This is a genomic window from Thermosynechococcus sp. (genome assembly GCF_046299655.1).
Classification (GTDB): Bacteria; Cyanobacteriota; Cyanobacteriia; order Thermosynechococcales; family Thermosynechococcaceae; genus Thermosynechococcus.
The window spans coordinates 1-42,991 of record NZ_JBKBHZ010000020.1; the positions used below are offsets into that span (position 1 = coordinate 1).

Here is a 42,991-nt window from a genome sequence, read left to right on the forward strand (position 1 = left end):
TTTTTTGGCTATCGCTTAGAACGGGCAGCCAAAGAGTTGATTCGGGAGCGAGGAGCTGTGATGGTCACCACAAGGGGTAAGTACTTCCCTGAGTGAATAGGGTATCCATGAAGCTTCTGAGGTTGGGGTGTGCCCAAGGAGCTTTCCTGAGAGAATCTGTGAAAACCAAGGAGGCATTGTTTAGTCGCTAGAATGTAGAGTACAGCCGCAATTCACCACTCTAAACGTAATGACCTCTGCCCTCGAAGAAAAGCTGCGGGCAGCGTTTCCTCCCGAACAAGCGCACCTATTGGCGGAAGTGATCCGCGAGGCCTATGACGATTTGGTCAAGGCCAAGGACTTCAACGAGCTAAAGTCAATTGTGGCGGATTTGGCTCAAGCTCAGAAGCGCACCGAAGAACGAGTCGAAGAACTTGCCCAAGCCCAAAAACGCACCGAAGAACGAGTTGACCAACTGGCTGCGGCACAGGAGCGCACCGAACGCGCCGTGAAACAACTGGCTCGCCAAGTGGGCGGCCTCAGTGAAGCCTTGGGTGGGTCGCTGGAAGACCTTGCGCTGGAAGTGGTGCCCGAAATTCTAGAGTATCGCTGGGGCATGGAAATTGAATTTTGTGACCGAGACACCCTACCCTTGCGCAATGGAGAGTATGAATTTGATTTAGTCATCCGTGGCCAAGTGCATGGAGAGCCGCTTCTGGTGCTGGGGGAAGTCAAAAGCAACATCACCGAATCCGAGGTGGAGCGTTTTTTGAATCTGGTGGCTCAGGTGGAAGCGTCTGAGGAGATTCGCCCCCTCTTTTTTGGCTATCGCTTAGAACGGGCAGCCAAAGAGTTGATTCGGGAGCGAGGAGCTGTGATGGTCACCACAAGGGGCAAGTATTTTCCTGATTAGACCGTCACCAGAGTGGCAGGGAATGGAGTGTCTATCACGCTTCTTGGGTTGGTGTGGCGTCTGCTGCATGATAGGAGCTGCGCACAAGGGGACCCGATCGCACGTGGGAAAAGCCTAGTTCCCGTGCAATATTGCCCAAGGTGTTAAATTCTGCGGGTGTCCAATACTTAACTACCGGTAAATGATTCAACGATGGGGGCAAATATTGTCCCAAGGTCAGGCGATCGCACCCCACGGCTCGCAAATCTTTTAAGGTTTGAATCACCTCTGCTTCAGTTTCTCCTAAGCCCAACATGAGTCCTGATTTGGTGGGAATATCGGGGTTAAGTTCTTTGACGGTTGCCAAAACCCGCAGTGAACTCTCATAGGTGGCACCGCGTCGCACAGGGCCTTGAAGGCGGCGCACAGTTTCAAGGTTGTGGTTGTAGCAGGCCGGTTGTGCCGCCACAATTTGGGCAATGCAGTCCCGTTGAGACACCCGACCCCGATCCATGCGAAAGTCGGGGGTGAGGACTTCAATTTCGGTGCCGGGGCAGCATTGGCGAATCGCCTGCATGGTGGCCACAAATTGACCTGCCCCCTGATCTGGCAAGTCATCGCGAGCCACAGAGGTTAACACCACATAGCGCAACCCCAAGGCAGCCACAGCAGCCGCAATTTTCACGGGTTCCTCTGGATCAACCGCAGCGGGAGCATGACCTTTCTCCACTTGGCAAAAGGCACAGGCACGGGTACAGGTGGCACCCAAAAGTAAAAAAGTGGCGGTTTTTTGGGCATAGCATTCGCCGCGATTGGGACAGCGCCCTTCTTCACAGATGGTGTGGATGCCATAGTGGCGCACGAGGCGTTGAACGGTGGAGAGTTCACTGGCTTTGCCGAGGGGTTTGCGCAGCCACGGCGGCAGGGGTTGAGAAATGGTCATAGAGTGAGGTTAATCCTGAAAATAGGAAAGAGGTGAGCTAGATACAAAACTTGATTAACTATCGAGTCTATTTATTAAGTCACTGTAAAAGATCGCGGGGGGTGCGGCTAGGGGGCGATCGCTTCTATGGCAGGATCAGTAGCGACGTTACCACAGATATGCCACAGAACCTATGAGTGATCAGCCACGCCCAACGGTCATTATTACAGGTGCCTCCTCTGGCGTCGGATTGTATGCCACCAAAGCCTTAGCCAATCGGGGCTGGCACGTTGTCATGGCCTGCCGCAATCTTGAAAAAGCAGAGCAAGCTGCCAAAGATTTGCAGATTTCGCCGGAGGCCTATACGATTTTGCATTTGGACTTGTCCTCCTTGGCCAGTGTGCGCGGCTTTGTTGAATCATTTCGGGCACTGCATCGCCCCCTGCGTGCCCTAGTCTGCAATGCCGCTGTCTATTATCCCCTGCTCAAGGAGCCTCTTTACAGCGTGGATGGCTACGAACTCACTGTGGCTACCAATCACTTGGGGCATTTTCTTTTAGCCAACTTGCTCCTTGAGGATTTGAAAAACTCTCCTGAAAGCGATAAACGCTTGGTGATTCTCGGCACGGTGACCGCCAACCGCAAAGAATTTGGCGGGAAAATTCCGATTCCTGCTCCCCCTGATTTGGGCAACCTCGAAGGTTTTGAAAAAGGCTTCAAGAAACCCATTGCCATGATTAATGGCAAGCCCTTCAAGTCGGGCAAAGCCTACAAGGATAGCAAGCTCTGCAATATGCTGACGGCGCGCGAACTGCATCGCTGCTTCCATGACTCCACAGGGATTGTCTTTAGCTCCTTGTACCCTGGCTGTGTGGCGGATACGCCCCTATTTCGCAACCACTTTCCCCTCTTTCAGAAGCTTTTTCCCCTCTTTCAGAAATACATTACTGGTGGCTATGTCACCCAAGAACTGGCCGGTGAGCGCGTCGCGATGGTGGTGGCAGACCCAGAGTTTCGCCAGTCGGGGGTGCACTGGAGTTGGGGCAACCGCCAAAAAGAAGGCCGTAAAGCCTTTGTCCAAGAACTCTCGGCAGAGGGGAGTGATGAGCAAAAAGCCCGCCGTCTTTGGGAGCTGAGCGAAAAATTGGTGGGTTTGGCCTAAAAGTTAATACCTTCTTCCATCCCTCTGGCTGAGCTTGCCGCTATGGTGGAAGTGAGCCTTGCCATTGCAGGATGGATGTATGTCACAGCAAGATTTTGGCGTCATTGGCCTCGCTGTCATGGGGGAAAACCTTGCCCTCAATGTGGAGCGCAATGGATTCTCAGTGGCGGTTTATAATCGCACCCCTGCCCGCACCGAGGCTTTCATGGCCGAACGAGCCGCCGGCCGTCGCTTCAAGGCCACCTATAGTCTTGAGGAATTTGTTGCCTCCCTATCGCGTCCCCGCCGCATTTTGGCGATGGTCAAAGCTGGCAAACCTGTGGACGACCTGATCCAGCAGCTCAAGCTACTCCTTGAACCGGGAGACATCCTCATTGATGGGGGCAACTCCCTCTACACGGATACCGAACGCCGCGTTGCAGAAATGGAGGCGGCAGGACTGTGCTTCTTTGGGATGGGCGTCAGCGGTGGTGAAGAAGGTGCCCTCAATGGCCCCAGTCTCATGCCCGGCGGTAGTCGTGAGGCCTATCAAGCCCTCGAACCGATTCTCACCAAAATTGCGGCGCAAGTGGATGATGGTCCCTGTGTTACCTACATTGGACCGGGGGGGTCAGGGCACTTTGTGAAGATGGTGCACAATGGCATTGAGTATGGCGATATGCAACTCATTGCCGAGGCCTATGACCTACTGAAAAACCTCCTTGGCCTCAATCACCAGCAACTCCATGAGGTCTTCAAAAGCTGGAATGAGACTCCTGAACTCAACTCATTTTTGATTGAAATTACTAGCCAGATTTTCACCTATATTGACCCGGAAACCCATCTACCCCTTGTGGATGTGATTGTGGACGCGGCAGGCCAAAAGGGAACCGGTCGCTGGACAGTAGAAAGTGCCCTTGAAATGGGAGTGGCGATTCCAACGATTACCGCTGCTGTGAATGCCCGCATCATGTCCTCCATCAAAGCCGAACGGATGGCGGCTGCCCAAGTCCTCCCCGGCCCTACGGCTCACTTTAGCGGCAACACTGAAGAATTCATTGGTAAAATTCGTGATGCCCTCTACTGCTCAAAAATCTGCTCCTATGCCCAAGGGATGGCTCTGATTGCCAAAGGCTCCCAAGAACTTTTTGATCATCAACTGAATCTTGGCGAGATTGCCCGTATCTGGAAAGGGGGCTGTATTATCCGCGCTGGCTTCCTAGATAAGATCAAGCAGGCCTACAGCGAAAATCCCCAACTGGCCAATCTGCTGCTGGCGCCGGAGTTTCGGCAAACCATCCTCGACAAACAGGCGGCGTGGCGGGAGGTCTTGGTGGAGGCGACCCGTGCCGGGATTGCCGTGCCTGCCTTTGGTGCGTCTTTGGAGTACTTCGATAGCTATCGGCGCGATCGCCTGCCGCAAAATCTCACCCAAGCGCAGCGGGACTTCTTTGGGGCGCACACCTACGAGCGAATTGATAAACCCGGAACCTTCCATACCGAGTGGGTACTGATTCAGGAGGCAGGGAAAGCCTCCGTTTGAGACGCAGGAATGACAGTTGTACAGTTGGGTGGGCGGCTGTCCAAGGGAGCAATTCTTTAGCTTATCCTAAGAATTAGGCCAGTCAACCGCCTGCCTGCAATCATCCTGCACTTTGGGGAGGCCAAGAAGCCTTGCATCCGTTTCTACGACTGCTGCACCACAGCCAACGCTACCAACGCCAAGTGGCGCTTGCCTCCCTCTACTCTGTCCTCAATAAAATTTTTGATCTCGCTCCCCCGGTTCTGATTGGCATTGCCGTGGATCTGGTGGTGAAGCGGCAGGATTCCCTCTTTGCCCGCTGGGGGCTAGCAACCTTTGAGCAGCAACTATTGGCCTTAGCGGGTTTATCCTTTGTGATCTGGAGCTTGGAGTCCCTCTTTGAGTATGCCTATGCCCGCAGTTGGCGCAACTTAGCGCAGCAGATTCAACACGACCTGCGCCTTGAGACCTACGCCCATGTCCAAGAGATGGATTTGGCCTTTTTTGAGGAGCGCAGCAGTGGGGTGTTGCTCTCGATTCTCAACGATGACATTAACCAACTGGAGCGATTTTTGGATGGTGGTGCTAACGAAGTGTTGCAAGTCACAACCACCGTTCTAGTCATTGGGGGGATTTTCTTTTATTTGGCGCCCAATGTGGCGATTTGGGGGATGCTGCCGATGCCTTTTATTCTCTGGGGATCCGTGCTCTTTCAGCGGCGGCTGGCTCCACGCTACGCCGATGTACGGGAAAAGGCAGGACTCCTCAATGAACGCTTGGCCAACAATATCACGGGCATTCAAACCATCAAGAGCTTCACCGCCGAACCCTACGAATTGGAGCGCCTGCGTTGGGATAGTGAAGCCTATCAGCAGAGCAATCGCCGTGCCATTCGTCTGAGTGCCGCCTATATTCCCCTGATTCGCTTTGTGATTCTCTTTGGGTTTACGGGAACGCTGGTATTGGGAGGCTTTGCCGCTTTTCAAGGGCGCTTGGATGTGGGTGCCTACAGCACAATGGTCTATCTAATTCAACGGCTGCTCTGGCCCTTGACCCGTTTGGGAGAAACCCTAGACCAGTACCAGCGCGCCATGGCCTCAACGCAGCGGGTGTTGAATCTTCTTGAAACCCCGATCGCCATTCCCACGGGCGATCGCCCCCTCGATCCCCGCCAAGTCAAAGGGGAAGTGCATTTTGAGGCCGTCAGCTTTGCCTATGCTGGCCGTGCCCCTGTGCTGAAAAATGTCAGTTTACACGTGCCGGCGGGTCAGACGATCGCCATTGTCGGCGCCACGGGGTCGGGCAAAAGCACCCTCGTGAAATTGTTACTGCGGTTCTATGAGGTGCAAGAGGGGCGCATTCTCATTGATGGGGTGGATATTCGCGAGTACCGGCTGCGGGATTTGCGCGCTGCCATTGGCTGGGTGAGTCAAGAGGTCTTTCTCTTCCACGGCACGGTGTTTGAAAACATTGCTTATGGCAGTCCGGGGGCAACCCTTGCTGACGTGATTCACGCCGCAAAACTGGCTGAAGCCCATGAATTCATTGGGCAGCTTCCCCAGGGCTATGATACGGTGGTGGGAGAACGAGGGCAAAAACTCTCTGGCGGTCAGCGGCAACGGCTGGCGATCGCCCGCGCTATTCTCAAAGATCCCCCAATTCTTGTCCTCGATGAAGCCACCTCAGCCGTGGATAACGAAACCGAAGCCGCCATCCAGCGATCGCTGGCCCACATTACAGCGCATCGCACCACGATTGCCATTGCCCACCGCCTCTCCACCATTCGCCATGCCGACTGCATCTATGTCCTTGAGGGCGGTGAAATTGTGGAACAGGGTACCCACGAGGCACTCCTTGCCCAGCAGGGAGTTTATTACGGCCTTTGGCAGGTTCAAGCAGGAATTCTCGAGACTTAGGACTTGAGGTTATAGCGTGCCCGCTCCGCCGCTGTCTTCTCGCGATCTAGTTTCAAGATCAGCACCGCCAAGGGGGGTAAACAGAGATCTAGGGAGTAACGGCGATTGTGGTAGGGCCATTCATCGGCCCATTTGCCGCCCAAGTTGCCCATATTGCTGCCGCCATATTCACGGGCATCGCTGTTAAACAGTTCGCGGTAAAACCCATGCTCAGGTACGCCAATCCGATAATGGCTATGGGGCTGGGGCGTAAAATTGCACACCACAACTACAAATTCTTGGGGATCCTTATCGCGACGGATAAAGGAGACCACACTGTGGCGGTTGTCGCTACAGTCAATCCACTCAAACCCTTCCTGTTTGAAATCTTGGGTATAAAGGGCAGGCTGCGAGCAATAGAGATGATTGAGATCTTTGAAGAAACGTTGAATTTGCTGATGAGGTTCGTACTGCAGCAGGTGCCACTCTAGATCACTCCAGACATTCCACTCGCTCCATTGGGCAAACTCCATCCCCATAAACATTGTTTTCTTGCCGGGGTGGGTGAACATATAGGCAAACAAACAGCGCAAGTTGGCAAATTTTTGCCAGCGATCGCCCGGCATTTTGCCAATGATGTTACTCTTGCCGTGCACCACCTCATCGTGGGAGAGCGCTAGCATGAAGTTCTCGCTGTGGTGATACCACATACTAAAGGTGACATTGTTTTGGTGGAACTGGCGGAACCACGGATCCATGCTGAAGTAGTCGAGTATATCGTGCATCCAGCCCATATTCCACTTCAGGTTGAAGCCCAAGCCCCCCATGTAGGTTGGCCAAGAGACCATCGGCCACGCCGTTGACTCCTCAGCAATGGAGAGAATCCCCGGAAAGTAGCTAAAGATCACGTGGTTGACTTGGCGCAGAAAGTTAGCCGCTTCTAAATTCTCCCGCCCGCCATATTCATTGGGGATCCACTCCCCTTCCTTGCGGTTGTAGTCAAGATAGAGCATCGAGGCCACAGCATCCACGCGAATACCGTCAATGTGATACTTGTCAAACCAAAAGAGGGCATTGGCCACTAGAAAATTGCGCACTTCGTGGCGACCATAGTTAAAGACCAGGGTGCCCCATTCCTTGTGTTCGCCCTTACGCGGATCTGCGTGTTCGTAGAGGTGGGTGCCATCAAAGAAGGCAAGGCCATGGCCATCCTTCGGAAAGTGCCCCGGTACCCAATCGACAATGACACCAATGCCATTTTGGTGGCACTGATCCACGAAATACATAAAATCTTGGGGACTGCCATAGCGAGAGGTGGGGGCGTAGTAGCCCGTGACTTGATAGCCCCAAGAGCCATCAAAGGGATGCTCGGCAACGGGCAAGAGTTCAATGTGGGTGTAGCCCAATTCCTTGACGTAGGGAATGAGTTTGGCTGCCAATTCGCGATAGGTGAGAAAGCGTGCCCAGGGCTTGAGTTCTGCCACCTGTACGGGTTCCTGGGTTTGGCCATCGGCACCAATGGGTGGATCCTCCATCGAGGCATGGAGCCACGATCCTAAGTGCACCTCAAAGACGGAAACGGGTTGGGTGAGGGGGTCGGTGTGGCGGCGCTTTTCTAACCAGTCGTTATCGCCCCATTCGTAGCTGTTGAGGTCGGTAACAATGGACGCGGTCTTAGGACGCGGTTCTTGATAAAAGCCATAGGGATCCGATTTTTCGTAAATATGCCCCTCCTGATTTTTAATTTCATACTTATAGTGCTCGCCCACCCCCAAGCCAGGAATAAACAGCTCCCAGATGCCATTGCCCCGCCGTGCCATTTGATGTTTGCGGCCATCCCATTGGTTAAAGTCCCCAATGACAGAGACATTGCGGGCATTGGGTGCCCAGACAGCAAAATACACCCCTGCAACGCCATCAACTGTCAGCAAGTGTGCCCCCAGTTTTTCATAGATGCGGTGGTGATTGCCCTCGGCAAAGAGATGAATATCAAAGTCCGTCAGCCTTGAGGAGCGGAATGCATAGGGGTCGTAGATCACCCGCTCATGGCCATTTTCGTAGATTTTTAGTTGGTAGTTGTTGAGTTCTGCTACGGGAATGCGACACTCAAAAAAGTGGGGGTGGTGAACCGGCGTCATTGGATATTCTTGCCGTTGCTCTGGGCAGAGGACACTCACCCGCTCAGCATTGGGTAAATAGGCACGGATCGCCCATACGGATTGGCCATTCTCTGTAATCTGGTGACAGCCCAAAATTTCGAAGGGGTCGTGATGCTGGTTGGAAACAATGCGGTCAATCTGTTCGGGCGAAACGGTCATAATTTTTTATACTGTTGTAAAGTATAGGGACAATACTATAGAAAAGTTAACAATCAAAATGCTCCTCTTGACAAGGGTATAGCGGTTATTTCTCTGATTTCTCTTGATCGGGTGAGTAGGTCAACAGTCCTTTGAGTAATTCTGGCAATAGGCTCGGCCCTTGGTAAATCCAGCCGGTGTAAAGCTGCACTAGGGTGGCACCCGCTGCCAGTTTTTCAATCACATCCTCTGGCGTGAAAATCCCGCCCACGCCAATAATCGGCAGCGTGCCTTGGGTCTGTTGATGGATAAAGCGAATCACGGCGGTCGCGCGATCGCGCAAGGGGGCACCACTGAGACCTCCTGCCTCCTCCACGGGCGATCGCCTCGTCTGGGGAATGCGCTTTGTTTTCAGCCCCTCCCGTGCCACAGTGGTGTTTGTTGCTACAATTCCCGCGAGGTCATAAGCTTGAATCAGATCAAGAATGTCGGCAATCTCCTCCCAACTCAAATCGGGGGCAATTTTCAAAAGTAGGGGCTTGCGGGGCGTATTTGCCGTTTGCAATGCCTCTAGAATCGGTGCCAGTCGTTCCTTGGCCTGCAGATGCCGTAATCCGGCTGTGTTGGGAGAACTTACATTAATCACGAAATAATCCCCAAAGGGATGGAGGCGGCGAAAGCTGGCTAAGTAATCCTCTTTTGCAGATTCCAAAGGGGTAACTTTTGACTTACCGAGATTGATACCGATGGGAATCGTCGAGTCGGGCGATCGCTCCAAAAGGGCAGCCATAGCTTCTGCGCCGGCATTATTAAACCCCATGCGATTGATCACAGCCAGATCCGCGGGTAAGCGAAAGAGGCGGGGACGCGGATTGCCCGCCTGGGGATGCCAAGTGACAGTGCCCAGCTCCGCAAAGCCAAAGCCAAAGGCCGCCCAGACACGAGGGGCAACCCCGTTCTTATCAAATCCGGCTGCCAAACCAATAGGATTGGGAAAGTGCAACCCCCACACCTGCCGCTCTAAGCGTGGGTCTGAGAGAGCATAGCGTTGCTGCAGTTGCTGCCGTAGCCAAGTGCTCAGGGCACGATCTTGATTGAGCCAGCCACAGAGGGCGATAAACTGCTGGTGCAGAAATTCTGGGTCTACCTGCAACCCTGAAAAAAGCAGTGGCCGCAGCAGGTAGCGATAGGGATCAATGGCCATTCAGACTGCCAATGCTCCCCTACAAAGTCGAATGCTTAACACTGTAACCCTAGTCCAGATAGCCCATGAGAACAGGTGAATCATCAATGATATTGGAAGCCACAGGACGTTCCCCAGCGGAATAATAGGTTTCAGCAATGCGCAGGCCACTGCTGGTAATCGGACGCAGCCCCATGCAATTCACGGTTTCGACAATTTCAAAGTCATTCGCAGCCACGGGGCGCACCCCCATGATGTTCAGGGTTTCCACCACTCGGAAATTCGTCGCCACAATGGGGCGGATCCCGGCAGAGTTGATGCTGTCATAGATTTGCAGGCCACTGCTGAGCACAGGACGCTCGCCAGCATCTTTGATCATGTGCACCACTTGCACGGGACTGGCTTCAATGGGACGCAAGCCGGCACTATTAAAGGTTTGCCACACCACAATGTCACTGGCTGTGGTTGTGCCTGCGGGGGCGAGGGCGGTTTTTTCGGCAAGGGAAACCATTTGACCGCTATTTTCCTTGGCGGGCGGGTTGCTGCGACGGGCGGGACGAGCAGCTTTGGCAGTGGGTTCTTCGGGGGGTGGGGTTTGAGGCGTTTCGGTCATGGCGATCGCTCCTAATGCAATAATTCAATCCTACAGGTGAATTCGTATGCAAGCATTCTATAATCTCTAGTGCTTGATCATAGCAGCCAAAGAGGGGTGCCAAGGGCTTAAGAGATTCCTTTCGGCGCCAGAATGGTTGGCTTTTCAGGCGTGCAGCAGAGGGATCATGTCAGCGGCTGCCCCTTGGCCAATCACTTTGCCGCGATCCAGCACAATGGCACCATCCGCTTGCGCCAGTTCATCGAGACGATGGGTGACCCACAGCGCTGTTATCCCTTGGGTGTTGACCAGTTGGCGTACGTAGCCCAAGAGTTCCCCTTGGCTATCGGGGTCAAGGAGTGCCGTGGGTTCATCGAGCAATAGCACCCGACAGTGGCGAGCGATCGCCCCGGCAATGGCCACCCGCTGTTTTTGGCCCCCACTGAGGGCATAGATGGGACGGCGCTCTAGCCCTTGTAAATTGACCGCCTGCAAAGCGGCACTGACCCGCTCGCGCACCTGCCAATAGTTGAGAGACTCACCATTGAGACTAAAGGCAATATCCGCACCGACACTGGGCATCACCAGTTGGTGATCGGGGTTCTGGAAGACAAAGCCAAGGGGCTGCTCCACATAGACTTCGCCACTTTGCGGCTGCAACAGACCCCCCAAAATCTTCACTAGGGTTGACTTACCACTGCCATTGCGGCCAAGGAGCATCCACAGTTGTCCCCGCGGAATTTCCAGGGACACCCGATCCAGCACTGGAACCTCTGGCGACCAGCCAAAGGAAACCTCTTTGAGATGAATTGCTGGGGGGATTGCCGCCATGGCTTTTTGGACAATGCTCATGTTTTTCGGTAGGGTGAGGATGACCGCCGATTGGCGTGCAGTGCACTAAGGCAGGGAGCAGCTATGCAGGAGGGATTATACATTGTCCTCATCAGTATTCACGGTTTGATTCGGGGCGATCGCCTTGAGCTGGGGCGCGATGCCGATACAGGAGGACAAACACGCTATGTCGTCGAATTGGCTAAAGCCCTTGCCGCCCATCCCCGTGTAGCTCAGGTGGATTTGGTCACTCGTCTGATTCCCGATGCCAAGGTCAGTCCCGACTATGCCCAGCCCATTGAGCGGATTGGCGATCGCGCCCGCATTGTCCGCCTAGCCTGTGGCCCTCGCCGCTACTTGCGCAAGGAAGTGCTTTGGCCCTATCTCGACGTATTTGCCGATGAACTGTTGCGCCATCTGCGCCAGTGTGGCCGCATGCCGGATGTGATCCACAGTCACTATGCCGATGCCGGTTATGTGGGCTGCCGTGTCGCCGGCTGGCTAGGGGTTCCTCTTGTTCACACAGGGCATTCCCTCGGCCGGGTGAAGCGACAGCGACTTCTTGCCCAGGGCAGTAAACCTGAGGCCATTGAGGAGCAGTTTCACTTTACGACGCGCATTGAGGCTGAGGAGCAAACCCTTGCCAGTGCCGCGCTGATCATTGCCAGTACCCATCAGGAAGTGGAAGAGCAGTATCGTCTCTACGATCAATACGACCCAGCACGGATGGCGGTGATTCCGCCGGGGGTGGACACCAGCCGTTTCTATCCAGCCCCTGTGCCAGCGGATTTGCCTTTTCGTCAGGAATTGCGTCGCTTTTTAGTGGAACCGGAAAAGCCCTTTATCTTTTGCCTCTCGCGACCGGTGCCACGCAAGAATGTGGCCGCACTGCTTCATGTCTATGGAACTGATCCCTTTTTGCAGGAGCGCGCGAACCTCCTCTTAGTGCTCGGCAATCGCACGGATATTAGCAAGATGGAGGCCAGCCCTCGCCAAGTCTTGACCGAACTCTTTTTGCTGGTCGATCGCTATGACCTCTATGGTAAAGTCGCCTATCCGAAAACCCATACCAGCGATGAAGTCCCCAATCTCTACCGTTTAGCGGCACAGCAGCGGGGGGTATTTATCAATCCGGCCCTTACTGAACCCTTTGGCCTGACGCTGATTGAAGCGGCTGCCTGTGGATTGCCGGTTTTAGCGACAGCGGATGGCGGCCCCCAGGATATTCTTCACCACTGTCAGAATGGTTTACTCTTTAATCCTCTTGATCTTGAGGCAATGCGTAGCGCCCTGCATCAAGCCTTTGAAAGCGACAGCCAATGGCAGACTTGGGCAGACAATGGCCTTAAGGGGGTACAAGCTCACTACTCTTGGCGCAGTCATGTCGAGATGTATCTGCACGCCCTTGATCAACTGGTGGAAAAATCTGTCTTGCCCGTGTTGAGTGTGCAACGCCAACCTGCTCAGTACCAGAGCAATAAACTGCCAACCACGCTGACACGGAACCGTCTGCTGACCCTTGATCGCCTGTTGATTAGTGATATTGACAATACCCTGATTGGCGATCGCCCTGCCCTTGAGCGACTCTTGGCTCTGCTGCAACGCCGTCCTGAGATGGGCTTTGGGGTGGCAACGGGGCGTCACCTCGAAATTACCCTAGAGGTACTCCATGAATGGGGCGTGCCGATTCCCGATGTTTTAATTACCTCCGTCGGCAGTGAAATTCACTATGGCCCTCACCTCGTTCCCGACACCAGTTGGCAGCAGCACATTAGCTATCGCTGGGAACCGCAACGGGTCAGGGACACCCTCGCCGATGTGGCGGGTCTAACGCTGCAACCCCCAGAAAATCAACGCTCCCACAAGATCAGCTACAACGTGGATACCACGGTTCTCCCCAGTATTACACCCGTGTTGCGTCTGCTCCGGCAGCAAAAACTGCACTGTCGGCCGATTTTCTCCCACAATCAGTTCCTAGATATTTTGCCCCTACGTGCTTCTAAGGGGGATGCCCTGCGCTATCTGGCGCTCAAGTGGGGCTATCCACTGCAAAAACTGTTAGTGGCTGGCGATTCTGGTAATGATGAGCAAATGCTGACGGGCAATACCCTTGCTGTGGTTGTGGGCAATCACAGTCCTGAATTGGAAAAGCTGCGCGATCGCCCCCACATTTACTTTGCTCAAGGTCACTATGCCCAAGGGATTCTTGAGGCGATTGAGCACTATGGCTTCTAATACCAGTTTTTTGTAAGGTTGAGACTAATAAGCAGCTCTCAAAGGGGACGGAAAGCAGAGTGCTCAATTTTCAGAGGATGTAGTTATTCATCACCTACTCTTTATTTGCGCCATCTTCAAATTGGATTGGCATTACCGAGCATTTTAGAAAAAACCTTAACAGCTAAAGCCGATCTAAAACCTGCGTCACAATTTCAGGGCTAACGGAGATACTGTCAATGCCTAAGTCAACTAACCACGGCAGCCAATGGGGATAACGGGTGGGGGCTTCGCCGCAAAGACTACAGCCTAGATGGTGAGCTTTGGCTTGTTGAATGAGGTGGGCGATCGCCCCCCGAACAGCAGGATGGTCTTCATTTAGCTCGGGTCGTGCTATTTCCCGATCAATCCCCAAGAGGAGTTGCGTCAGATCATTGGTGCCAATGGTAATTCCAGCAACACCAAGGCTGGCCAAATCAGACAGTAAAAATAAAATCGCTGGTACTTCCGCCATGACCCACAGTTGCACACCAGTATTTGCTGTCAATCCATGCTCCGCAAGTGCCTTTTGACAATAGGCCACTTCACTGACACTGCGCACAAAGGGCAGCACAATCCGCAGGGGGCACGATTCTTCTAAACGGTGGGCAATCGCCAACGCTGACAGTTCTAGGTGAAACAATTCTGGACAATGGGGATAACGACTCACACCCCGCAGCCCCCAGTCGGTTTCCGGTTCAAAGCGATGCCCCCCCAACAGTTGCCGATAATCCGCTGGTCTTAAGTCCAGCGTGCGATAAAAGAGGGGACGGGGGGCGATCGCCCGCATAAATTCACACAGGTGCTGCACCCAGCGATCGCGCAACTGCTCAGCTTCCCCCTGCTCTAACCAATGACAGGGATGGCGATGATCCAGAAAGGCGAGCAGCATTAACTCTGAGCGCAACAGGCCAATGCCATCACAGGGGAGCGATCGCAACAACCGCAGGGCACTGACTTGACTCACATTCACCATGATTTGCAAAGGCAACCGTTTCGCCACAGGGGGGGAGGGCGTTTGGGGAGAGGGGGTAGCCACCACTGGCAATGGCTCTGGGGGCAGTTGATAGATAGCCCCCCGATGACCATCGAGAAACAGCGTCATTCCCGAACTAATCTGTTGAGTGGCATTGGTCACACCCACCACCGCCGGCCGTCCCAATTCCCGCGCTAGAATCGCTCCATGACTCGTTAACCCTCCCTGCTCACAAATCACCCCTACAGCCGCATTTACAAGGGGCAACCAATGGGGGGGAATACTTTTGCTGACTAAAATCCGTCCGGCAACAGCAGCGGGAGCACAAGGATCTGTAACCACAATGGCGGGGGCGATCGCCTGCCCAGGAGCAGCGGGCAGCCCTTCCGCAATGAGCGTTCGTTTGACTGGCTGCGGCGTCGGTTCTTCAGGATGTAGCTCTGCCAAACACTGCCCCCACCAAACCTGTGTCTGGCTGCGATGCCAAACCCATAGATGGGACGCCCCACCGCGACAGGCTTGATGCAACTGTTGCTCCTCTGCGGGCGTCAGCTCAACTTCCCTCGGTGGCAGGGGAATGCCTTGATGGGGGAGAGCCACACCACTGGCGATCGCCCGCAACGTTGGCTCCGTTCCTCTCCACCAGCCTGAGGCAACAATCGTACTCAAGGGGTAGAGTAAAATCCCTGCTTTAAGCTGACAAAAATCCCATCCCTGCTGCCAGTAGGTATAGAGATTCTTGGCTCGCACAAGGGTAGCAAAGGCAGCTTCGATTGCCTGATGACACAGGGGTAAACTGGGGTCGTTTAATACGGCTCCACGGCCTAGTCCCCAAGGTAAGTCCGCAGATTCCTGCCAAAGATAGGTAGTAAGAACAAGATGACACTCTCCCCCCTGTTGTTGCCAAAAGTGATGACAAGCAGCAAAAACCGTTTCTAGCTCTCCCACATCCAAGGGGGGTAATTGATGGGTCATCTCCAGAGCCAAGGCTTTGAGATCAGTGCTATTAGGAGGGATCTCCTGCCAGCGATCACAGGCTGCTTGCCAGTGGGGAATCAGTCCAGAGCGCAACTGTTGCCAAACACTCGTGGAAATCAACCACACGGGATGAGGTGGCGGCAAGACTTTTTGTGTCTCTTGCAGGGCAACCAACGTAGGAGAAAGAGCTTCCGCTGGGTACTGCTGTAGGGGTTCCAAAAGGAGCGATGTCACAGATCATCTTCCTCAATCACCTGTAGGCAGTCACCAATCCAACGCTGACGCCTAGGCAGATGCAGTTTCTGTTTGTTGACGACGGCGAACATTAAGCACGTCCGTGATTTTCCTAATTTGTGCCAAGATGTGATCCAACTGTTTGGCATTCACAATATCAATACAAAGATCAATGATGGCAGTGCGTCCCGGATCTGTATGCACATTGGCTCGCCGCACATTGATTTGGTGATCACTCAAACGGGTCAGAATATCCTTGAGAATACCGACTCGATCAATCACCTCAATTTGCACATCCACGGGGTAGGTTTGGGGTCGGCGTTGATTGGCCTTGGTATTCCAACTTACAGGAATCAGGCGATCGCTCGACACTGACTCTAGGTTGCTGCAGCCCTGACGATGAATGGAAATACCCCGACTCCCCAGCGTCACTACGCCAATAATCGGTTCATCGGGCACAGGACAACAGCAGCCAGCAATGTGATACACCAAACCCTCCACCCCCAGAATCGGAGAATCACTGGGTTTGGTGATGGCGGGGACACGGTTAATGGGGGTAGGTTCCGAAGGCAATTCGGGTGTAGTTGTCTCTGGACGCGCTAGGGTAATTGCCCGCAGCCGATTTACCACCAAATTCAGCGTAATTTCGCCATAGCCCAAGGCGGCCACTAGATCATCCACAGTCTGGTAGTTGCTGCGCTCCGCCACCTGTTGCATCTGGGGTGACTTGAGAAGAGCCTCCAAACCGACTTTACCCAGTTCCTTCTCCAGTAATTCCCGTCCCCGTTGCAGGTTTTCATCGCGGCGCGATCGCTTGTACCACTGCCGAATGCGGTTGCGTGCCGTTGTGGTCTTAACAAAGTTCAACCAATCCAAACTGGGGTGGGCAGTTTTCTGGGTAATAATCTCAACAATGTCGCCATTGCGCAGGGGCGTATCCAAGGGCACGATCCGCCCATTCACCCGTGCCCCGGCACAGTGATTTCCCACATCCGTGTGAATATGGTACGCAAAGTCGAGGGGCGTGGCTCCCTGTTGCAGCGCAAGGACATCCCCTTGGGGTGTAAAGACATAGACCTCCTTATCAAAGAGATCATCGCGAATGCTGTCGAGATATTCTTGGGCATCCTTGAGGTCATTTTGCCAATCCAGCAGTTGCCGTAGCCAAGTGAATTTTTGATCACGGGCACTCCACTGTTGCGGTAAGGAATGACCCGTTTCTTTGTACTTCCAGTGGGCAGCAATCCCATACTCCGCGACATGGTGCATTTCCAGCGTGCGAATTTGCACCTCAAGGGGACGTCCCCCCAGACCCATCACCACGGTATGCAGGGACTGATATTGGTTGGGTTTAGGCAGACTAATGTAGTCTTTGAATCGCCCCGGCACCGAAAGAAAACAGTCATGGACAACCGCCAGAGCACGGTAGCACTCGTCCTTGGTGGCCACGAGGATGCGAATGCCCGCCACATCATAGATTTCATGGAATTCTTTTTGCTGCCGCATCATTTTTTGATAGATGCTGTAGAGGTGTTTGGGACGGCCACTAATTTCTAGGTAGCCAAAGCCCATCCCTGATAGTCGTTCGTGCAGAATTTGAATTGCCTGCTGCAGTTGTGCTTCGCGATTGGCGCGTTTTTCGGCTACCAGTTCCTGAATACGACGGTAGGCCTCTGGCTCTAAATACTTAAAGGCCAAATCCTCCAGTTCCCATTTGATCCGCCAAATCCCCAAGCGGTTGGCTAAAGGAGCAAAGACATCACGGGTTTCTTGGGCAATGGCACGGCGACGATCTTCGGGCAAATACTCAAGGGTGCGCATATTGTGCAGGCGATCGGCTAGCTTAACCACAATGACGCGAATATCTTGCGCCATCGCCAAAAACATCCGTCGGAAACTTTCCGCCTGCCGCTCCGTCTTGCTGGAAAAGTTAAACTTCGAGAGTTTGGTGACCCCCTCCACCAGTCGCCGCACCTCGGCACCAAACTGGGCTTCTAGCTCCTCCGCTGTAACAGCCGTGTCCTCAATCACATCGTGGAGAAGCCCTGCCGCTAAAAGTGCTGGCCCACCGCCTAAATCCCGCAAAATACTGGCAACTGCCACAGGATGAGCGATGTAGGGTTCCCCAGAAGCCCGCCGCTGTCCTTGGTGTAGGTCGTAGGCAAATTGAAACGCTCGACAAACCAAATCATCCCCATTCTCAGGATTTGGTTCTCGCAGGCACGTCGCTAACCAATCGGGTAATTTAATATCAGTCGGCAAGCTAGGTGCAAAAGCGTTCATGGCGGCAGGCGATCGGGAGAGCAGCACAGTGGATTCGAGTACGTATATTTTAGTTCAATTTCAGGCTTACAGCCCTTTTCACCAAGATGTTATACGGTTAACACTCTGAAAACCTCTATAGACGACCATTACCGGTATTGCAGAAAAGGGTTGTGCTGTGTGGGCTGAAGCGTTGCTCCCTTTTAACATAGGAAGCAGTGTGTTCATCAAGAGGGGGAAGGTAATCGTGGCAGCTTCGCTCACACCCATGACTCGCCACTATATTCTGCGCTTACTCGATCGGGGAAGTGATATTTTTGCATTAGCTGGTCAAAGTTTAGAAAAAGCAGTGGGCGATCGCTTTCAGCACGCCGGAGGAGAGCGCGAAAACCACATTCTGAATCGCTTAGAATCCCTTGCCCCCTCAGAATTAGCAGCCGTGGAGATGATTGTTCGTCTTCACCGCTCCCTCAGGCATAGCAGTGAAGAGGAGCGTCACCAAAGACTGCAATTAAAAAGTCTCGAAGAAAAACTATGGCGGATTTTGGGTATGGACTTCCTTTCTGAGAGTCCTCAAGATGTGCCTAGCGAGCCAGTCATTGCTGTCAAAGAGCAGCCATCTTTAACGGTGGCTCAAGCCCTCGATCACTTGAACCGCGTCAGTGAATTAGCCCAAAAATACCTTGGCAAAGTCATCGTCGCGAATTATTGGCGAGCCTCCCGCCCTTCGACGAGTTGGTTTGCTGATTTTGTGGTTACCGATGATGGCTACATCACCTATCACGGGTCTTTAGCGGCTGGGAAAACTGTTGTGAACCCAACCCAACAGCAGCAGTTGGAAACATGGTTAGTGAGTTTTGTTGATCAATGTCGCCGTATTCTTCCCTTCTTTCGACATGATCTGCAAAAGGCAAGGCTATCGGGTTCTTCCCTACAACCTGAATCAGCGATCACTGCTGTTGCAGATAAGCACTAACCCCTAGGGTTTGCAGTTTTTGATTCTTGGCGGTCACCGTCGCGGCCAACTCTTGACGATAGGCAATGACTTGCTCTAGCAGTTCTGGATTATGACTGGCCAATAGTTGGACGGCCAACAGGCCTGCATTTTGGGCATTGCCAATAGCGACCGTCGCCACAGGAATCCCAGCCGGCATCTGCACAATTGAGTAGAGGGAGTCCAGCCCCTGTAAGTGTCGGCTCGGTACGGGTACGCCAATCACGGGTAGAGGTGTTAGCGATGCAATCATGCCGGGTAAGTGGGCGGCTCCCCCAGCACCAGCAATAATGACTTTCAGACCCCGCTGATGGGCATTTTGGGCAAACTCCACCATGGCAAGGGGAGTGCGGTGAGCTGAGAGGATGGCTACTTCGTGGCGAATGCCAAAGCGTTCACAGAGGGCGATCGCCCCCTGCATAGTCGGCAAATCGGAATCACTGCCCATGACAATGGCAACCAGCGGCGGCTCTGACATCTCTCTTTCCTACCCCTTCGACAAATAGTGCATCCGGATCCTACCGCCCTTTTCACAGGCGCAAGATATGATTTATCTATGGTCACTGCTGCTGCAATTAAGGCATTTGCCCATCAGTTGGGGTTCCATCGGGTGGGGATTGTGGATTTGCGCACCTATACCCCTGACCACCCCTCTGGCGTTGCCGCCCTCCAACGCTGGTTAGCCCAAGGCTTCCAAGGAGAGATGGCGTGGATGGCCAACCCTCGCCGCCAAGAGATTCAAGCCGTGCTGCCGGGAGCGCAATCGGTGATTTCCGTTGCCCTCAATTACTACCAGCCCGATCCCCAGCCGCCCCCGAAGGCGAAAATTGCCCGCTATGCTTGGGGACGAGACTACCATCGCGTCTTGGGAAAACGCTTGCAAGCCTTGGGGCAATGGCTTCAATCGCAGGTGCCAGATATGACCTATCGCTGGTATGTGGATACAGGCCCTGTGCAGGATAAAGTTTGGGCAGAGCAAGCGGGGATTGGTTGGATTGGCAAGCACAGTAATGTCATTTCGCGGCAGTATGGCTCGTGGATTCTCTTAGGAGAGTTAATCACCACGTTGGAGTTGACGGGCGATCGCCCCCACACCAATCATTGCGGCACCTGTACCCGTTGCTTGGTCGCCTGTCCCACTGGCGCCATTGTTGAACCCTATGTGGTGGATGCCAACCGCTGCATTGCCTATCACACGATCGAAAACCGTGCCCCCGAACTCCCCCCCGCCATTGCTGCTCACTTAGAAGGCTGGGTTGCCGGCTGTGACATCTGCCAAGAGGTGTGCCCTTGGAATCAGCGCTTTGCTCAACCCACGGATGTGGCCGACTTTGCCCCGCGATCGCCCCTCTTGAATACTTCCCCCGAGGAACTGGCCACCCTCAGTGATGAAGCATGGGATGAACTCACCCGTGGTTCTGCCCTACGGCGAATCAAACCCGCCCAATGGCGCCGCAATGCCCAAGCGGTGCTGTCTGGCAATCGGTATGATTGAAAGTGATTCAATGCGGAGGCTCACCTATGGTTCGACGACGCTCCACTCCTTGGATTCATCGTTGGTCACGCTGGTTGATGAGCGGGGTTGCCCTTGCTGGGATGGCAGTGACTGCCTACCTGACGATCGCTAAGTTGACTAACCAAGAGGTCTCTTGTCCCACCGCTGGCTGTGATATTGTCCTCAATAGCCCTTGGGCAACCGTGTTTGGCATTCCCCTCTCCCTCATTGGGTTTGTTGCCTATACGGGGATGTTGTCGTTGGCGGCTCTGCCCCTGTTGTTGAACCAGTCGCAGCAAAAAGAACTCCGCCGCAATGCTGAAAACACCACTTGGCTTTTGCTCTTTCTGGGGGCAACGGCCATGGCCAGCTTCAGCAGTTATCTAATGTATATCTTGGTTACAGAGATTAAGGCCACTTGTCCCTATTGCATTGCCTCGGCCATCTTTAGCTTTACATTTTTGATCTTGACGATTATTGGTCGTGAGTGGAGCGATCGCGGTCAACTCTTTTTCAACGGCATCATTGTTGCTGTGATTACCCTTGTGGGAGTCTTTGGCATCTACAACGCCCGCATGGCTAATCCCGACGGCCCCGGCATTCCCATTACCAACACTTCAGGTCCTGCAGAAATGGCTCTGGCGCGGCATTTGACCAAAGTAGGGGCAGTTATGTATGGTGCCTACTGGTGTGGCCACTGCCATGATCAAAAGGAACTCTTTGGTAAGCAGGCAACACGGGAACTTAACTATGTCGAATGTGACCCCAATGGTGCCAATCCGCAGGTGGAACGCTGCCGTGCTAAGGGAATTCAGGGCTATCCCACTTGGGAAATCAATAATCAGCTCTACACTGGTACGCGATCGCTGAGTGAACTCAGTCGCTTAAGCCAATACACAGGCCCGATGAACTTTAAGAACCAATAGGCGTAAGGAACCGCAGTGATAGAATGAAGCCAACAGGGCGCTATGCAGGTTTTTTATGCTTTCTATTGATACCCTCGCCGAACCCGCCAAGGCTCCTTTTGCCACACCCCCTGCCCTTGCCAACATCTTAGTGGTTGAAGATGAAGAGCTGATTCGGGAAACCCTTGTCCTTGCTTTGCAGGAGGAAGGCTACCATACCCTTGTGGCCAGCGATGGTTATGAGGCGCTCAATCTCATTAATACCTATCTCCTGATGGATCCTAATCCTGAAAATGCAGAGGTGCATTTAATCATCTTGGATGTCATGCTACCGGGCATCAACGGATTAGACCTGTGCCGCTTAATTCGCCATGAAGGGTGCACAGTTCCCATTCTCATGATCAGTGCCAAAGGGAGTGAAATTGATCGAGTGGTTGGTCTTGAAATCGGTGCCGATGACTACTTGGCGAAGCCCTTTGGCATGCGAGAGATGCTGGCGCGCTGTCGTGCCCTATTGCGGCGGACGCAAATTCAACAGGCCACGGTGCCAACGGTTCTGCGCTTTCGCGATCTCTGCCTCTATCCCCAAGAATGCCGCGTAACGCTGCGGGGCGAGGAAATCAATCTCTCCCCCAAAGAATACAAACTGCTTGAGCTGTTTATGCGCCACCCCCGCCGTGTTTGGCCACGGGAGCAGTTACTGGATCAAGTGTGGGGGCATGACTTTATTGGCGATAGCAAAACCGTTGATGTCCACATCCGCTGGTTGCGGGAGAAAATTGAAACCGACCCTAGCCATCCCCAGTACATTCTTACGGTGCGGGGGTTTGGCTATCGCTTTGGTTGAGGGTCAGTAAAACAATCGCCATCAAGGCTGCTGGTAGAAGGAGCAATAAGGCAATTACACCGAAAGTTGGCGGCAAGGGATGGAGGGGCGCCGCAAATTTAATCCCTAGGGACATGAGCAGCGACACAAGCAAAACCACTGATAACCACCTCAGTTCTGACAGCCAAGGTGCCATGTTATTTCTCCACCGCTAGGGCAGCTTCAAGGGCAGTGGCCATGATGGCCGTGGGTGCAGGTTGGCCAATCCAGTATTCCAAGGCTGCGGCTCCCTGATGCAGAAGCATAGCAAGGCCGTCGAAGGTTTGCAGTCCCCGTGCCATCGCTAATTGCAAAAGAAGGGTAGGACGAGGTTTGTAGATGAGGTCATAGACAACGGCGGAGGTGGGCAATTTTGCCAAATCCTCGGCGGTGAGGGGGGTGGCGCCAGTCTGGGGACTCATGCCAATGGGGGTGGTATTGACCACAAGACTAACTTTCTCCAAGCACGTGGCACGCTCTGGCCATGGGAGGGGATAAAGGGTCATCTGGGGCCAACTGGCCACAAAGACCTCTAACCGTTCTGCTTGGCGACCACTGATATAGATCTGCCGACAGCCCAAGTCATAACAGGCCGTGACCACGGCGCGCGCGGCACCTCCATAACCCAAGACTAACACGGCAATCTCTGACCAAGGGTAGGATTGTTGCCGCAGCGGTGCTAGGAAACCATGCACATCGGTATTGGTTCCCACCCATCCCTTTTCACTGCGATAGACGGTGTTGACCGCCCCCACTTGCTGCGCAAGGTCGCTGACATCTGCCAAATAGGGAAGGATGGTTTCCTTGTGGGGAAGGGTGACATTAAAGCCAACAACGTTCAGAGCCTCTAGGCCAGCGATCGCCCGCTCCAACTGCGGTGGTTTGACCCAAAAGGGCACATAGACATAGTTCAGCCCCAAATGCTCCAGCGCGGCATTGTGCATTGCCGGTGAGAGGGTATGCGCAATCGGGTCGCCAATCACCCCCAGAAGCTGGGTGTGGCCAGAGATCTTCGGCATCCGCCCCTAGACAGCCTCGTGATCTTTTTCGCTTGTACGGATGCGAATGACCTGCTCCACAGGGGTGACAAAGATCTTACCGTCGCCAATTTCGCCGGTGCGAGCCGCTTCAATAATTTTGGCCACGACCATGTCCACTTGATCGTCTTCGACAACAATCTCAACTTTTAACTTTTGTAAAAATTCCACCGTGTACTCGGAACCACGGTACCGTTCCGTTTGCCCCTTTTGCCGCCCAAAGCCGCGTACTTCGGAGACCGTCATCCCGACAATACCCGCATTGACAAGGGCGATCTTGACTTCATCCAGTTTGAAGGGACGAATAATGGCTTCTACCTTTTTCAATGTCAAACTCCTTCTCTATGGCAATGGGCTAATTTTTATTTAGCACTGGTGAAAGACTATATCGTGTAACAATGATTACATTATCCTCGATCCTCAAGCGATCGCTCGCGATGGCTCCAGAAAATAAGCTCTAATAGGGAAGGTGATTGAGAGGGGATGAAGCATGGGGTGGCAGCGACCCGATGGCCGTCAACCACAGGAATTGCGATCGCACCGGTTTCAGCGGCATTTCACCCAATTTGCCTTAGGATCAGTCCTCGCTCAAGCAGGGCAAACCCAAGTGCTGTGCACCGTCAGTCTCCAGGAAGGGGTACCCAAGTTTTTAGAAGGCACAGGCCAAGGCTGGCTCACCGCCGAGTACCGTATGCTGCCCAGTGCCACGCGGCCACGGCAAGAGCGAGAATTTCTCAAACTCTCTGGACGCACCCAAGAAATCCAGCGTCTCATTGGTCGCAGTTTACGTTCGGCCTTGGATTTGTCTCTACTGGGGGAGCGCACACTGATTGTGGATGCCGATGTGCTCCAAGCTGATGCGGGCACGCGATCGCTGGCAATTACGGGAGGCTACATTGCCCTTGTGGATGCCGTCAGTACCTTACTTCAGCAAGGGGTACTCAGTGAATCTCCCCTGTGTCATCAAGTGGCAGCAGTCTCCGTGGGGTTGATTGACGGCGAACCCTATTTGGATTTGAGCTACGCTGAGGATGTCACTGCCAGTGTAGACTTCAATGTGGTGATGACCGCCAATGGTCAATTCATTGAGGTTCAAGGCACAGCAGAGATAGGTTCCTTTGATCGGCCAACCTTGGATCGCCTTCTGGATGTCGCCAGCCAAGGGATTCAAGAACTCATTGAGATTCAACAGCACGTCTTAGCTGCCAGCCATGAGTGAGCGGGCTATTTACCTCGGACACATCGTCAAGTCCAACTCCCACTGCGATTATGTGGCGCAACTAGTGGATCGCTTGGATGTGCCCCACCCCCCCGCCCCAGAAGACTATGGCTTTGGTCGTTTTGTCAAACTAGAGGATGAGCAGCGCCACTGGGCAGTCGGCGTCATTTACAACTCTCAACTGTTGAATCCCCAGTTCCATCAGATCAGCCCTCGCCTCACCACTAGTGCTGACACCTTTCTCAGTCCCGATTTAGTCAGTGAAACCCGCACACTGCTCTGGATTGCCCTTATTGGTCATTTAGTGGCTGCGGAGGGTCAGACCTACGGCCAGCAGGGGATGCCCACCCTTGTGGTGCCTGTGAATACGCCTGTGTGGCAATTGACAACCACTGAGGTACTCGCCTTTCATCGCAATGCCCAAGGTCAAGCCCAGTTTCGTTACTATGCCCATTTGTTACGCTCAACGGGGAACTATGCAGCACCGCTGTTGGCGCAAATTCTGGAAACAATTACGCCCCTCTTCAGTGGCACTGAGCAGCGATCGCTCGAAATTATCCGCAAAGAGTTGGCTTGGCGGCATACCCTAGGGAGCCTGCGCTAAGACTGGACACAGAAATTAGGGTTTTGCAAATAAACTTCATGAAAATTCCTATGCAATAGTGACAAATGAGCGATACATCTGCTAAGGTCGTTAAGTGTGTGAGGAGCGAACCAGTTAAGGGCACCGAGACGAAACGCGGCCAGTCGTCGGTGCTCTTTCTGATCTTGAGGCTATGCTGGCACGGGTTTGGACTGCTGCGGTTCTAGGAATTGATGCGATTCCCGTCGGGGTCGAAGTGGATGTTTCCGGCGGCTTACCGGGGATTGTCGTGGTCGGTTTGCCCGATGCGGGTGTGCAAGAGGCACGGGAGCGCGTTAAGGCGGCGATTCGCAATGCGGGTTTTAACTTCCCGCTGCGGCGCATTGTGGTGAATCTCACCCCCGCCGATTTACGCAAAGAAGGCCCAAGTTTTGATCTTCCTATCAGCGTGGGAATTCTCGCTGCTTCAGGACAGGTTGCAACGGATTTACTGGGTGACCATCTTTTTCTCGGCGAAGTGTCCCTCGATGGCACCTTGCAACCGGTGGCAGGGGTACTGGCGATCGCCATAGCGGCCAAAGCCCAAGGAATGACTGGTCTCGTGGTGCCCATGGCCAATGTGACGGAAGCAGCGGTGGTACGGGGCCTAAAGGTCTATGGTTGCCACACCCTTGCCGAGGTAGTGACTTTTTTGAATGACCCCAGCTCGCGATCGCCGGCAGCCAATTCCCTCAGTTCTCCTGCCCCACCCTCTCCCCGTTTTAGCCTCGACCTCAAGGACGTTAAGGGGCAGTACCAAGCGCGGCGTGCCCTAGAAATTGCGGCGGCGGGCGGGCACAATCTCATCTTTGTCGGGCCACCGGGCAGTGGTAAAACGATGTTGGCGCGGCGGTTACCGACCATCTTGCCGCCCTTGACGTTTGAAGAAGCGCTGGAAGTGACCAAAATTCACTCCGTGGCTGGCTTGCTCAAAGAGCGGGGGCAATTGATCCAAGAGCCTCCCTTTCGGAGTCCTCACCACTCTGCCTCTGGGCCTGCCCTTGTGGGGGGCGGCAGTTATCCACGTCCCGGCGAAATCTCCCTTGCCCATCGCGGGGTGCTCTTCCTCGATGAATTGACGGAATTTAAGCGGGATGTGTTGGAGTTTTTGCGGCAGCCCCTTGAGGATGGTCAAGTCACCATTGCCCGCACCCGCCAATCGGTGGTGTTCCCGGCGCAATTTACCCTCGTGGCGAGCACCAATCCCTGCCCCTGTGGTTACTATGGCGATCCGGTGCAACCCTGTACCTGCTCGCCGCGCCAGCGAGAACAGTATTGGGCAAAGCTCTCTGGCCCCCTGTTGGATCGCATTGATCTGCAAGTGAGTGTCAGCCGCCTCAAGCCCGAGGAAATGACCCGCCAAACCCTAGGAGAAGATTCAGCCACAGTACGGCAACGGGTCTTAGCGGCGCGATCGCGAGCCCAGCGGCGGTTTGCCGAAGAACCCAGTCTTCACTGCAACGCCCAAATGCAAAGCCGCCATCTGCGCCAGTGGTGTCGTCTTGATGACGCTTCAACAAAGCTCCTCGAGGAGGCGATCGCCAAGCTGGGGCTATCGGCACGCGCTACAGACCGTATTCTAAAAGTAGCCCGCACGATTGCTGATTTGGCCGACTGTGAAACGATTAGTGCTGCCCATGTGGCCGAAGCCATCCAATACCGCGCCCTTGATCGTCTGCAATAGACGCTGCTGGTTCGTGCTGCTGGGTTTCTTAGCCCTGCTGCTCATCGGCTGTACAACGGCAACCCAATCCGAGCAGCCCATTGAACTGATCTTCTGGCATGGGGTCAACCCACCTCCCAACCGCCTTGTTCTGCAGCGCCTCGTGGATCGCTTCAATGCTCGCCATCCCCAGATTCATGTCCAAGCCCTCTACATCGGCCAACCTGATCAGCAGTTGCCGAAAATTCTGGCCGCAGTGGTGGGCAATGCCGCACCGGATCTGCTGTGGTATAATCCCACGATTACGGGTCAATTTGTTGATCTAGGTGCCCTGCGTCCCCTCGATGACTGGTGGCAAGCCTCTCCCTACCGCGAGCAAGTCAGTCCTGCCCTGATACCCACAATGCGCTACGGCGACCATTACTGGTCAATTCCCTTTGCCACCAACAACCTTGGAATTTTTTACCGTCCTAGTTTATTTGCGGCGGCTGGCATTAAAACACTGCCCACCACCTGGGGGGAGTTAGAGCAAGTCAGCCAAACCCTAAAAGCACAGGGCATCACCCCCCTGCTCCTTGCCCTTGGCCAAGGGGAATTTGCTGTCTTTACTTGGTTGCCCTTCTTTTGGAGCGCCGGTGGTCGTCTCGGCAACACACCAGAAACCGCCCACATTGACACCCCGCCCGCGATCGCTACCCTTGACTTTTGGCAACGCCTGCGACAGGAGGGCTTAGCTGTGCTCTCTGCTCCTGAACGGGGCTATGAATTGGATCAATTTATCCGTGGTGAAGTGGCCATGCAGATCACAGGGCCTTGGACATTGGCGCAACTCCAGCAGTCGGGGATAGATTTTGGGGTTTTGCCCATGCCTGCCCTCCAGACCCCTGCCACTGCCCTAGGCGGTGAAAACCTCTTTGTCTTTCGCTCAACGCCGCAGCGGGAGCAGGCGGCTCTGGAATTTTTGGACTATGTCCTCAGTGAAGAATTCCAAACAGCATGGGCCTTGGGCACAGGGTATCTGCCGGTGAATGAACGGGTGCGTGCCAACGATCGCTATCAGGTCTTTGTAGCACAGCAGCCGGCCCTCCGTGTCTTTTTGGATCAGATGGCCACCGCCAAGGCGCGCCCCAACTTTCGGGGCTATGCCCGTTTTTCGCAAGCCCTCGGGCGAGCGATCGAAAGTGTTCTCCTTGGCAAATCAACCCCCAAGGCCGCCGTAGAAACTGCAGAACAGCGGTGGCAACTCATGCGCCCCCGCTAAAAGAGACTGCTTGCCGCCTTAACCATATTGACAGGCCGAAAGGCATCCATTGCCGCCGTCGCCTCATAGCCACAGTGCACCATGCAGTCACGGCATTTGGGATTGCCACTCTTGTGGCCGTACTTCTCCCAGTCAGTGTTTTCAATTAGTTCCTGCCAGGTTTTGTAATGCCCCTCATTGAGCAAATAGCAGGGCTTCTGCCAACCTAAGACGCTATAGCTAGGCATCCCCCAAGGGGTACACTCATAGTCCTTCTCCCCCACAAGGAAATCTAGGAACAGGGGATTGTGGTTAAAGTTCCACTTCTTTTGACCCGCACGGTAGGGGGCGAGGATTTCCCGAAAGAGGGCGCGGGTTTGCTCCCGCTTGAGGAAGTGCTCCTGATCCGGCGCCCACTCATAGGCATAGCCCGGCGAAATCATCATGCCATCCACCCCTAGGGAACTGACAAAGTCAAAGAATTCCTGCATTTCCTTGGGGTCTGCGCCTTCAAAGATTGTCGTGTTGGTGGTGACACGGAAGCCCTTGGCTTTAGCTGCTTTAATGGCTTTCACAGCCGTGTCAAAGACCCCCTTGCGGTTCACACATTTGTCGTGCCAGTCTCGCAGACCATCGAGGTGAACGCTAAAGCTAAAGTAGGGGGAGGGCTTGAACTTGTGAAGATTTTCCTCCAAGAGAATTCCATTGGTACACAGATAGACAAACTTGCGCCGTGCCACTAGGCCATTGACGATTTCATCAATTTGCGGGTGCAGCAGCGGTTCTCCGCCGGGAATAGCGACAATCGGCGCCCCACATTCTTCAACAGCGCGGAAGCATTCCTCCGGGGTGAGATATTTGCGCAGGACTTCAAGGGGATGCTGAATTTTACCGCAGCCCGAACAGGCCAGATTACAGCGAAAGAGAGGCTCAAGCATCAAGGTGAGGGGAAAGCGCTTTTTGCCCTGTAGGCGTTGTGAGATGATATAAGTCGCAACTTCCACTGCCTGCTTGATGTGGACTCCCATGGGCAATTCTCCTCAATGTGGCTAATTTTTTAGCCAAGAAGCTTAATCAATATTTATAGTTGTAGCAGCTTTGTAGGCGATCGCTAAAGTGTCCTATCAGGTTTGCGAAGTGGCACACTATCTTCCTGAGGTTCTTAATTAAAGGCGGATGAGCAGCGACGGTGAAAATTTTTGCAAAATCCCCTAGCCAATCTTGACAGCGATACATATGGTCAGCAATCATTAAAGTACTGTAGAAGCAACTCCTTTTGCTTAACCTCCATCGCCCAAGAAATCCAAGGTTAGGCATAGATTCTAATTAGGGCTGGCATGGGGTGACATCTTTTCCTTCTGCAAGTCGTGCAGAGCCTTTTAGGTATCACCACAGTTGCATTTTGCATTCCAATGCCAAGCCACCTCTACAGAATCCCTTTTCCCAACCATCTTAAAGCCAAACTTGCATCTGTCCCTTAGAGGGGCAAGAGCGGCTGGATACAGGGCTAGATACCTTTAGCTAGTTCATGCTGACGTTTATTCTGTTAAGAAATTCTAAGGATAATGAATGCCTAAGCAAATCATTATTGCCGAGGAACATCGGCTAGCGGCGGTCTTTGCCGAAGATCAAATTCAAGAATTAATTGTGGCCACAGGAACCCATCAAGTGGGGGACATCTACCTTGGCGTGGTGGAAAATGTCCTACCCGGCATTGATGCTGCCTTTGTCAACTTGGGGGATGCCTCCCGCAATGGCTTTATCCACGTCAGTGACTTGGGTCCATTGCGTTTGAAGCGAACTGCTGGGGCAATTACGGAATTGCTCGCACCGCAGCAAAAAGTGCTGGTTCAGGTGATGAAGGAACCCACAGGCACCAAGGGGCCACGGCTGACGGGAAATATTTCCTTGCCTGGGCGTTATCTCGTGCTGATGCCCTATGGTCGAGGGGTGAATCTATCGCGACGGATTACCAACGAAGCGGAACGGCATCGCCTACGTGCCTTGGGCATTTTGGTCAAGCCTCCTGGCATGGGACTACTGGTGCGCACAGAGGCCGAGGGGGTCTCCGAAGAGGCGATTCTTGAGGATCTGGAACTCCTGCAACGGCAGTGGGAAACCATTCAACAGCAGGCCGCCTGCAGCCGTCCTCCCCAGCTTCTGGGGCGCGATGATGACTTTATCCAAAAAGTGCTGCGGGATGTCTATAGCAGTGATGTCAACCGCATTGTCGTGGATACCCCAGAAGGCGTCAAACGGGTCAAACAGCACCTGAAAAACTGGAATGTTAATAAGCCCGTGGGGGTTCTCATTGACTATCACCAAGAACCGATTCCCATCTTGGATTACTTCCGGGTGAATGCCGCCATCCGTGAAGCCCTTAAGCCCCGTGTGGATTTGCCCTCCGGCGGCTACATCATCATTCAACCCACAGAGGCTCTGACGGTCATTGATGTTAACTCCGGCTCCTTCACCAGTTCAGCCACCTCGCGGGAAACGGTGCTGTGGACAAACTGCGAAGCGGCGACAGAAATTGCGCGTCAGTTGCGGCTGCGCAATATTGCGGGCGTGATCATTGTGGATTTTATTGACATGGATTCCCGCCGCGATCAGTTGCAACTGCTGGAGCACTTTAGTAAAGCCCTGCGTGCCGATAAGGCTCGCCCCCAGATTGCTCAACTCTCAGAACTGGGACTGGTGGAGCTGACCCGCAAACGCCAAGGGCAAAATATCTATGAACTCTTTAGCCGTCCCTGTAGTGCTTGCGGTGGCTTGGGTCACTTGGTGCACTTACCGGGTGAGCCGGAGGATAGCCCCGGCGAAATTGTCGAGCGATCGCCCATGCCGCGTCCACCGGAGCCACGCCGTAGTTTAGAACCCCGCAGTGAACCCAATGGGCTTGCCCCTAGCAGCCTAGAAACTCAACTCATTAACCACCCTGACTATCAAGCAGTGGGGGGAATTCGTCCGCGTTCCTCCCGTCCTTCAGCGCCTCGTAGTCCGCGCCGTACGACCGAAAATGGCAATGGCCGCAAGGTGATTCCCACGCCCCCAGAAACAGCACCCCCCCCCGTGGTCAAAGGGGAGAGTCGTCCCCCGCGCCCTGCCCGTCCGAACCGACCTGAACCAGCGGAGGTAATTACGGTAACAATGACGGATCAAGAGCAGGCGGTCTATGCGGAAATGGGAATTTCCCCCCTTGTGCTGTACCCTGAAGAGGTGAAAAATCCTCGGGGGACGATTGTGATGGTGGCACGCCCCGGTCAAGATCCCCTACCCCTGCCCCAGAAAACGGCGCGACCGGTCAGTGAGGGACTGGCTGAGGAGGTCCCAGAGAGCAGTGAGGAGCCGCCCTCCCCAGTGGTTAGCACGATTAACGTGGAGCCGATTCCTGCCACCGCGCTGCTCAAGACCAAGGAGCCAGAAGTCACGACCGAGACTGAAGCCGGCGGAGAAACATCCACCCTAGAGGCCTCTGTGCCTGCAGGTCGGCGGCGGCGGCGACGGGTGACCAGTAGTGAGCAACTCTCCCTTGATGCCAACCCTTAGGCGCAGTAATGTTAGGACAACTCCACCCTGCCCTCATCCAAGAATGGCTTGAGGCGGCTGCAAGAGAGATTCCTAAGGGGGAACCGCTGCAGCGGCTACCGAGGGCGGAGTCTGAGGCCTTTGCCTTTGCAGTGGCAACGCCGGAGCAACAGTTTACCCTAGGGTGTTCTAGTCTGCACTTTCCGTTGATGAGCGCGATTAAGCCCTTTTTACTGCTGTACGCCTTGACGCTATGGCAAGAGCAGGTGTGGACATGGGTAGGGCAGCGCCCCTCGGATTACCCCTATAACTCTGTGTTGCAACTCACCCTTGATCAGGGGTGGCCACGCAATCCGATGATTAATAGTGGGGCGATCGCCCTTGCTAGCCAGTTGGCTCATGTTGGCGGTGTCGCGGTCTTTCAAACTTGGCTCAATGAGTGTGCGGGTACGCAGTTACAAGTCGATCAGGAGGTTCTAGGGGCGGTTCATCGCCATCCCAATTGGCAAAATCGCACCCTTGCCCACTTTTTAGTGGAGGCTGGACGCATTGCTGATGCGGCTGTTGCCCTTGAGATCTACAATCAGGTGTGCTGTTTTCAAGGAACCATTGAGGAAGTGGCGCGCTTGGGCTTGCTTTTAGCGTTGCCCCATGCCAAGGTCAGCGATCGCCATCGTCAGCAGGTGAATGTGCTCATGCTCACCTGTGGCCTCTACGAGGACTCCCCCCGCTATGCTCTCGAAATTGGCCTACCCATGAAATCCGGTGTCAGCGGCGTAATCTTGGCCGTTGTGCCGCGACAGGGGGCGATCGCCTGCTACAGTCCCCCCCTCGACAGCAGTGGTAACTCAGTTTTGGGTCTATACCTGCTCCAGCGCATCAGCCGCCACCTCCGCCTCAGTCCCTTGGCTTAACTGCACCACCAAGCGGCGATCGGGTTCCTCGCCATAGCTAAAGGTTTCAAGGCGATCGCTTTCCGCCTTGATCAAGTGGTGCACAACACGCCGCTCTGCTGCTGACAGGGAGCGAATTTCAACAGGCTTAGCCGTGTCGAGGACTTGGGTCGCCACCCGATGGGCAATCTCCTGCAATTGACGATAGCGGGCACGGCGGTAGCCGGCCAACTCCAAGGTAAAAGCCGTTTGCTGCTCCCGCGATCGCCCCAAATTCAACGTGGCATTGAGCAAATATTGCAGTGCATCAAGGGCTTGGGCATTGTTGGCCAGCAGTGCCTCAATTTGGGCAGTACTCAGCAACCGGCGATCAATTTCCAGCCAATACCCTGGTACCACACCCGCCAATGGGGACTCCACCATGGCAACAGTTGTCTTAAAGCCGGCCAAAGCAAGCGCTTGTTCTAGCCACGCACACCCCGCAGCAATTGGATCAGCAGTCATGCCTCCCCTCAACTTGATGGATGACGCTTGGCCTTCGTGGCTTTGGTACTTTTGGCACCCTTACCCTCAAAGGGAAGCGCCGCTCGATTCTTGAGGGCTTCAGCCCGTTCCTGTTCCTCCACCAGTTTTTGCAGGTTCTCTGGCAGTGGCTCCTGCTGGAGGATAAAGGTTTGCACGGTCTGGAAGATGTTGGCTATTAGCATGTAGAGCAGCACCCCTGCCGGCAGCGGGAAAAAGAGGAACATTCCAGAGAAGATAATCGGGGTCAGTTGATTCACGGTTTGCTGCTGGGGGTTATTACTGCTGCCTTGGCCAGAGAGTAACTGGTTAACGTAGAGACTGACGCCAAAGCCAAGGATCATGATCAGGATATCCCAATGGATCGCACCCCAGTTAAACTGGCGCGTACCATCGGGCAGCGTGATGAATAGTTCCCCTTGATCAATGGCACCCACGTGGCCAAGGGCAGAAATAAAGAGAAAGCCCTTATCCGCGGCAATTCCCGGAATCGTTCCCTGAACCGTTACATCACCGGGTTGTAGGGCGTGCAGATGCCCTTCACTGTCAATCGTTGCCCGCTCTTGACCACGAATAATTTGCCACTTGGGTTGGAGGTGACTATTGGGATAGGCAGGCGCCAGTTCACTGAAGGGCTTACCCTCTTTGGTTTGAAACTGCAGATCCACCGTTTGACCCACAGGAATCTTGGTACCCGTAGGCACCACGGCTTGAATAGGGAAGTGAATTCCCTCATCAACATAGATATTTTGCGGCTTGGTGGCAAAGGGCTGGGCTAAGACGGTCTGATCGGCGGGAACAATTTGCAAGTTGAGTTGGTAATTGACATCAGCAAAGGGCGATCCGCGCAGGGTGGCAAAAAGGGCAAAGAGGATCGGCAACTGCAACAGCAGGGGGAAACACCCCGCCAAGGGATTGCCAAACTCCTTATACACCTCTGCCATTGCCTTTTGCTGTTCCGCAGGATTGTCCTTATATTTCTGTTGGATTTCCTGCATCCGTTTTTGCATGATCGGCTGCACGACTTTCATGCGCCGCATATTGCGAATGGATCCCGCACTGAGGGGATAGACGGCAAAGCGCACCACTAGTGTCAGCGCTACAATCGCAAGGCCATAGCTGGGCACAATCCCATAAAAAAAGTCAAGGATTGGCAGCATGACATTGTTGGAGAGGAAACCGATACCAAAATCCATGGAATCCTGCAATTAGGGGTGAACAGTGAACAGAACTATCTTAGGTCTTAAGAACCAATCGCGCCACTAACACTTTTGGCCGCTGGACTGAGTTTGGCAGAGATGTAGTCGTAAATTTCACGGAAGCGGGGGACAGCGCGCATTTCGAGGCGGCTACCATCTTTGAGAGTGACGACCATATCGCCGTAGGCGCCCCAGCCGCGAGGCACAGTAACAACTTTGGTGATTTCGCTATAAATGACATCGGAGCGATCGCGCCCCATCCAGCCGCCAATCACCGTAATTCGCCGATTTGTAATGCGGTAGCGCAGCCACAAGGCACGGACAATGGCACCGACTGTCAGGGGCAGACAGATCACCGTTAGCCCCAACAGCAAGTTGATCACTAAGTCACCCCAATGGGGACCGCCTTCAAAATAGACATCTTCGGAAATTCCCGGCATCGTCAGTACCCCTGCTTTGGCCATTAACTGCGTCAATTCAGCGCGACAGTCCTCGTCACTGACTTGCAGTGCCGCCTGACGCACTACCACAATCATATCCCACCCTGCGGCTATCTGCGGTAAGAGTGAGCGGATCACCCGTCGCCATTGCCGCTTCAAACGATTGCGATCGACGGCTCGCTTACTCACCTTTTTGCTGACCACAATGCCGAGCCGAGGCGCCGCCTTGGAGGACTGGGGCGCCAGCCAAAGAACGGCCAGTTTGCCGTGGTGGGCGGTTTTGTGCTGATAGATGCGGTCAAAATCATGGCGATCGCGCAGGCGATGTTGACGAGGCAACACTAGACGGTCAGGCGTGCCCGTCCTTTACGCCGCCGTGCCTTAATCACGTTCTGACCTGATTTGGTACGCATGCGGGCGCGGAATCCAGAGGTGCGTTTACGTTTGCGGACAGTGCCGCCCAGTGTACGTTGCGTCATGGCTGTTGCAGTTATGATGGTTGATCAGAAAAAACACTGCCCCAAGGGGCATGCCCTAGTCAGTCATTAGAGCGATCTACAATCGTATCACTTCCCGTGAGGCAGCGGTAGCCCTGCAAGGCTATTGCCGTCTTGATTGTGTTGCCTATGATTGCTCACATCCTACGGACGAGGTTTGTGTGATTAGCTCTGCCGAAGATCTCTGGCGCCAAATTTTAGAGCGGTTGCAACTGTTGCTCAGTCGCCCAACGTTTGAAACTTGGATTAAGACGGCAACGGTGCAGTCCTTCGATGGCCAGACCCTTAGGATTTGCACCCCCAATCCTTTTGCCCGCAATTGGCTGCAAAAGTACTATTTGAAAACCATTGCCGATGTAGCTCGGGAAATTGTCGGCGAGGCGGTGGAGATTGAGCTGGCGATCGCCCAAGGGGCAGGGCACGATACCAGCATTCGCCCCACCAGTCGTGCTGAGGTGGAATCACCCTCCCCGCCCACTCGCCATCGCGGCAGTGAACTGAATCCTAAGTATGTCTTTTCCCGCTATGTGGTTGGCCCGAATAATCGCATGGCCCATGCGGCCTGCTTGGCAGTGGCGGAATCGCCGGGGCGAGAGTTTAATCCCCTCTTTCTCTGTGGCGGGGTTGGCTTGGGCAAGACCCATCTCATGCAGGCAATTGGTCACTATCGCTTGGAAATTGACCCCAATGCTAAGATTTTCTATGTTTCTACTGAGCAGTTTACGAATGACTTGATTGCCGCCATCCGCAAGGACAGTATGCAGAGCTTTCGCGAGCACTATCGTGCCGCAGACATCATGCTGGTGGATGACATTCAATTCATTGAGGGCAAAGAATATACCCAAGAAGAGTTTTTCCACACCTTTAATACTCTGCACGAGGCCGGTAAGCAGGTGGTCTTGGCCAGCGATCGCCCCCCCAGTCAAATTCCCCGCCTCCAAGAGCGTCTGTGCTCCCGCTTTTCCATGGGGCTGATTGCCGATATTCAACCCCCCGACTTGGAAACCCGTATGGCCATCCTCCAGAAAAAAGCAGAGTACGAGAATATTCGCTTGCCGCGGGAGGTGATTGAGTATATTGCCGCCAGCTACACCTCCAATATTCGGGAATTGGAGGGGGCACTGATTCGAGCGGTGGCCTACATTTCTATTTCGGGGTTACCGATGACGGTGGAAAATATAGCCCCTGTCTTGAGTCCAACCACTCGTAAAATTGAAACCTCACCAGAAGTCATCCTGAAGGTAGTCTCTGAAGCCCTGAACGTGCCCATCAGCGATCTCAAGGGCAACTCTCGCCGCCGCGAAATCAGCATGGCACGCCAAGTGGCTATGTATCTGATGCGCCAATACACGGGCTTGAGTCTGCCGAAAATTGGTGAAGAGTTTGGCGGCAAGGATCACACCACTGTCCTGTATAGCTGTGACAAAGTGGCCGAACTGCAAAGGACAGATCCGGCAATGGGCAGCCTGCTGCGACAACTCAGCGATCGCATCAATTTGGCCAGCCGTCCCACAGAGCCATAGTGCCCAGCGCCTTCCTATGCCAAGATAAAAACAGTCTTGAAAGGGGCATGAATGCATATCCTCATTCCCGCCGCCGGCATGGGCAAACGCATGGGGGCAAGCCACAATAAACTGCGCTTGCAACTTTTGGGTAAACCCCTTTTGGCATGGACCTTGGCAGCGGTGGCTGCTGCGGAAGCAATTGAATGGATTGGCGTGATTGGCCAGCCAGAGGACTTTCCCATTTGGGAAGCAGTGCTTGGGGACTTGAACCTACGACAGCCCGTCCAGCTCATTGAAGGGGGTAAAACCCGCCAAGCCTCCGTGTTTAACGGCTTACAGGCACTTCCCGAAACGGCGGAGCAGGTGCTGATCCACGATGGTGCCCGCTGCCTTGCCACTCCCGATCTGATTAACCGCTGTGCCCAATCCCTAGAGACCTACGCAGGACTAATTGCAGCAGTACCTATCAAAGATACGATTAAAATTGTCAATCGTGAAGGGGTTGTTGTCCAAACCCCAGCGCGGGATTCCCTTTGGGCGGCTCAAACCCCCCAAGGCTTTCATGTCGAACCACTGCGCATTGCTCATGAAATAGCAGTGGCTAAAGGTTGGGAAGTTACAGATGATGCTGCCCTCTTTGAACGCTTGGGCTATGCTGTGCACATTGTTTTGGGCGAAGAAACCAATCTCAAGATAACGACTCCCAGCGATCTCCCCCTTGCAGAACGAATCTTGCAGCATCGCCGGGAGCAAGGCCAAAGCGTCATTGCGTCCTAGGCCAAGGTTTCAGGGCAGTAGCCCAAGCCTTGAATGAACTGTTTGCGAAATGCTTCAATGTCATCGTAGTTGGGGTAGCCGTGGGAAACGATCGCCACTTGATAACGGCGCATCACATCCACCATTGACTGGCCGGTTTCCAATGCCCACAGGGCCATTTTTAGCGAAATCCCCGGCGTGTAGGGGAATCCCAATTCGTTCAAGAAGGCGCGGAAATTCCCTGCTTGTTCTTCGGAGAGGGGCGAATTCATTTTGATGCGAATTACCCACCCATCGACTTGATGAATCACTGTTACAAACTGAACTGGTAGCTTGGCGTATTCATGCAAGAATTGCACAACCCGCAGGGTAAGGCTGGCATTGCTGAGGTGATAGATGAAATCCATAGTGTTGACCTCTTACCCTTGATACTTTCATTGTCGGTGGCATCAAGAGCGATCGCCGAGGGGAATTCTCCGCGACTTATTGGGGGAAACTCCCCATTCCTAGGATTGCGATAGGCGCTGCTGCGGTGTCCCCCCCAGCAAGTCATGGGCTGCCTGCAAAATTTTGGGAATCTTGTGCCGATGAGGGCTGTTTTGCAAACAGGGGTCTAAATCCAACTGTTTCACCTGTGCCGCATTGGCTCCCGGAAACCAGTGGCCGCCGTTGCCCAGCAAGTTATAGCGCATACGGGCATAGTCCAGTAAATCGTAGGCCTGTACCAAATTCCACAGCCAGAGAATAGTGGGGATATTCACTTCAGCGGGGGTGTGACGATAGTCTGGCAGTCCTTGATGCCAAGTGTAGTACCAGTCCTCCCCCAACCGCTCAATGGCGGCCTGCTCCAGCCGTGCCAAGATCGGGGGTAAAATCTCATCCGCCTGATCCAACAGATCGAGCACCTTGAGGTGTTCATCAAAATCACTGGGGCGAGCGGCGCCGATACTCAGGGTATGCACTTGGGGATGGGAAAGGCAAAATAGATCGTTGAAGACCATCGGGCTGAGGGGGGCACAGAGTTCCACAAGGCGTTGGGGTGGCTTGTAGAGCATCCCTCCCTTATCCGCAGGGCTAATGATAAAAACCCCCATATCGCGAGCTTGGGCATCGAGGATGGCGGGCCAATTCTGCTGATTGATGTAGTACCAGTGCAGGTTGACATAGTCAAACACATCGCTGGCGATCGCCTGGCGAATCACTTCTAGGCTACCGTGGGTAGAAAAACCAATGAAGCGAATCTTGCCCGCCGACTGGAATTCCCGCGCCACCTCTAGGCACCCCCCCGGTCGCAGCACCTGTTCGAGATGCTCAGGAAGGTTAATGCCATGGATGCCCAGCAAATCAATGTAGTCCAGTCGCAGATTGCGCAGAGAGGTTTCCAAGGTTTCCCGAAATTCCTTGGCCGTAGGTCGCGGACCCACTTTGGTTTGCACAATCAGTTTTTCCCGAGGCAACTGAGGCAGAATTTTGCCCAACTGGACTTCTGAAGTACCGTAGCCCCGAGCCGTTTCAATGTGGTTAATCCCTAGCTCCACGGCACGGCGAATCGTCGCTTCTAAATTGCGTTGATTGTCCTCAGGAATCGTACTGGGACTGACATCCTGCCATGAAAACTGATAGCGCATGCCGCCACAGGAAAAGACAGGCATCAGTAATTGGGTACGACCAAAGCGACGGTAGCGCATAGCTAACTAAATACACCTTTCTTTCTCATTGTGGCGGAATTGCCGCTCCTTCGCTAAGGGGCCGACCCAAGCCCCTCCACGGCGGCTGCTTTGGGCTACGCTAAAAGATAATGACAGCAATTCTTTATATGTCCCAAGGGAAAAGTCATTCTCTCTTACTGCTTCTTCTTTCCCTGCTGGTGACCCTCGGCCTTTTGGGCAGTGGTGCAGTGCTGGTGTTTCGCCTTATCCAGGACGGTACCCCAATGGGCAAGGGGGATCTCCATCAATCCACGTTTACCCAAGTGAAGAACGTCCCCAAGGGCGTGTTTAATTACGGCGGGAGCACCACTTGGGCACCGATTCGCCGTGATGTGGATCCGCTATTGCAAGCGGCTTGGCCTAACTTTCAATTGCGCTATGTAGATCCCCCCACCGGCACCCCAGGGTCGGGCAGCGGTATTCGCATGTTATTGAATCAGCAGCTCTCTTTCTCGCAATCTTCCCGCCCCCTCAAGGAGGAAGAGGTAGCCAAGGCGGCAGCCCAGGGCATTAAATTAACTGCCATTCCCGTGGCTATTGATGGGCTGGCGATCGCCGTCCATCCGAGGCTAGAGATTCTTGGTCTTACCGTGCAACAGCTGGTGGAGATCTACACCGGCAAAGTCACCAATTGGCAGCAGCTGGGCGGACCGAATTTAACCATCACGCCCTTTTCCCGCCGACCCGAAGATGGGGGCACCGTTGAGTACTTTATTCAAGAAGTCTTAGACAAACAGCCCTTGGGGCGCAATGTGGTCTTGGTTCGGGATACCACCGATGGCCTCCGGCGGGTTGCAGCCACCTTGGGGGGCATTTACTATGCCTCTGCTCCGGAGGTGGTGGGTCAGTGCCGTATCCGCCCGCTTCCCTTGGGTCGCCAAGACAATCAATATGTCCCTCCCTATCAAGAACCGTACGTTCCCCCCCAACGCTGTCCCCAAGAGCGCAACCGACTCAATCACCGTGCGTTTCAAGAGGGAACCTATCCGATTACCCGCCGCCTGTTTGTCATTACGAAGGAGGACAATAGCCTTGATGCCCAGGCCGGTCGAGCCTATGCGGATCTGTTGCTGACCGATCAAGGACAGGCGGCCATTGAAAAGGCAGGGTTTGTGCGTCTGCGCTAGGGGCGATCGCCTGCTGAACAGGGTTTTGCACGAAATCAACATTCTAATACCCCCACCCCAGATAATAGATCTTGCCACCTGCCTCTTATTCTGGAGCCATGACCTACAAGCGACTCAGTGACAGCGAACGCCAGCGTATCTTTCAACAGTACACTGCTGGACAAACCATCAAAGCTCTGGCAGCGGAATTTAGTGTTAGTGAAAACACGATTCGGCGTGTGATCAAACAAATGGAAGAGGAAGCGCCCCCCCTACTGGCCGTGGCCCCAACAAATGAAATGCCAGAGGAAGAGGATCTAGAAGATGTAGAGACGGCAAAGACCGTTGTCCTCGATGAGGATGATTATAGTGAGGATGACGATCTGGAAGACGAGGATGAAGAGGAACTTGAGGGGGACGTTCCCTTACCTGATCTTGCCGATGTCGAAGTGGTGCAGTCGGTGGAGGTCATTCCCCTTGCGGAAGCGGTGCTGCCCCGTCCCTGCTATGTAGTGGTGGATCGGCGCGCGGAACTGCTCACTCGTCCCCTAGAAGCCTTTCGTGGCTTGGGTGCCCTCTCCAGTGAGGAGGCTAAACAAAGCACCCTACCCATTTTCGATAGCCGCCCTGTGGCTTTACGCTATTCGCAGCAAAATCAACGCCTTTATAAAGCCAGCGATGTGCAATGGCGCAAGACAATTGTCAAAGTACCCGATGGGGAAATGCTGCGGAAAGTGCGCAGCTATCTTCAGTCCAAAGGCATTACGCGGTTGCTTTACCATGGGCGAGTGTATGCCCTTGATTAGGGTAAGCTAGGGGGGATGGTCATGACCACAGAAATTTCCTTTTAGGTGTCGCTCGTTTGGGTAAAACTTATATGAAAGCAATGATCTTGGCGGCTGGAAAAGGGACACGGGTGCGCCCGATTACCTACACCATTCCTAAGCCAATGATCCCAATTTTGCAGAAGCCCGTGATGGAATTTCTCGTCGAGCTCCTCCGCCAGCATGGGTTCACTGAAATTATGGTCAACGTCAGTCACCTCGCCCATGAGATTGAAAGCTACTTTCAGGACGGGCAGCGCTTTGGCGTGGATATTGCCTATTCCTTTGAAGGTTATATCAAGGATGGTGAACTGGTGGGGAAAGCCCTAGGCTCTGCGGGGGGGATTAAACGGATTCAGGATTTTCACCCCTTTTTTGATGACACATTTGTGGTGCTGTGTGGGGATGCCCTGATTGATTTAGACTTGACAGCCGCGGTGGCTTGGCACCGCCAAAAGGGAGCGATCGCCACCGTCATCATGAAAACAGTGCCCAAAGAAAGTGTCTCAAGCTATGGTGTTGTTGTCACCGATGAGTCTGATCGCATCATTGCCTTCCAAGAAAAACCCAGTGTTGAAGAAGCCCTAAGTAACAATATCAACACGGGAATCTATATTTTTGAGCCAGAAATTATCGACTATATTCCCTCTAACCAAGAGTATGACATTGGGAGCCAGCTGTTTCCCAAGCTCGTAGAAATGGGTGCTCCCTTCTATGGGCTAGCCATGGACTTTGAATGGATTGACATTGGTAAAGTGCCCGATTATTGGGAGGCAGTGCGCGGCGTTCTCAACGGCACCATTAAAAACGTGTCGATTCCCGGCCATGAGCGATTGCCGGGGATTTATACCGGACTGAATGTGGCAGTTAACTGGGATCGGGTCAATATCCAAGGCCCAGTGTATATTGGCGGCATGACCAAAATTGAAGACGGAGCGACGATTATTGGACCGACGATGATTGGCCCCAATTGCCACATTTGCAGTGGGGCGGTCGTCGATAACTGCGTGATTTTCGAGTACTCTCGCCTTGGCTCCGATGTCCGCTTGGTGGATAAGTTGGTCTTTGGTCGCTACTGTGTTGATAAAACAGGTACCACAATTGATTTGAAGGCTGCCGCCCTTGATTGGTTGATTACCGATTCACGGCAAACGGATATTCGGCCGAGTCCCCTCGAATTGCAGGAGATTGTATCCCAAACCTCACTTTAAGCCCATGACATTGGCAAATCAATTGCAAAGCGGTTTGACGCTTTTTTTGAGCCTACTGGTGGAGGCATTGCCTTTTCTGCTGCTGGGCATTTTGCTCTCCAGTGTATTACTACTGTTTGTAGATGAGCAGGCCCTGATTCGTCGCTTACCGCGATCGCCCCTCTTGGGCGCTCTGGTGGGCAGTTGTATTGGCTTTCTTTTTCCAGTGTGTGAGTGTGGCAATGTGCCCGTGGCGCGGCGATTGCTCGTTCAGGGACTGCCGCCATCCGTGGCCATTGGTTTTTTGTTGGCGGCACCAACAATTAACCCGATTGTGATTTGGGCAACTTGGACAGCCTTTCGCGATCAGCCAGAGATTGTCGTCTTTCGCGTCCTCTTCTCGCTGGCGATCGCCACCATTATCGGCTGGGTCTTTAGTTTTCAAAAGGATCTCACCCCCTTTTTGCAGCCCACGGTAACCAGTGTGATGCGTCGCCCCCAACCCCAAACAACGGCTGTTCCTGCCCTGCTCCAGTCGGGCACCTACCTCTTGGGAACGCCCGGCCAACCCCTTGCCATGGAAACCCTCACGCTTGCCCCACCTACTGCAACGATTCCTTGGCAGCAGCGTCTGCCCCAAGTCCTAGAAAATGTGGTGCAGGAATTTCGGGAATTGGGGGGAATTCTCGTCCTCGGTAGCCTAGTGGCGACAGTGATTCAGGTGGCTGCCCCCCGCGAACTCATCCTCAGCCTAGGCCAAGGGCCAGTGATCTCAGTTGTGGCGATGATGCTCCTCGGCACGGTGATTTCCATTTGCTCGACGGT

Annotated in this window: 39 protein-coding genes and 1 pseudogene; 21 read left to right on the forward strand and 19 right to left on the reverse strand. The window is 53.9% G+C overall.

Annotation, left to right across the window (positions count from 1 at the left end; translation table 11 throughout):
* The first annotated feature begins 229 nt into the window (after positions 1–229).
* Positions 230–892, forward strand: coding sequence for a hypothetical protein (locus tag ACK4HN_RS10815; protein ID WP_409877628.1), 663 nt, complete (start codon positions 230–232; stop codon positions 890–892).
* A 34-nt stretch (positions 893–926) separates the two neighbouring features.
* Here the strand turns inward: ACK4HN_RS10815 and lipA are convergent, their stop codons facing one another.
* Complete coding sequence (gene lipA / locus ACK4HN_RS10820) at positions 927–1,814, reverse strand: lipoyl synthase (RefSeq protein ID WP_409877630.1); 888 nt, start codon at positions 1,812–1,814, stop codon at positions 927–929.
* 172 nt (positions 1,815–1,986) lie between these two features.
* On the opposite strand from lipA, the gene ACK4HN_RS10825 reads away from it, so the two are divergent.
* From ACK4HN_RS10825 to ACK4HN_RS10835, 3 genes are all read left to right on the forward strand, one after another.
* Positions 1,987–2,955, forward strand: coding sequence for a protochlorophyllide reductase (locus ACK4HN_RS10825; RefSeq protein WP_409877631.1), 969 nt, complete (start codon positions 1,987–1,989; stop codon positions 2,953–2,955).
* Between the two features lie 79 nt (positions 2,956–3,034).
* Positions 3,035–4,477: an NADP-dependent phosphogluconate dehydrogenase gene (gene gndA, locus ACK4HN_RS10830; RefSeq protein ID WP_409877632.1), complete on the forward strand. Its 1,443-nt coding sequence runs from the start codon at positions 3,035–3,037 to the stop codon at positions 4,475–4,477.
* Between the two features lie 131 nt (positions 4,478–4,608).
* Complete coding sequence (locus ACK4HN_RS10835; protein WP_409877633.1) at positions 4,609–6,372, forward strand: ABC transporter ATP-binding protein; 1,764 nt, start codon at positions 4,609–4,611, stop codon at positions 6,370–6,372.
* Here ACK4HN_RS10835 and glgB read toward each other — a convergent pair.
* From glgB to ACK4HN_RS10855, 4 genes are all read right to left on the reverse strand, one after another.
* Complete coding sequence (gene glgB, locus ACK4HN_RS10840; protein ID WP_409869274.1) at positions 6,369–8,669, reverse strand: 1,4-alpha-glucan branching enzyme; 2,301 nt, start codon at positions 8,667–8,669, stop codon at positions 6,369–6,371. The two genes, ACK4HN_RS10835 and glgB, sit on opposite strands and share 4 nt — an antisense overlap.
* An 85-nt stretch (positions 8,670–8,754) precedes the next feature.
* Positions 8,755–9,846, reverse strand: coding sequence for a quinone-dependent dihydroorotate dehydrogenase (locus ACK4HN_RS10845; protein WP_409869296.1), 1,092 nt, complete (start codon positions 9,844–9,846; stop codon positions 8,755–8,757).
* A gap of 55 nt (positions 9,847–9,901) precedes the next feature.
* Positions 9,902–10,444 (reverse strand): hypothetical protein, encoded by a 543-nt coding sequence (locus ACK4HN_RS10850; protein WP_409877634.1) that lies wholly within the window; start codon positions 10,442–10,444, stop codon positions 9,902–9,904.
* Positions 10,445–10,588: 144 nt separating this feature from the next.
* The gene (locus ACK4HN_RS10855; RefSeq protein WP_181496872.1) at positions 10,589–11,275 is read right to left on the reverse strand and encodes an energy-coupling factor ABC transporter ATP-binding protein; all 687 of its coding nucleotides are present in this window, start codon (positions 11,273–11,275) and stop codon (positions 10,589–10,591) included.
* A gap of 63 nt (positions 11,276–11,338) precedes the next feature.
* On the opposite strand from ACK4HN_RS10855, the gene ACK4HN_RS10860 reads away from it, so the two are divergent.
* Complete coding sequence (locus ACK4HN_RS10860) at positions 11,339–13,489, forward strand: HAD-IIB family hydrolase (RefSeq protein WP_409869276.1); 2,151 nt, start codon at positions 11,339–11,341, stop codon at positions 13,487–13,489.
* Positions 13,490–13,652: 163 nt separating this feature from the next.
* Here the strand turns inward: ACK4HN_RS10860 and ACK4HN_RS10865 are convergent, their stop codons facing one another.
* Complete coding sequence (locus ACK4HN_RS10865) at positions 13,653–15,695, reverse strand: putative PEP-binding protein (protein ID WP_409869277.1); 2,043 nt, start codon at positions 15,693–15,695, stop codon at positions 13,653–13,655.
* 51 nt (positions 15,696–15,746) lie between these two features.
* Positions 15,747–17,978 (reverse strand): RelA/SpoT family protein, encoded by a 2,232-nt coding sequence (locus tag ACK4HN_RS10870; protein ID WP_409869278.1) that lies wholly within the window; start codon positions 17,976–17,978, stop codon positions 15,747–15,749.
* A gap of 226 nt (positions 17,979–18,204) precedes the next feature.
* Between ACK4HN_RS10870 and ACK4HN_RS10875 the strand changes: the two genes are divergently transcribed.
* Positions 18,205–18,933, forward strand: coding sequence for a hypothetical protein (locus ACK4HN_RS10875; protein WP_409877636.1), 729 nt, complete (start codon positions 18,205–18,207; stop codon positions 18,931–18,933).
* On the opposite strand, the gene purE is transcribed toward ACK4HN_RS10875, so the two are convergent.
* A complete protein-coding gene (purE, locus tag ACK4HN_RS10880) occupies positions 18,908–19,429 on the reverse strand; it encodes a 5-(carboxyamino)imidazole ribonucleotide mutase (RefSeq protein WP_409869280.1) in 522 nt (173 codons plus the stop codon). The genes ACK4HN_RS10875 and purE overlap by 26 nt on opposite strands.
* A 78-nt stretch (positions 19,430–19,507) precedes the next feature.
* On the opposite strand from purE, the gene queG reads away from it, so the two are divergent.
* From queG to ACK4HN_RS10895, 3 genes are read left to right on the forward strand one after another with little or no spacing between them, the layout of a single operon-like run.
* Positions 19,508–20,446, forward strand: coding sequence for a tRNA epoxyqueuosine(34) reductase QueG (gene queG, locus ACK4HN_RS10885; protein ID WP_409869281.1), 939 nt, complete (start codon positions 19,508–19,510; stop codon positions 20,444–20,446).
* Positions 20,447–20,472: 26 nt separating this feature from the next.
* Positions 20,473–21,372 carry a vitamin K epoxide reductase family protein gene (locus ACK4HN_RS10890; protein ID WP_409877638.1) on the forward strand — a complete coding sequence of 300 codons (900 nt, stop codon included), beginning with the start codon at positions 20,473–20,475 and terminating at the stop codon, positions 21,370–21,372.
* A gap of 55 nt (positions 21,373–21,427) precedes the next feature.
* Positions 21,428–22,198, forward strand: a complete 771-nt coding sequence (locus ACK4HN_RS10895; RefSeq protein ID WP_409869283.1) for a response regulator transcription factor — start codon at positions 21,428–21,430, stop codon at positions 22,196–22,198.
* On the opposite strand, the gene ACK4HN_RS10900 is transcribed toward ACK4HN_RS10895, so the two are convergent.
* From ACK4HN_RS10900 to ACK4HN_RS10910, 3 genes are read right to left on the reverse strand one after another with little or no spacing between them, the layout of a single operon-like run.
* On the reverse strand, positions 22,164–22,373 hold the full coding sequence (locus tag ACK4HN_RS10900) for a hypothetical protein (protein ID WP_409869284.1): 210 nt from the start codon (positions 22,371–22,373) through the stop codon (positions 22,164–22,166). The two genes, ACK4HN_RS10895 and ACK4HN_RS10900, sit on opposite strands and share 35 nt — an antisense overlap.
* Position 22,374: 1 nt before the next feature.
* A complete protein-coding gene (locus ACK4HN_RS10905; protein WP_409869285.1) occupies positions 22,375–23,235 on the reverse strand; it encodes a shikimate dehydrogenase in 861 nt (286 codons plus the stop codon).
* A 6-nt stretch (positions 23,236–23,241) separates the two neighbouring features.
* The gene (locus tag ACK4HN_RS10910) at positions 23,242–23,580 is read right to left on the reverse strand and encodes a P-II family nitrogen regulator (RefSeq protein WP_250682482.1); all 339 of its coding nucleotides are present in this window, start codon (positions 23,578–23,580) and stop codon (positions 23,242–23,244) included.
* Between the two features lie 163 nt (positions 23,581–23,743).
* Here ACK4HN_RS10910 and rph point away from each other — a divergent pair, with 163 nt between their 5' ends.
* The 4 genes from rph (at position 23,744) to ACK4HN_RS10930 (ending at position 28,018) form a co-directional block, all read left to right on the forward strand.
* Entirely contained in the window at positions 23,744–24,472 is a 729-nt protein-coding gene (gene rph, locus ACK4HN_RS10915; protein ID WP_409869286.1) for a ribonuclease PH, read from the forward strand.
* Positions 24,465–25,076, forward strand: coding sequence for a hypothetical protein (locus tag ACK4HN_RS10920; RefSeq protein WP_409869287.1), 612 nt, complete (start codon positions 24,465–24,467; stop codon positions 25,074–25,076). Before rph ends, ACK4HN_RS10920 begins: the two co-directional genes overlap by 8 nt.
* Positions 25,077–25,248: 172 nt before the next feature.
* Positions 25,249–26,778 carry a YifB family Mg chelatase-like AAA ATPase gene (locus tag ACK4HN_RS10925; protein WP_409877640.1) on the forward strand — a complete coding sequence of 510 codons (1,530 nt, stop codon included), beginning with the start codon at positions 25,249–25,251 and terminating at the stop codon, positions 26,776–26,778.
* Positions 26,732–28,018: an ABC transporter substrate-binding protein gene (locus tag ACK4HN_RS10930; RefSeq protein ID WP_409877642.1), complete on the forward strand. Its 1,287-nt coding sequence runs from the start codon at positions 26,732–26,734 to the stop codon at positions 28,016–28,018. The genes ACK4HN_RS10925 and ACK4HN_RS10930 overlap by 47 nt, the downstream gene beginning before the upstream one ends.
* Here ACK4HN_RS10930 and hpnH read toward each other — a convergent pair.
* Positions 28,015–29,025, reverse strand: coding sequence for an adenosyl-hopene transferase HpnH (hpnH, locus tag ACK4HN_RS10935; protein WP_409853799.1), 1,011 nt, complete (start codon positions 29,023–29,025; stop codon positions 28,015–28,017). The genes ACK4HN_RS10930 and hpnH overlap by 4 nt on opposite strands.
* A gap of 541 nt (positions 29,026–29,566) precedes the next feature.
* On the opposite strand from hpnH, the gene ACK4HN_RS10940 reads away from it, so the two are divergent.
* The gene (locus ACK4HN_RS10940; RefSeq protein ID WP_409869290.1) at positions 29,567–31,546 is read left to right on the forward strand and encodes an Rne/Rng family ribonuclease; all 1,980 of its coding nucleotides are present in this window, start codon (positions 29,567–29,569) and stop codon (positions 31,544–31,546) included.
* An 8-nt stretch (positions 31,547–31,554) separates the two neighbouring features.
* Positions 31,555–32,439 carry a glutaminase gene (locus ACK4HN_RS10945; protein ID WP_409869291.1) on the forward strand — a complete coding sequence of 295 codons (885 nt, stop codon included), beginning with the start codon at positions 31,555–31,557 and terminating at the stop codon, positions 32,437–32,439.
* Here the strand turns inward: ACK4HN_RS10945 and ACK4HN_RS10950 are convergent.
* The 5 genes and pseudogenes from ACK4HN_RS10950 to rpmH all read right to left on the reverse strand — a co-directional run bounded on the left by ACK4HN_RS10950 (position 32,386) and on the right by rpmH (position 35,058).
* A complete protein-coding gene (locus ACK4HN_RS10950) occupies positions 32,386–32,922 on the reverse strand; it encodes a protein jag (RefSeq protein WP_409854106.1) in 537 nt (178 codons plus the stop codon). The genes ACK4HN_RS10945 and ACK4HN_RS10950 overlap by 54 nt on opposite strands.
* Before the next feature lie 8 nt (positions 32,923–32,930).
* Positions 32,931–34,136, reverse strand: a complete 1,206-nt coding sequence (gene yidC / locus ACK4HN_RS10955; protein WP_409877644.1) for a membrane protein insertase YidC — start codon at positions 34,134–34,136, stop codon at positions 32,931–32,933.
* 47 nt (positions 34,137–34,183) lie between these two features.
* Positions 34,184–34,579 (reverse strand): PH domain-containing protein, encoded by a 396-nt coding sequence (locus ACK4HN_RS10960; protein WP_233838684.1) that lies wholly within the window; start codon positions 34,577–34,579, stop codon positions 34,184–34,186.
* A gap of 24 nt (positions 34,580–34,603) precedes the next feature.
* A pseudogene (gene rnpA / locus ACK4HN_RS10965) lies at positions 34,604–34,921 on the reverse strand (ribonuclease P protein component); the annotation flags it as partial.
* On the reverse strand, positions 34,921–35,058 hold the full coding sequence (gene rpmH, locus ACK4HN_RS10970; RefSeq protein WP_011056450.1) for a 50S ribosomal protein L34: 138 nt from the start codon (positions 35,056–35,058) through the stop codon (positions 34,921–34,923). The gene rpmH and the pseudogene rnpA, both read right to left, overlap by 1 nt.
* Before the next feature lie 179 nt (positions 35,059–35,237).
* Here rpmH and dnaA point away from each other — a divergent pair, with 179 nt between their 5' ends.
* Together dnaA and ispD are read left to right on the forward strand one after the other, a co-directional pair.
* Entirely contained in the window at positions 35,238–36,599 is a 1,362-nt protein-coding gene (gene dnaA, locus ACK4HN_RS10975; protein WP_409869293.1) for a chromosomal replication initiator protein DnaA, read from the forward strand.
* A 51-nt stretch (positions 36,600–36,650) separates the two neighbouring features.
* Entirely contained in the window at positions 36,651–37,358 is a 708-nt protein-coding gene (gene ispD, locus ACK4HN_RS10980) for a 2-C-methyl-D-erythritol 4-phosphate cytidylyltransferase (protein ID WP_409869294.1), read from the forward strand.
* Here the strand turns inward: ispD and ACK4HN_RS10985 are convergent.
* Entirely contained in the window at positions 37,355–37,744 is a 390-nt protein-coding gene (locus ACK4HN_RS10985) for a hypothetical protein (protein WP_409869295.1), read from the reverse strand. The two genes, ispD and ACK4HN_RS10985, sit on opposite strands and share 4 nt — an antisense overlap.
* Before the next feature lie 99 nt (positions 37,745–37,843).
* Positions 37,844–39,025: an aldo/keto reductase gene (locus tag ACK4HN_RS10990; protein ID WP_409877646.1), complete on the reverse strand. Its 1,182-nt coding sequence runs from the start codon at positions 39,023–39,025 to the stop codon at positions 37,844–37,846.
* A 110-nt stretch (positions 39,026–39,135) separates the two neighbouring features.
* Between ACK4HN_RS10990 and ACK4HN_RS10995 the strand changes: the two genes are divergently transcribed.
* From ACK4HN_RS10995 to ACK4HN_RS11010, 4 genes are all read left to right on the forward strand, one after another.
* Positions 39,136–40,173, forward strand: a complete 1,038-nt coding sequence (locus ACK4HN_RS10995) for a PstS family phosphate ABC transporter substrate-binding protein (RefSeq protein WP_409877648.1) — start codon at positions 39,136–39,138, stop codon at positions 40,171–40,173.
* A 98-nt stretch (positions 40,174–40,271) separates the two neighbouring features.
* Positions 40,272–40,958 carry a helix-turn-helix domain-containing protein gene (locus ACK4HN_RS11000; RefSeq protein WP_409877650.1) on the forward strand — a complete coding sequence of 229 codons (687 nt, stop codon included), beginning with the start codon at positions 40,272–40,274 and terminating at the stop codon, positions 40,956–40,958.
* Positions 40,959–41,029: 71 nt separating this feature from the next.
* Positions 41,030–42,187: a sugar phosphate nucleotidyltransferase gene (locus ACK4HN_RS11005; protein WP_409877652.1), complete on the forward strand. Its 1,158-nt coding sequence runs from the start codon at positions 41,030–41,032 to the stop codon at positions 42,185–42,187.
* Between the two features lie 4 nt (positions 42,188–42,191).
* The coding region (locus tag ACK4HN_RS11010) for a permease (RefSeq protein WP_409877653.1) at positions 42,192–42,991 on the forward strand (800 nt) is incomplete at its 3' end.

Bases quoted from the DNA above. Each gene is read 5' to 3' on its own strand.
- ACK4HN_RS10985 (WP_409869295.1), bottom strand. From the start codon at position 37,744: ATGGATTTCATCTATCACCTCAGCAATGCCAGCCTTACCCTGCGGGTT.
- ACK4HN_RS10945 (WP_409869291.1), top strand. From the start codon at position 31,555: ATGTTAGGACAACTCCACCCTGCCCTCATCCAAGAATGGCTTGAGGCG.
- rph (WP_409869286.1), top strand. From the start codon at position 23,744: ATGGGGTGGCAGCGACCCGATGGCCGTCAACCACAGGAATTGCGATCG.
- ACK4HN_RS10925 (WP_409877640.1), top strand. From the start codon at position 25,249: ATGCTGGCACGGGTTTGGACTGCTGCGGTTCTAGGAATTGATGCGATT.
- ACK4HN_RS10930 (WP_409877642.1), top strand. From the start codon at position 26,732: ATGTGGCCGAAGCCATCCAATACCGCGCCCTTGATCGTCTGCAATAGA.
- ACK4HN_RS10895 (WP_409869283.1), top strand. From the start codon at position 21,428: ATGCTTTCTATTGATACCCTCGCCGAACCCGCCAAGGCTCCTTTTGCC.
- queG (WP_409869281.1), top strand. From the start codon at position 19,508: ATGGTCACTGCTGCTGCAATTAAGGCATTTGCCCATCAGTTGGGGTTC.
- ACK4HN_RS11000 (WP_409877650.1), top strand. From the start codon at position 40,272: ATGACCTACAAGCGACTCAGTGACAGCGAACGCCAGCGTATCTTTCAA.
- ACK4HN_RS10995 (WP_409877648.1), top strand. From the start codon at position 39,136: ATGACAGCAATTCTTTATATGTCCCAAGGGAAAAGTCATTCTCTCTTA.
- purE (WP_409869280.1), bottom strand. From the start codon at position 19,429: ATGTCAGAGCCGCCGCTGGTTGCCATTGTCATGGGCAGTGATTCCGAT.
- ACK4HN_RS10860 (WP_409869276.1), top strand. From the start codon at position 11,339: ATGCAGGAGGGATTATACATTGTCCTCATCAGTATTCACGGTTTGATT.
- ACK4HN_RS10960 (WP_233838684.1), bottom strand. From the start codon at position 34,579: ATGCCGGGAATTTCCGAAGATGTCTATTTTGAAGGCGGTCCCCATTGG.
- ACK4HN_RS10870 (WP_409869278.1), bottom strand. From the start codon at position 17,978: ATGAACGCTTTTGCACCTAGCTTGCCGACTGATATTAAATTACCCGAT.
- ACK4HN_RS11005 (WP_409877652.1), top strand. From the start codon at position 41,030: ATGAAAGCAATGATCTTGGCGGCTGGAAAAGGGACACGGGTGCGCCCG.
- ACK4HN_RS10900 (WP_409869284.1), bottom strand. From the start codon at position 22,373: ATGGCACCTTGGCTGTCAGAACTGAGGTGGTTATCAGTGGTTTTGCTT.
- ACK4HN_RS10905 (WP_409869285.1), bottom strand. From the start codon at position 23,235: ATGCCGAAGATCTCTGGCCACACCCAGCTTCTGGGGGTGATTGGCGAC.
- rpmH (WP_011056450.1), bottom strand. From the start codon at position 35,058: ATGACGCAACGTACACTGGGCGGCACTGTCCGCAAACGTAAACGCACC.
- ACK4HN_RS10940 (WP_409869290.1), top strand. From the start codon at position 29,567: ATGCCTAAGCAAATCATTATTGCCGAGGAACATCGGCTAGCGGCGGTC.
- ACK4HN_RS10890 (WP_409877638.1), top strand. From the start codon at position 20,473: ATGGTTCGACGACGCTCCACTCCTTGGATTCATCGTTGGTCACGCTGG.
- ACK4HN_RS10990 (WP_409877646.1), bottom strand. From the start codon at position 39,025: ATGCGCTACCGTCGCTTTGGTCGTACCCAATTACTGATGCCTGTCTTT.
- ACK4HN_RS10920 (WP_409869287.1), top strand. From the start codon at position 24,465: ATGAGTGAGCGGGCTATTTACCTCGGACACATCGTCAAGTCCAACTCC.
- ACK4HN_RS10855 (WP_181496872.1), bottom strand. From the start codon at position 11,275: ATGAGCATTGTCCAAAAAGCCATGGCGGCAATCCCCCCAGCAATTCAT.
- gndA (WP_409877632.1), top strand. From the start codon at position 3,035: ATGTCACAGCAAGATTTTGGCGTCATTGGCCTCGCTGTCATGGGGGAA.
- hpnH (WP_409853799.1), bottom strand. From the start codon at position 29,025: ATGGGAGTCCACATCAAGCAGGCAGTGGAAGTTGCGACTTATATCATC.
- glgB (WP_409869274.1), bottom strand. From the start codon at position 8,669: ATGACCGTTTCGCCCGAACAGATTGACCGCATTGTTTCCAACCAGCAT.
- ispD (WP_409869294.1), top strand. From the start codon at position 36,651: ATGCATATCCTCATTCCCGCCGCCGGCATGGGCAAACGCATGGGGGCA.
- ACK4HN_RS10825 (WP_409877631.1), top strand. From the start codon at position 1,987: ATGAGTGATCAGCCACGCCCAACGGTCATTATTACAGGTGCCTCCTCT.
- ACK4HN_RS10850 (WP_409877634.1), bottom strand. From the start codon at position 10,444: ATGACCGAAACGCCTCAAACCCCACCCCCCGAAGAACCCACTGCCAAA.
- lipA (WP_409877630.1), bottom strand. From the start codon at position 1,814: ATGACCATTTCTCAACCCCTGCCGCCGTGGCTGCGCAAACCCCTCGGC.
- ACK4HN_RS10815 (WP_409877628.1), top strand. From the start codon at position 230: ATGACCTCTGCCCTCGAAGAAAAGCTGCGGGCAGCGTTTCCTCCCGAA.
- ACK4HN_RS10950 (WP_409854106.1), bottom strand. From the start codon at position 32,922: ATGACTGCTGATCCAATTGCTGCGGGGTGTGCGTGGCTAGAACAAGCG.
- yidC (WP_409877644.1), bottom strand. From the start codon at position 34,136: ATGGATTTTGGTATCGGTTTCCTCTCCAACAATGTCATGCTGCCAATC.